Source organism: Lederbergia citrea (assembly GCF_018343525.1).
GTDB classification, from domain to species: Bacteria; Bacillota; Bacilli; order Bacillales; family Bacillaceae_C; genus Lederbergia; species Lederbergia citrea.
The window spans coordinates 230,686-288,356 of the sequence record NZ_JAGYPH010000001.1 but is presented as its reverse complement, the minus strand read 5'-3'; the positions used below and the strand labels follow the sequence as shown (position 1 = coordinate 288,356).

General features: G+C 39.2%; 52 protein-coding genes, 1 tRNA gene and 1 other annotated feature (2 of these 54 only partly in view). Of the genes, 5 read left to right on the top strand and 48 right to left on the bottom strand.

Going from position 1 to position 57,671, the window contains the following annotated elements:
* The 5 genes from KHA88_RS01450 to KHA88_RS01430 form a co-directional block, all read right to left on the bottom strand.
* A protein-coding gene (locus KHA88_RS01450) for a GspE/PulE family protein (protein ID WP_213121322.1) crosses the window boundary here: on the bottom strand, positions 1-741 show its 5' end (the start). Its footprint begins 924 nt before the window's first position; 741 of the gene's 1,665 nt are visible here — the first part of the coding sequence; it begins with the start codon at positions 739-741; the stop codon falls past the left edge of the window.
* A gap of 18 nt (positions 742-759) precedes the next feature.
* On the bottom strand, positions 760-2,112 hold the full coding sequence (locus tag KHA88_RS01445) for a VanW family protein (protein WP_213121321.1): 1,353 nt from the start codon (positions 2,110-2,112) through the stop codon (positions 760-762).
* A 20-nt stretch (positions 2,113-2,132) separates the two neighbouring features.
* On the bottom strand, positions 2,133-2,792 hold the full coding sequence (locus KHA88_RS01440) for a hypothetical protein (protein WP_213121320.1): 660 nt from the start codon (positions 2,790-2,792) through the stop codon (positions 2,133-2,135).
* Positions 2,793-2,970: 178 nt separating this feature from the next.
* Entirely contained in the window at positions 2,971-4,287 is a 1,317-nt protein-coding gene (locus KHA88_RS01435) for a bifunctional folylpolyglutamate synthase/dihydrofolate synthase (RefSeq protein ID WP_213121319.1), read from the bottom strand.
* A gap of 67 nt (positions 4,288-4,354) precedes the next feature.
* Entirely contained in the window at positions 4,355-7,000 is a 2,646-nt protein-coding gene (locus KHA88_RS01430; protein ID WP_213121318.1) for a valine--tRNA ligase, read from the bottom strand.
* 57 nt (positions 7,001-7,057) lie between these two features.
* Positions 7,058-7,300 (bottom strand) — a binding site (T-box leader).
* Positions 7,301-7,500: 200 nt separating this feature from the next.
* Between KHA88_RS01430 and KHA88_RS01425 the strand changes: the two genes are divergently transcribed.
* Positions 7,501-7,653 carry a hypothetical protein gene (locus KHA88_RS01425; RefSeq protein WP_488153871.1) on the top strand — a complete coding sequence of 51 codons (153 nt, stop codon included), beginning with the start codon at positions 7,501-7,503 and terminating at the stop codon, positions 7,651-7,653.
* Positions 7,654-7,669: 16 nt separating this feature from the next.
* Here KHA88_RS01425 and ysxE read toward each other — a convergent pair whose 3' ends face one another.
* The 8 genes from ysxE to hemA all read right to left on the bottom strand — a co-directional run bounded on the left by ysxE (position 7,670) and on the right by hemA (position 16,444).
* Complete coding sequence (ysxE, locus tag KHA88_RS01420) at positions 7,670-8,704, bottom strand: spore coat protein YsxE (protein WP_346729153.1); 1,035 nt, start codon at positions 8,702-8,704, stop codon at positions 7,670-7,672.
* Between the two features lie 77 nt (positions 8,705-8,781).
* Positions 8,782-10,017 (bottom strand): stage VI sporulation protein D, encoded by a 1,236-nt coding sequence (spoVID, locus tag KHA88_RS01415; RefSeq protein WP_213097536.1) that lies wholly within the window; start codon positions 10,015-10,017, stop codon positions 8,782-8,784.
* A 149-nt stretch (positions 10,018-10,166) separates the two neighbouring features.
* On the bottom strand, positions 10,167-11,459 hold the full coding sequence (hemL, locus tag KHA88_RS01410; RefSeq protein ID WP_213121315.1) for a glutamate-1-semialdehyde 2,1-aminomutase: 1,293 nt from the start codon (positions 11,457-11,459) through the stop codon (positions 10,167-10,169).
* Positions 11,460-11,481: 22 nt separating this feature from the next.
* Positions 11,482-12,465 carry a porphobilinogen synthase gene (hemB, locus tag KHA88_RS01405; protein ID WP_213121314.1) on the bottom strand — a complete coding sequence of 328 codons (984 nt, stop codon included), beginning with the start codon at positions 12,463-12,465 and terminating at the stop codon, positions 11,482-11,484.
* 3 nt (positions 12,466-12,468) lie between these two features.
* Positions 12,469-13,281 carry a uroporphyrinogen-III synthase gene (locus KHA88_RS01400; protein WP_213121313.1) on the bottom strand — a complete coding sequence of 271 codons (813 nt, stop codon included), beginning with the start codon at positions 13,279-13,281 and terminating at the stop codon, positions 12,469-12,471.
* Complete coding sequence (gene hemC, locus KHA88_RS01395) at positions 13,278-14,210, bottom strand: hydroxymethylbilane synthase (protein ID WP_213121312.1); 933 nt, start codon at positions 14,208-14,210, stop codon at positions 13,278-13,280. Before hemC ends, KHA88_RS01400 begins: the two co-directional genes overlap by 4 nt.
* A 28-nt stretch (positions 14,211-14,238) precedes the next feature.
* On the bottom strand, positions 14,239-15,072 hold the full coding sequence (locus tag KHA88_RS01390; RefSeq protein WP_213121311.1) for a cytochrome c biogenesis protein: 834 nt from the start codon (positions 15,070-15,072) through the stop codon (positions 14,239-14,241).
* Positions 15,073-15,088: 16 nt separating this feature from the next.
* Complete coding sequence (gene hemA / locus KHA88_RS01385; protein WP_213121310.1) at positions 15,089-16,444, bottom strand: glutamyl-tRNA reductase; 1,356 nt, start codon at positions 16,442-16,444, stop codon at positions 15,089-15,091.
* 199 nt (positions 16,445-16,643) lie between these two features.
* Here hemA and KHA88_RS01380 point away from each other — a divergent pair, with 199 nt between their 5' ends.
* The gene (locus tag KHA88_RS01380; RefSeq protein WP_213097543.1) at positions 16,644-17,129 is read left to right on the top strand and encodes a LiaI-LiaF-like domain-containing protein; all 486 of its coding nucleotides are present in this window, start codon (positions 16,644-16,646) and stop codon (positions 17,127-17,129) included.
* 639 nt (positions 17,130-17,768) lie between these two features.
* On the opposite strand, the gene yihA is transcribed toward KHA88_RS01380, so the two are convergent.
* The 17 genes from yihA to KHA88_RS01295 all read right to left on the bottom strand — a co-directional run bounded on the left by yihA (position 17,769) and on the right by KHA88_RS01295 (position 36,782).
* Positions 17,769-18,350, bottom strand: a complete 582-nt coding sequence (gene yihA, locus KHA88_RS01375) for a ribosome biogenesis GTP-binding protein YihA/YsxC (protein WP_213106757.1) — start codon at positions 18,348-18,350, stop codon at positions 17,769-17,771.
* Positions 18,347-20,623: an endopeptidase La gene (gene lon, locus KHA88_RS01370; protein WP_430413630.1), complete on the bottom strand. Its 2,277-nt coding sequence runs from the start codon at positions 20,621-20,623 to the stop codon at positions 18,347-18,349. Before lon ends, yihA begins: the two co-directional genes overlap by 4 nt.
* Positions 20,624-20,958: 335 nt before the next feature.
* The gene (lonB, locus tag KHA88_RS01365; protein ID WP_213121309.1) at positions 20,959-22,626 is read right to left on the bottom strand and encodes an ATP-dependent protease LonB; all 1,668 of its coding nucleotides are present in this window, start codon (positions 22,624-22,626) and stop codon (positions 20,959-20,961) included.
* A gap of 210 nt (positions 22,627-22,836) precedes the next feature.
* A complete protein-coding gene (clpX, locus tag KHA88_RS01360; RefSeq protein WP_213097547.1) occupies positions 22,837-24,102 on the bottom strand; it encodes an ATP-dependent protease ATP-binding subunit ClpX in 1,266 nt (421 codons plus the stop codon).
* Positions 24,103-24,442: 340 nt separating this feature from the next.
* Complete coding sequence (tig, locus tag KHA88_RS01355; RefSeq protein ID WP_213097548.1) at positions 24,443-25,732, bottom strand: trigger factor; 1,290 nt, start codon at positions 25,730-25,732, stop codon at positions 24,443-24,445.
* A 153-nt stretch (positions 25,733-25,885) separates the two neighbouring features.
* On the bottom strand, positions 25,886-26,896 hold the full coding sequence (locus KHA88_RS01350; protein WP_213121308.1) for a tetratricopeptide repeat protein: 1,011 nt from the start codon (positions 26,894-26,896) through the stop codon (positions 25,886-25,888).
* A gap of 159 nt (positions 26,897-27,055) precedes the next feature.
* Positions 27,056-27,132, bottom strand: a tRNA-Arg gene (locus tag KHA88_RS01345).
* A gap of 469 nt (positions 27,133-27,601) precedes the next feature.
* Positions 27,602-28,108 (bottom strand): metallophosphoesterase, encoded by a 507-nt coding sequence (locus KHA88_RS01340; protein WP_213107413.1) that lies wholly within the window; start codon positions 28,106-28,108, stop codon positions 27,602-27,604.
* Positions 28,109-28,114: 6 nt separating this feature from the next.
* Positions 28,115-28,720, bottom strand: coding sequence for an XTP/dITP diphosphatase (locus KHA88_RS01335; RefSeq protein WP_213106753.1), 606 nt, complete (start codon positions 28,718-28,720; stop codon positions 28,115-28,117).
* The gene (gene rph / locus KHA88_RS01330) at positions 28,717-29,481 is read right to left on the bottom strand and encodes a ribonuclease PH (protein WP_213097551.1); all 765 of its coding nucleotides are present in this window, start codon (positions 29,479-29,481) and stop codon (positions 28,717-28,719) included. The genes KHA88_RS01335 and rph overlap by 4 nt, the downstream gene beginning before the upstream one ends.
* A 91-nt stretch (positions 29,482-29,572) precedes the next feature.
* Complete coding sequence (locus KHA88_RS01325) at positions 29,573-30,634, bottom strand: GerMN domain-containing protein (RefSeq protein WP_213097552.1); 1,062 nt, start codon at positions 30,632-30,634, stop codon at positions 29,573-29,575.
* A gap of 329 nt (positions 30,635-30,963) precedes the next feature.
* Positions 30,964-31,785 (bottom strand): glutamate racemase, encoded by an 822-nt coding sequence (racE, locus tag KHA88_RS01320; RefSeq protein WP_213106752.1) that lies wholly within the window; start codon positions 31,783-31,785, stop codon positions 30,964-30,966.
* Positions 31,786-31,795: 10 nt separating this feature from the next.
* Positions 31,796-32,254 carry a MarR family winged helix-turn-helix transcriptional regulator gene (locus KHA88_RS01315; RefSeq protein ID WP_213097554.1) on the bottom strand — a complete coding sequence of 153 codons (459 nt, stop codon included), beginning with the start codon at positions 32,252-32,254 and terminating at the stop codon, positions 31,796-31,798.
* Positions 32,255-32,386: 132 nt separating this feature from the next.
* Positions 32,387-33,550 (bottom strand): DUF2264 domain-containing protein, encoded by a 1,164-nt coding sequence (locus KHA88_RS01310; protein WP_213106751.1) that lies wholly within the window; start codon positions 33,548-33,550, stop codon positions 32,387-32,389.
* A gap of 69 nt (positions 33,551-33,619) precedes the next feature.
* Entirely contained in the window at positions 33,620-34,441 is an 822-nt protein-coding gene (locus KHA88_RS01305; protein WP_213106750.1) for a sugar phosphate isomerase/epimerase family protein, read from the bottom strand.
* Between the two features lie 12 nt (positions 34,442-34,453).
* Positions 34,454-35,617 carry a dihydrodipicolinate synthase family protein gene (locus tag KHA88_RS01300; RefSeq protein WP_213097557.1) on the bottom strand — a complete coding sequence of 388 codons (1,164 nt, stop codon included), beginning with the start codon at positions 35,615-35,617 and terminating at the stop codon, positions 34,454-34,456.
* Positions 35,618-35,630: 13 nt separating this feature from the next.
* Complete coding sequence (locus tag KHA88_RS01295) at positions 35,631-36,782, bottom strand: Gfo/Idh/MocA family protein (protein ID WP_213121307.1); 1,152 nt, start codon at positions 36,780-36,782, stop codon at positions 35,631-35,633.
* Between the two features lie 169 nt (positions 36,783-36,951).
* Here KHA88_RS01295 and KHA88_RS01290 point away from each other — a divergent pair, with 169 nt between their 5' ends.
* Complete coding sequence (locus KHA88_RS01290) at positions 36,952-37,770, top strand: AraC family transcriptional regulator (RefSeq protein ID WP_213106748.1); 819 nt, start codon at positions 36,952-36,954, stop codon at positions 37,768-37,770.
* A 43-nt stretch (positions 37,771-37,813) separates the two neighbouring features.
* On the opposite strand, the gene KHA88_RS01285 is transcribed toward KHA88_RS01290, so the two are convergent.
* The 15 genes from KHA88_RS01285 to KHA88_RS01215 all read right to left on the bottom strand — a co-directional run bounded on the left by KHA88_RS01285 (position 37,814) and on the right by KHA88_RS01215 (position 52,992).
* Positions 37,814-38,644 (bottom strand): sugar phosphate isomerase/epimerase family protein, encoded by an 831-nt coding sequence (locus KHA88_RS01285; RefSeq protein WP_213121306.1) that lies wholly within the window; start codon positions 38,642-38,644, stop codon positions 37,814-37,816.
* Between the two features lie 123 nt (positions 38,645-38,767).
* The gene (locus KHA88_RS01280) at positions 38,768-39,982 is read right to left on the bottom strand and encodes a Gfo/Idh/MocA family protein (RefSeq protein WP_213097561.1); all 1,215 of its coding nucleotides are present in this window, start codon (positions 39,980-39,982) and stop codon (positions 38,768-38,770) included.
* A gap of 176 nt (positions 39,983-40,158) precedes the next feature.
* Positions 40,159-41,535: an ABC transporter substrate-binding protein gene (locus KHA88_RS01275; protein ID WP_249312860.1), complete on the bottom strand. Its 1,377-nt coding sequence runs from the start codon at positions 41,533-41,535 to the stop codon at positions 40,159-40,161.
* A gap of 71 nt (positions 41,536-41,606) precedes the next feature.
* The gene (locus KHA88_RS01270; protein ID WP_213097562.1) at positions 41,607-42,461 is read right to left on the bottom strand and encodes a carbohydrate ABC transporter permease; all 855 of its coding nucleotides are present in this window, start codon (positions 42,459-42,461) and stop codon (positions 41,607-41,609) included.
* Positions 42,462-42,480: 19 nt separating this feature from the next.
* Positions 42,481-43,413 (bottom strand): carbohydrate ABC transporter permease, encoded by a 933-nt coding sequence (locus KHA88_RS01265; protein ID WP_213097563.1) that lies wholly within the window; start codon positions 43,411-43,413, stop codon positions 42,481-42,483.
* 311 nt (positions 43,414-43,724) lie between these two features.
* Positions 43,725-44,513 (bottom strand): sugar phosphate isomerase/epimerase family protein, encoded by a 789-nt coding sequence (locus KHA88_RS01260; protein WP_213097889.1) that lies wholly within the window; start codon positions 44,511-44,513, stop codon positions 43,725-43,727.
* Between the two features lie 121 nt (positions 44,514-44,634).
* Entirely contained in the window at positions 44,635-45,483 is an 849-nt protein-coding gene (locus KHA88_RS01255) for a sugar phosphate isomerase/epimerase family protein (RefSeq protein WP_213097564.1), read from the bottom strand.
* Between the two features lie 104 nt (positions 45,484-45,587).
* Positions 45,588-46,358, bottom strand: a complete 771-nt coding sequence (locus tag KHA88_RS01250; protein WP_213121305.1) for an SDR family NAD(P)-dependent oxidoreductase — start codon at positions 46,356-46,358, stop codon at positions 45,588-45,590.
* Between the two features lie 118 nt (positions 46,359-46,476).
* On the bottom strand, positions 46,477-47,463 hold the full coding sequence (locus KHA88_RS01245; protein ID WP_213121304.1) for a Gfo/Idh/MocA family protein: 987 nt from the start codon (positions 47,461-47,463) through the stop codon (positions 46,477-46,479).
* 93 nt (positions 47,464-47,556) lie between these two features.
* Positions 47,557-48,378 carry a sugar phosphate isomerase/epimerase family protein gene (locus KHA88_RS01240; protein ID WP_213121303.1) on the bottom strand — a complete coding sequence of 274 codons (822 nt, stop codon included), beginning with the start codon at positions 48,376-48,378 and terminating at the stop codon, positions 47,557-47,559.
* Between the two features lie 220 nt (positions 48,379-48,598).
* Entirely contained in the window at positions 48,599-49,423 is an 825-nt protein-coding gene (locus KHA88_RS01235) for a sugar phosphate isomerase/epimerase family protein (protein WP_213121302.1), read from the bottom strand.
* Positions 49,424-49,474: 51 nt separating this feature from the next.
* On the bottom strand, positions 49,475-50,317 hold the full coding sequence (locus KHA88_RS01230) for a sugar phosphate isomerase/epimerase family protein (RefSeq protein ID WP_249312852.1): 843 nt from the start codon (positions 50,315-50,317) through the stop codon (positions 49,475-49,477).
* A 58-nt stretch (positions 50,318-50,375) separates the two neighbouring features.
* Positions 50,376-51,206 (bottom strand): AraC family transcriptional regulator, encoded by an 831-nt coding sequence (locus KHA88_RS01225; RefSeq protein ID WP_213121300.1) that lies wholly within the window; start codon positions 51,204-51,206, stop codon positions 50,376-50,378.
* Between the two features lie 22 nt (positions 51,207-51,228).
* Complete coding sequence (locus KHA88_RS01220) at positions 51,229-51,990, bottom strand: phytanoyl-CoA dioxygenase family protein (protein WP_213121299.1); 762 nt, start codon at positions 51,988-51,990, stop codon at positions 51,229-51,231.
* Between the two features lie 111 nt (positions 51,991-52,101).
* Positions 52,102-52,992 carry an AraC family transcriptional regulator gene (locus KHA88_RS01215; protein ID WP_213121298.1) on the bottom strand — a complete coding sequence of 297 codons (891 nt, stop codon included), beginning with the start codon at positions 52,990-52,992 and terminating at the stop codon, positions 52,102-52,104.
* 129 nt (positions 52,993-53,121) lie between these two features.
* Between KHA88_RS01215 and KHA88_RS01210 the strand changes: the two genes are divergently transcribed.
* The gene (locus tag KHA88_RS01210) at positions 53,122-53,901 is read left to right on the top strand and encodes a phytanoyl-CoA dioxygenase family protein (protein ID WP_213106742.1); all 780 of its coding nucleotides are present in this window, start codon (positions 53,122-53,124) and stop codon (positions 53,899-53,901) included.
* A gap of 57 nt (positions 53,902-53,958) precedes the next feature.
* Here the strand turns inward: KHA88_RS01210 and KHA88_RS01205 are convergent, their stop codons facing one another.
* On the bottom strand, positions 53,959-54,765 hold the full coding sequence (locus tag KHA88_RS01205; RefSeq protein ID WP_346729152.1) for a phytanoyl-CoA dioxygenase family protein: 807 nt from the start codon (positions 54,763-54,765) through the stop codon (positions 53,959-53,961).
* 70 nt (positions 54,766-54,835) lie between these two features.
* Between KHA88_RS01205 and KHA88_RS01200 the strand changes: the two genes are divergently transcribed.
* Positions 54,836-55,687, top strand: coding sequence for a helix-turn-helix domain-containing protein (locus KHA88_RS01200; RefSeq protein ID WP_213121297.1), 852 nt, complete (start codon positions 54,836-54,838; stop codon positions 55,685-55,687).
* Positions 55,688-55,819: 132 nt separating this feature from the next.
* Here KHA88_RS01200 and KHA88_RS01195 read toward each other — a convergent pair whose 3' ends face one another.
* Together KHA88_RS01195 and KHA88_RS01190 are read right to left on the bottom strand one after the other, a co-directional pair.
* The gene (locus KHA88_RS01195) at positions 55,820-57,472 is read right to left on the bottom strand and encodes an extracellular solute-binding protein (protein WP_213097575.1); all 1,653 of its coding nucleotides are present in this window, start codon (positions 57,470-57,472) and stop codon (positions 55,820-55,822) included.
* Between the two features lie 60 nt (positions 57,473-57,532).
* Positions 57,533-57,671, bottom strand: partial view of a carbohydrate ABC transporter permease gene (locus tag KHA88_RS01190; protein ID WP_430413629.1) — the 3' portion only. The gene runs 749 nt beyond the window's last position; only the last 139 of its 888 coding nucleotides appear in the window; the start codon falls outside the window, past its right edge; it ends in the stop codon at positions 57,533-57,535.

The following is a 57,671-nucleotide window of genomic DNA, read 5'->3' as shown; positions in this document are numbered from 1 at the left end:
GCGTCCATCCTGTGGTACACGATGTTCCGTAATATCTAAATTAGCCATAATTTTTATTCGGGCAGCGAGCATGCTCTGCATATGCTTCGGCAAGATCCGTTCAGTCCGTAAAACTCCGTCTATCCGGTAACGAACAGCAATCTTTGTTTCGTGAGGATCCATATGAATATCACTTGCACGCTGTGAAATCGCATTTCCGATTATTTGATTGACAAGCTTGACGATTGGAGATGTTTGATCCGTTATTTCTTCCTCTTCAACAGGTAACGGTGCTTCAACAAGTCCATCTCTCATATCACCAAAACTGTCATCTAAATCGTAATACTTATTAATCGCCCTTAAAATATCATCCTTTGTAGCAATGGCTGTTTCAATTTGAAATCCTGTTGAGAGCCGCAAATCCTCGATCGTATAGTAGTCCATTGGATCTGCCATCGCTACAAATAATTTGTCTGCTTCCTTTTTTAATGGCATCATTAAATTTCGCTTAGCTGTTTCTTTAGAGAATAAAGAGAAAAGGCTCGTATCAAAAGGATACTGATAAAGAGTTACGTGCGGGATGCCGAGCTGAAATTCCAATACTTCTATGAGCTGTTGCTCAGTAATATATCCCTTTTGTAATAAGACATCACCAAGCTTTTGATGTTCACTCTTTTCCTTTAATGCTGCCTCTAACTGTCCATCCGTCAGCATACCTGCTTCAACAAGCAAATTCCCAAGGCGCTTTCTTGTTTTATGCATTGCCAGTCACCGCGTTTCTCATTTAATGATTTCTCCAGGATCGGTCCAAATATTCGTTGGATCATCTGATTCAAGGGAATCCGTTTTATCTAAATTGCTCCCGATATCCGTTTCTTCTTCATTACCGATTTGATTAGTTTCTTCTATGATAAGTGAATCCTCATCGTCAAAGTTTGTTGATTCCTCGCCCAATCCGTTTCCACCTTCACTGCTTTCGGCCCTTTTTAAGCTGCGCATTTCTACACGATGGACGGGAGGATAATAGTCTTCAGCAATCCTTTCGATCTCAAGTTGATTACCTGATTTATCATAATGCTCTCTGTTTGAACGGATTAATGCCCCTTTTTCTCCTGGTTCAATCAGATTAACTGCCGAGTCAGCAACTTCCGGACTATATTGTAAAATCGTTTTGGGAGAAAGTTTTTGTGCATCCTCCAAAGCAAGTCGATATTGAAATGAAAACGGTGCCCCTTTCAAAACAGCTTGTATGCCATTTTGCTCTGTAAGAAAATGAAGTTTATACGCATTCTCATTTGGGTTGGTGAATATAAAGTCCATGTTCGACTCTTTGTCTACCTTTGCTTCCAAGCCGATCTCTCCATCTTGGGGTAACTCTCTGCTTAGATTCCGTTCTATCACGGCGAAATTAGTTTGAAAAATAAGTTCATATAATAAAGAGGCAATCACGCTTAACTCATCTGAATTTACAGCCAAACTTCCTTTATCATCTAAAATTCCCAGTAAAGAAACTTGGGAATGGCCCTTTATTTCAATTTCATGAAAAGCTTCGATAAATTCGGCAATCCCTGTTGTCGGCGGAATTTCCGTCTTTCTCACTTCCGCTACTGTGATATCTTCAGGAAAAGCATCGTTTACATAATCTAGCAGATTAATTGTATGTATTGTAGGCTCGGATAAATCAATATTACTGACCAACTCGGCCTTTAGCGCTTCAAGATTCACCATCTCTTCTTTCACTTCGGGAAATACAGCTAATAGCCATTCACCCATTGTCTTATCTGACATATTTATTATTAGTGGACTGTTTGAAGAGCTCTGGGCTAGATGAATACTTTCGGGAATATCGATCGATAGCTGTGCCAAATCAAGCAATTGACTCTTTTCTACTAGCTGTACAGAAAGACGAGCTCCAGCTTTCCACGCTTCTAGCTTTTCTCCAAGGACCCGTTCCGCTTCAATTCCCGTCAATCCCGACAAATTTACGCCTGCTACTTTAGTGTTGTCAGTCAGACGCTCGGAAGGCTGCAAGAATGTATTAAAAGCAAGTACGCCTAATTGAGAGAAACCGAAAAGGAACACGATACATAAAAAAAGTACGCTTGCGATTTTGCCTAGTCGTTTTATATTCATGTACACCGCCACCTTTCTTGTTACCCTTCTCGTTTAACAGGTCTCTCGATAATTTCTTCCAAAAAGGAGCGTTCTTCTACGTTTATTTTAGAATCGTTTTCGGCATGGTCATTATCTAGCTGTTCGTGAGGACGCGGAAGATATTCTCCTTCTTCCCAAAGTTCTTCTAATTCCAATAAATCTTCAGAGAGTATATCTACTTTATTCGGAAGATGAGGTTCTTCTCTTACTTTTTCAACAGTGAGTGGTTCGAGAATATCCTCCAATGCAGAAGCTGACTCTTTCGCTCCTAAGATTTCGTTTAATGAGTTTTCGGGATTTTTATCCACTATTGGTTTTAATTCCCTATTCCAAGAATATGAATCTTCTATTTTTTTTGAAGCATTATGAGTTGTTATACTTTTTTCAGAAGATTTTTCTTTTATTTCACTTCTCATCGAGGTAAACCAATGTCCTAATCTTGTTTCAAGGAAATATGCAAAAAGGCAAAAGAGGAGAAAAAACATTACAATTGTTTGCCAAAGTGGAAAAAAATCTTTTGCCAAAATAAGAAGACAGACCAATGGAAAAGCAATAATGGCTATTATTAGTTTACCTTTCATCTCGATTTGGATCGGCAAAAAATACAAAACTGGCACAAGTATTAATAAACTGAGGACCACCATGATGAATGAAATCAAATGAGAACCCTCCCATTCAGAATCTATTTAATTGGAACATTTATGTATTTTACAGTTCACTCACATTGTATAATAAATAGTCGGTTATTGATAGATAATTGAAGATTATGTCAAAATAAATAGAGCTGGTTTGTAAACCAGCTCCATCAAATGAGCAGATTTTTTTACAAACTTGCCATCAACGTTTCGTAGTTTGTAAAACTTCTGATAGATAGGGTTTGACTTCAGATATAAAATAAAGCGAACCAGTTACTGCAATTAATTCATCTGGCTTGGATGAGGATATCAATTGTTTCAACAATTGAGGCCAGTCATGATGTATTTTTGCATTCGGATTTCCGCTCATGTCTTTGAGTTCTACTGCAGAAGCTGCTCGCGGAAAATCAAATTGAGTTAAATAAAGATCCGCTTCCATCGAGTTTAATATTCCAAACATTTCTGTAAGGTCCTTATCTTTTAATGCCGCGAAGACAATATTAATTTTCCTGCCTTGAAAGCGACTTTTGATTGCGGCTGCAAATGCTTGAAGCCCTTCTTTATTATGCGCCCCATCAATCAGGACAGTAGGACTTTTACTTAAAAGCTCCAGTCGGCCTGGCCAATAGGCTTTCTTCAATCCAGCTCTGAAATGTTCTTCTTTAACCTCGATATGGCCTGTTTTATTCAAGTAGAGCAAGGCCGCAATTGCTCCAGCTGCATTTTCGGTTTGATGCTGACCTAAAAGTGATAGCTCAAGCTTTTCAAATCGAAGCTTGTTTGAACTAAATGTAAATTGTTCTCCATTGTCGATAGGTTTGTAATTCGAAGTAAAAAAATCTACGCCAAGCTGAAATAACTTTGCATGTTTGTTTTTCGCTTCCTCTTGCAGAACAGCCAATGCTTCATTTAACTTAATAGCGGTAAAGATTGGGGTATTTCTTTTAATGATCCCTGCCTTTTCATAGGCGATATCCTTAATCGTGTTTCCAAGAATCTGTGTATGGTCCATTCCAACGTTTGTGATAATTGAAACGAGTGGTTCTATCACATTTGTTGAATCGTATCGTCCTCCAAGACCAACTTCAAATATCGCGATATCTACCGGATTTTCCTTTGCAAAGTAATAAAAGGCCATCGCTGTAATCACTTCAAATTCAGTGGGTGAGCCCAGTTCAGTTGCCTCAAGTTCATCGGCTAATGGTTTAATTACATTTGTCATGTCGATGATGGCTTGATCTGGAATTGGATTCCCATTCACACTGATTCGTTCATTAAACTGTTCAATGTAAGGAGAAGTAAATGTGCCTACTTTATAACCTGACTCATGCAAAATTGAGCGTAAATAAGCAACGGTCGACCCTTTGCCATTCGTTCCGCCTACATGGATGGCTTTTAGTTCTCTTTCTGGATGACCCAATTTTTCCAGCATCCATTCCATTCTTTTTAGGCCTGGTTTAATTCCAAATCTTAGACGGGAATGGATCCAGTCTAACGCTTCTTCATATGTATGAAACATACACGTCCACCTCGGTTCATCAAAATTGAAGCGAATCCGCTCATGGATTCGCTTCAATTCTAGTTTGTTATTCAGATTTCAGTTCTTTTATTCTTTCTTCGACAGTTGTTCGCTTTTCCAAATAATCTTGTTCTTTTGCCCGTTCTTCATCAACGATCGCTTGAGGTGCTTTACTAATAAATCTTTCGTTTGCGAGTTTCTTCTGAACACGTTCCACTTCTTTATTCCATTTATCCCACTCTTTTTCCAAACGAGAAATTTCTTCGTCAATATTGATGAGACCTGCAAGTGGAAGAAACAACTCAACACCTGTTACAACTGCAGACATTGCTTTTTCAGGTGTAGCAATGTTTGTTGCTATATGCAATTCTTCCGGATTGCAAAACTTTTCAATGAACTGTTTATTTTTCTCTAGGGAATGTAGTACTTGTTCATCTTTTGCCTTCAGCATCAATTTAATTTTCTTGCTCATCGGAGTATTAACCTCTGCTCTGATGTTTCGAACAGAACGGATGATGTCCATCAATAACTTCATTTCGCTTGCTGCCGTTTGATCTGAATACTGTTCATTCACTTGTGGCCATGCCGCGATTGTAATAGACTCACCATTATGCGGGAGGTTTTGCCAGATTTCTTCTGTAATAAACGGCATGAATGGGTGCAGCAAACGCATCGTATTATCCAAAACATAAGCTAGGACGGAACGCGTTGTCTTTTTGGCAGCTTCATCCTCGCCGTACAGAGGCAGCTTCGCCATTTCAATATACCAATCGCATAAATCATCCCAAATAAAGTTATATAGTGCTCTGCCAACTTCACCAAATTCATATTTTTCCGCGAGCTTTGTCACTGTGTCGATCGTGTCATTTAAGCGCGTTAAAATCCATTTATCTGCTACAGACTTTTCACCGGATAGATCAATTTCTTCATAAGTCATGCCATCCATGTTCATGAGTGCGAATCTGGAAGCATTCCAAATTTTATTGGCGAAATTCCAGACCGCTTCAATCTTTTCCATACTAAAACGAAGATCCTGGCCAGGCGAACTGCCGGTAGATAGGAAGTAACGGAGTGAGTCTGCGCCGTATTTATCAATGACATCCATCGGGTCAACACCGTTTCCGAGTGACTTGCTCATTTTCTGGCCATCTTCAGCCCGTACAAGCCCGTGAATCAGCACATCCTTAAACGGACGCTTCTCTGTAAATTTCAACCCTTGGAAAATCATTCTCGATACCCAGAAAGCAATAATATCATAGCCAGTAACTAGGCAGCTTGTTGGGTAATAGCGTTTGAAATCCTCTGCGTTTTCATCTGGCCAGCCCATTGTAGAAAATGGCCATAAAGCTGAGCTGAACCATGTATCTAATACATCATTGTCCTGCTCCCAATTTTCTTCATCTGCTGGCGCCTCAGTCCCAACATAAATTTCGCCCGTTTCTTTATGATACCAAGCTGGAATCCGATGGCCCCACCATAATTGACGAGAAATGCACCAATCGTGGATATTTTCCATCCAATGTAAATACATTTTCTCAAAACGCTCCGGCACAAAATGCACTTTATCTTCACTGCGCTGCAGATCAATCGCTTGTTTTGCAAGTGGCTCCATTTTTACAAACCATTGGGTGGATAAATATGGTTCGACTACGGCACCACTTCGTTCGGAATGCCCCACCGAATGCATATGGTCTTCAATTTGGAAAAGAACACCTTCATCCTGTAAGTCTTTGACGATTTGTTTCCGGCATTCGAACCGGTCCATGCCATTATATTTGCCTGCCTTTTCATTCATTGTTCCATCTTCATTCATTACGAGTACGCGTTCAAGATTATGTCTGTTGCCAATTTCAAAGTCATTAGGATCATGAGCAGGGGTAATTTTGACAGCGCCTGAACCAAATTCCATCTCAACATAATCATCAGCAACGATTGGAATTTCCCGGCCAACAATCGGCAAGATCACGGTTTTTCCAATTAAATGCTTGTAACGATCATCTTCCGGATGAACGGCTACAGCCGTGTCTCCGAGCATCGTCTCAGGTCTTGTGGTCGCAACTTCAATCGTACCAGTCCCATCTGCAAGCGGATAACGCATATGATAAAAAGCGCCTTGAACGTCCTTGTGGATAACTTCTATGTCAGACAGTGCTGTTTTCGTGGCGGGATCCCAGTTGATAATATATTCTCCGCGGTAAATGAGCCCTTCATTGTAAAGGGAAACAAACACATCACGAACAGCATTGGAAAGCCCCTCGTCAAGCGTAAAACGTTCACGGGAATAATCTAACCCGAGTCCTAACTTTGACCATTGCTGGCGGATAAACTCCGCATATTCCTCTTTCCACTTCCATGTTTCCTTTACAAAATTCTCACGGCCAAGATCATAACGCGTTTTTCCTTCTTCACGCAGCTTACCTTCTACTCTTGCTTGTGTCGCGATGCCTGCATGGTCCATCCCCGGCAACCATAAAACATCATAGCCTTGCATTCTTTTCATCCGCGTCAATATATCTTGAAGTGTCGTGTCCCAAGCGTGCCCAAGATGAAGTCGCCCAGTAACATTCGGTGGTGGAATAACAATTGTATAAGGTTCTTTGTCATGATCGTTTTTCGCTTCAAAAAACTTACCCGAAAGCCACCATTCATATCTTCCTTGCTCAATCCGCTGCGGCTCGTATTTTGTTGGCATCTTCAATTCATTTTGTTCCATTGTTATCCTCCTCAACGTAAATATGCACCATTTGAAAATACAAAAAACTCCCCTCGTCAAAAGGACGAAGGGAGCGGATTCGCGGTACCACCTTTTTTCGCAGATACATGCAGCACATAACTGATACATGGATCTGGCACTTAAATTCATAACGGCTCTGCACCGGCTTCCGTTACTGCAATGTTCACGGAAGCTGCTCAAGGGCGACTTTCCATCAGCACCACTTAGGAAATCTCACAGCATTAATTTCCCTCTCTGAAAGCGGTAGTCCAACGTACTCTTCCCTGTCCAAGCATTTAATCGATCATTCTATTACTCATTATAGTAGCGAAAACGAGTGGGTATTGTCAATGGTTTCAGACCTATTATAAACAAAAAATGGGCTCTTTAAACTTAGCAAGGCACAAATCACATGATGTATACATATTTTATAAGAAGGAATAAGGGAGGAGGCCAATAAAATGAAAAGAAAAATCAATCAGTTCACATTTCAAAATTGGATGAAAAACTTTAAAGGGATTTGCAGACAGCTGATTATCCCGTTTACTGTCTTTCAAGCAATTCGGACTTTTATTTTTCCAACAACCCTTGATGTTTTATTATTAACCTTGTTTATCATACTTGCTCTTGCGTTCCATTATGATTGGATATAAATTCCCCCTCCGAAACTTAGTCAGAAGGGGGAGATTGTGATTGTTCTTTTTTTTGTCTTTCTATATCTTCAAATCTCATCACGACGTATTCAGTATTTTTCATTCGCCAATACTGACGCTGTAATTGAATGACAAGTTTCATTTCATTTTTCTCATTGCCAGTTGAAAAATATTTTTCAATGACCCTGAAAATAGGTCCAGGGTGACCTAAATAACTAAGGAATAAAAGCATTTCATCCTGCTTAAAGGGGAAATGCCGAAAATAGCCATTCAGCCAGTTTACACTCTCTTCAAACTGTTTTTGATGTGTATTTAACGTTCTTGCTAAAAAAGGAAGTAGATCATGAATGGGAGAAGCAATTCCCGCCTGTTCAAAGTTAGTAAAGAAACCGAGTCCATCTTCGTTATACAAGAAATGTTCATTTGAAATTTTACCGTGAATAATGACACTTCTCGCTTTTGTTTCCTCCTGTGTTGCTTCATGCCATTCCTTTAACTTGTTCAACGCGAAACGATACCCACCATAAATCTCGCTGAAATAAGTACAAAAAAGTAGTTGAAAAGGAGACATATATGATTGTCTTTCACTTCGTTCAATAAATCCCTCCAATGCCTCTTGTTCATTTTCCCAACCGGCTGTTGTTTGATCATAATGTTCTTTGCGATCTTCTTTGCTTACAGGAACTTCACGGACAGATAAAGTATGGAGGCGCGCAAGTTCTCGAAATAAATCATTATGTTTTTGATATCGATCCTCTCTCTCCTTATTTTCAAGCCATGGCATTAAATAATAAAGGGAATTTCCTTCTAAAATTGCATAACGGCCGTCTAACGTAGGATAGACCGGCACAATTCTATTATAGCCAAGCTGATAAAGATGCTGAATATGGCGAAGAAAATCCAAACCTTTATTAGCATCCATTCGTTTTAAAGCAAATTCACCTTTATCCGAATAAATTTTAAATACGCGGCCATGTTTTTCAACAAAGTTCATTTGTAGACCATAATTTCCTGCCAATCTGCTAATCTCGTCATTAAGATTATTCGCCATCTCCATCACCTGCTTATTGTAAAACAGAGAGGACGAACCAGAATGCAGCAGCCCCCCCATATTTTGTAAACCGTCTACTACTTCGTTTTATATGCTGGTGTTGATTTCATCGGTATATAAAGCACTTGACCCTCATACACTTCATGGCTTGCTTCTAATTGATTTGCTCGTAATATTTGCTGAACGGTTAATTTATATTTATCGGCAAGCCCTTGAATGGAATCTCCTTGTTGGACAAGACACACTTTCAATTTAGTTGATGCTTCATCTTCTTTCCTTGCAAAAAAATCAGCAAATGACATCGTTTTATATTTGTCTTTCTTTTTCTTTACTTTTTCTTTTAGCTCTTCTTCGTGACTCGATTCATTGCCACTGCTCGATTCCTGATAATGTGACGATGATTCCATTTCTTCGATGACTGATTCGTCTTTTAATTGAGATAGTGACTCCATATCCCGTTCCATCGTTTGAAAATATTCTAATGTCCGCTGAGCCAATGCCTCCATTGACATTTCAGGAAGCTGAGGAAATGGAAAGTGAAAATCTTTTCTTAACTGAAAATTACCTTGCTCTTCCTTAGGAACAGTCCTTGCTTCTACTGTAAAAGGTTCATAAAGCTCAGTATTAGTCGATTCGTTAAGGATTTCTTCACTTTCATCGACTTCCACTGTTTCTCCATGTTCTTCATGTCCTTCATCGTTTTCATTTTCTCTTGCTTCTACAGCTACATCCGCCTCTTTATTCCCTTCAGCTTCCTCGGTTTCCGTTCTATTCATCAGCTCTACTTCAATAGCCTCTTCTTCGAATCCCTGGACTTCTTCACTTTCTACTTCATCTGGTAATTCTTCTACTTGATTCTCAACGTCTCCAAAAATATCGGACTCTTCCTCATATATCCCATGAACATAAATATCAGCCATGAGCTGTAGCCGGCAATTTTCGGGAAAAACATAATCAAATGATTGAATATCTAATTCCATTTCTTCAACATTAATAATTCTTCTTTTTGGAATGGTGATATCAACAGGAAAATGGTGGAGAAATTCACTTACTTCTTCATTTCTTACTTCAACGGCTTGAACATACTTTCTTCCAGGTACAGGAAATGCCTCATCCAATTCGTTATCTATCAAATGTTTATACTCCCCATTTAACTCAAGTGACCCTTTCAGTACTACATAGTCGTCTTCATCTAATATCGTTATATGGGGATCTAATGAAATAGAGATAAGTTCATCTACTTCCTGTCCTTTTTCAAACCAAACGGACTCCTCTAACGGGAATCTTAGCGATGTTTGTCGGCGATCAGGCAAGACTGATTCCTCCTTTCCTTCCTATACAAAAAAATATCGGTCACTTACAACGTATGAAAGATCCCGATTATTTATGATAAGAAAGGAAAGCTTCCTTAAAGCGCTGACCAAATAAAAAAGGATTGGCACAAAGTCCAATCCTTCATTAATTACTGATTATTAATCATTTCAAATGCTTTCTCAGCAGCTGCGATCGTTGCTTCAATATCTTCTTTCGTATGCGCTGTTGACAAGAACAAGCCTTCGAATTGTGATGGTGGCAAGAAAATGCCATTATTGGCCATCTCTTTATAATAAGCGGCAAACATGTTTAAATCAGATGTTTTTGCCTGTTCGTAATTATAAACATCCTCATTGGTAAAGAAAATTCCAACCATCGAACCTGCTCGGTTAATTGCATGAGGTATGCCATATTTTTCAGCGGCTGCCTTTAAACCAGCTTCCAGCATATCTGCCTTACGATTAAACTCATCATATGATTCCGGCGTCAACTGAACGAGCGTTTCATAGCCCGCTGTCATTGCAAGCGGATTACCAGATAAAGTACCTGCCTGGTAAATAGGACCGCTTGGTGCAATTTGCTCCATGATTTCCGCCTTCCCACCATAGGCTCCGACAGGAAGACCGCCGCCAATTACTTTTCCGAGACAAGTAATATCTGGTGTAACTCCGAAATAACCTTGAGCACAATTATAGCCAACGCGGAAGCCTGTCATTACTTCATCAAAAATAAGTAAGGCACCATATTCGCTCGTAACTTCACGCAGTCCTTCCAAGAATCCAGGCTGCGGCGGCACGACCCCCATATTTCCCGCTACTGGTTCAACAATTACTCCAGCTATGTCTTCTCCAAACTCTTTAAATGCATATCTTACACTGTCCAAATCATTATATGGAACAGTAATGGTATTTTTCGCTACCCCTTCTGGTACCCCTGGGCTGTCTGGCAAACCAAGTGTTGCAACACCGGAACCGGCTTTTATCAATAGCGAGTCACCATGCCCATGATAGCAGCCTTCAAATTTCAATATTTTATTCCGCCCTGTATACCCGCGTGCCAGTCGAAGCGCACTCATCGTTGCCTCTGTTCCTGAAGATACCATTCTGACAATCTCAATCGATGGAACCCGTTCTACCACGAGTTTCGCCAGTTTATTTTCAACTAAAGAAGGAGCACCAAAGCTTGTTCCTTGTTCAGCTACCTTTTTGAGACCTTCCACCACTTGATCATTGGCGTGACCTAAAATAAGGGGCCCCCATGAGAGCACATAATCAATGTATTCATTACCATCAATATCAAATATACGGGATCCCTTCCCTTTTTCCATGAAAATAGGATCCATGTCGACTGATTTAAAGGCACGAACGGGACTGTTTACACCGCCCGGCATTAAGGTCAACGCTTCTTTAAAAGCTTGTTTTGATTTTTCATATGAACGCATCAAACAAACCTCCAGTTATCAATTAGTTAGATTCTTTTATCCATTTAGCTGCATCTTTTGCAAAGTACGTAATAATTAAATCAGCACCAGCTCGTTTAATACTAGTCAGCATTTCCATAGCGACTGCTTTTTCGTCAACCCAGCCATTCAATGCAGCAGCTTTAATTAGTGAATATTCGCCACTTACATTATAAGCAACCATCGGGACGTTAAAGCTGTTTTTCACGTCGCGAATAATATCCAAATAAGAGAGAGCCGGTTTAACAATTAAAAAGTCTGCGCCTTCTTCAATATCCGATTGCGCTTCTCTTAAAGCTTCCATTCTATTAGCTGGGTCCATCTGGTATGTTTTTCGATCTCCGAATTGAGGCGTGCTATTAGCAGCATCACGGAATGGACCATAAAACGCAGACGAGTACTTAACAGCATATGACATAATCGGAATATCTTCAAACCCAGCCCCATCGAGACCTTTTCTGATTGCTGAAACAAATCCGTCCATCATGTTTGACGGGGCAATAATATCTGCTCCTGCTTCAGCCTGGCTAATGGCTGTTTTCACTAGTAATTCGAGACTAGCGTCATTTAACACTTGTCCATTCTCCACTAGCCCACAATGACCATGGTCTGTATATTCGCATAGACAAGTATCTGCAACTACGAGCAGGTCAGGATGATGTTTTTTTACCTCTCTAGTTGCTTCCTGAACAATTCCGTGATTATGATAGGCACCGGAACCGCAGTCATCTTTTTCTTCCGGCACCCCAAAAAGAATAACGGATTTTATTCCAAGACTAACGATTTCATCAAGTTCTCTCTTTAATAAATCCAAGGAAATCTGAAAAACGCCTGGCATAGATGAAACTTCATTCTTTCGATTCTCCCCTTCGACGATAAAAAGAGGATAAATGAAATCTTCCGCTCGCAAATGTGTTTCACGTACCATTGATCTTAAATTAGCTGATCGGCGTAATCTACGATGTCGTTTAAATTGAGTTGAATCCATAAACTAAACATTCCCTTCCTGTTCCTGCTTGGCGAAATAATCGCATAGTTCCTCAAACATATGATCAATTGTAAAGGTAGCTGGCCAAATGGGTGCATGGAAACCTGCCTGTTCAATTGTTCGTTTCGTCACAGTGCCAATGGCGGCCATAAGAAGTTTTTTTGCATGCAAATCGAGATGATTTTGCTTTACAATTTTAATAAAATGGTTAAATGTTGATGGGCTGGTAAATGCCGCTACATCAAGCAAATCTTCTTTCAAAATCTTAATCAGTTTATCCGTCTCTTTTGTTGGATAATACGTATCATAAACAATCCATTCATCAGCAACCAGATTGCGGGACCTGAAGCTATCTGCAATCGTAGTGCTTGCCAAATTACCTTTTGGAATCAGCACTCTATTTGCGTTAAATCCTAGTTCAAAAAAATCACGTGCGAAATCTTCTGCAGTATATACATTGGGCATAAACTGTGATGGCAACCGATAGCGATTGAGCGCTTCCTGTGTTTTTTCCCCAACGACTGCAAATTGCAGTTGACTATTGATTAGTTCATAGTCTTCAATTTTATCTTGAATATGTTGAAAGAAGTAATTAACTCCATTTTTACTAGTGAAAATAATCCAGTCATATTCCTTAATATTACTAATAAAATAAGGTGCATTAATATCCTCATGTGCACGGAAGTCAATTAAAGGAATCATATATGGGACACCGCCGGCAGAGGCTACATCGTTGCAAAACTTTTCACCTTGATCAGAGCCGCGCGTAATGAGGACATGCTTGCCTTTTAACGGCAGCTGGGGAACCCCGTTCATTGATCCAGTTCTTCTTTCACTTGATCAATGAGCGCTTTTGCCCCCTGGCGAGTTAATATTTCTGCAGCTTCCTCACCGACAGTTTGCGGATCTGATCCCGTTACAGTCTCCTTATAAATTGTTTTACCATCTGGTGATGCAATGAGAGTTGTTAGTTCAATTTCGTTTTCTTCTGTTATCTTACCAAATCCTGCAATCGGCACTTGGCAGCTGCCATCCATTTTGTCCAAAAAGACACGTTCTGCCTCAACTGCACGAGCCGTCGTTTCTGAGGTCAATTTTGCCAGCTGCTCCAATAGCTCATGATCATCTGCCCGGCATTCAATGGCAAGCGCCCCCTGGCCGATAGCTGGAAGGCAAATTTCAGGTTCAAGGTATTCTGTCACAAGTTCGCCTTTTCCACCTAGACGGACAAGACCTGCAGCCGCCAGGATAATAGCATCATAATCTTCCGTTTCCAATTTGGACATGCGCGTTTCAATATTACCGCGAATCCACTTAATTTCAAGGTCTGGCCGTTCAGCAAGTAGCTGCGCACTTCTTCTTAAGCTGCTTGTCCCAACAATTGATCCAGCGGGAAGATCTTTCAGTTTCACATGTCCTTTTGAAATAAGAACATCGCGAGAGTCTTCACGTTCAGGAATGCAGCCGATCATTAGCCCTTCAGGCAAAACAGCGGGCATATCTTTCATACTATGAACAGCCATGTCGATTTCACCATTCAGTAATGCCTGCTCAATTTCTTTTACAAATAGACCTTTCCCGCCTACTTTCGATAACATCACATCAAGAATGCGATCTCCTTTAGTAACAATTTCTTTTACTTCAAATTCAAATGGTACATCAAGTTTCTCCAACTGTTCACGTACCCAATTGGTTTGTGTTAATGCCAAATTGCTTCTGCGTGAACCGATGACGATTTTTCTCATATTTTTGCCTCCTACCAGTATGTAATCATTAATAATGCCAAATATGGAAATTAGATAAACGGCTGACTAAAAAGAAGTTAATCAAGATAATAAAAAACGCAGCGGTATTCCACAATGCAAGTTTCCTACCGAATATTTCTTTTTTTCTATGCAAATAAAGAATAAGACTGTAAACGATTAATAGAAGGAAAGATCCAATAATTTTTAGATCATACCATTGAAAATAAGGAAGTTTGATAAACGCCCACTGGAGACCTAGGATAAGGCTTAGTAACAGCATCGGTACTCCGATTATGTTTAATACATATGATATTTTCTCTAACTTAGCTAAATCACTTAAGCGCCATAGCCTTTTCTGCCACTTTTTCTCTTTTAGTAATTTATACTGCAGTAAATAAAGTGCAGAAAATACGAAGGATAATGTAAAAGCCCCATAAGATAAAATGGCCATTGTAATATGGATGAAAAGCAATTCGGAGACAAGCTGCTCAGCCATTGCTTCCGTTGGGCGCTGAAATGGTGCAAATGCATGAATCGCCATAATACTAAATCCGAGAATATTGGTAAAAAACACGGTGAAATCTACTTTTAAAATCCGATGAATTGCGAGTGATAAAGTAATTAGCACCCATGAATAAAAGTAGAGGCCTTCAAAAAGAGTGAGTACCGGAAACCTTCCAGCTCGTAGCATATATAGAAATAAAAAAATTGTTTGAAGGATCCAAACAATCGAAAGTAATCGGAAGGCAATGCGATTGACCTTCCGATTTTGATCAATGAAATCGATAAAATACAGTAAAATAGAAATTGCATATATGATAATCACGATTTCTGGCAGTCTAACCATCATAAGATCCAACATGGTACAACACGTCCTCTTATGATTGGAAAGAAGTCAGCGGAGTGGCGAACTTGATCGCCTTTTTATTAGGCACTTTTTCTTTCACCTGAACATCTTGTTCGCCGCCGGCCTCTTCCAAATCAAAGATTTGTTTAAAGAGAGCAATCTTTTCAGCTGCCTGAGGCGCTCCTGAGAGTTCTTTCACTTGTAATATTGGATCTTTTAGGAGTTGGTTAATAATGCTTTTCGTATGTTTGTTTAAAACTTTTCTTTCTCGATCAGATAGATCGGGTAATTTGCGTTCAATGCTTTTCATCGTTTCTGCCTGGATAGCGAGTGCTTTTTCACGCAATGCGGAAATAACAGGAACTACACCAAGCATATTGACCCATTCTGAAAAAGAAACGATTTCTTCTTCTATCATTTCCATAATTTTTTCTGCAGCTATTTTTCGTTCAACCATGTTTGCTTGAACGATACCTTCCAAATCATCAATATCATAAAGGAAAGCACTTTCCAACTCTGATATAGCTGGGTCAAGATCACGTGGAACTGCAATATCCATAAGGAAAAGCGGGCGTCCTTTCCGCATTTTTTCCATATTCGCTAACATATCTTTTTGAACGACGTAACCATTGGCACCTGTTGAGCTTATGACAATATCAGCTTCCATCATTGCACACTGAAGCTCGTTCAATGATTTTGCATGACCATCAAATTTTTCCGCAAGTGTTTGCGCTTTTTCAAAAGTACGGTTGACAACCGTCACTTTTGTAGCCCCGTTTGAATATAGATTTTTTATCGCTAGCTCGCCCATTTTCCCGGCTCCGATGACAAGCACATGCTTGTCCTTTAGGTCGCCAAAAACTTTCTTAGCAAGCTCAACCGCAGCATAGCTTACAGACACAGCATTTGCTCCAATATCCGTTTCCGTATGTGCACGTTTGGCTAAGGTGACTGCTTGCTTCATCAGATGGTTAAACACTGTGCCTGTCGTTCCGTTTTCTTGAGCTAGTAAAAAGCTCGTCCGGATTTGGCCCAGAATTTGCGTTTCACCGAGCACCATAGAATTTAAACCACATGTCACTTTAAACAGATGCTCCACTGCTGCTTCATGTTCATGGATAAATAAGTGGTTTGAAAAGTCTTTTTGCTCGATACCAAACCATTCAGCTAAAAACTCTTTAATATAGTAACGTCCCGTATGCAACTGATCGACAACCGCATATACTTCGGTACGGTTACACGTAGAAACAATCATATTTTCCAAAATACTTTTTTTATTTTTCAAGGCCGACATGGCAGATGGCAAGGCCGACTCGGAAAACGCAAGCCGCTCCCTGATTTCTACTGGGGCCGTTTTATAATTTAATCCTACAATAATGATGTGCATATGAAAATATGGCACCTCCAGAATAATTGCTCATATGTTTATTATACCATGCCAGATTATAAGAATTCTAAAAAGATGTGAACAGATAATGAAAGCTGTGATATGATTTAAGCATATTAATTTTACGATCGAATTTTCTTCCTGTAACATATCAAATTAATTATTGGAATACAAGGAAATGGGATAGGTGTGAAAAATTATGAAAAAACAAACATTTTTTACTGGAGTTATCTTAATTGGATTTGGATTATATTTTCTGTTTCAGCAATTCCATTTTACCCTTTTGGCAGACTTTTACACGTGGCCGACTCTTTTGATTATCGTCGGTGTTGGCTTTTTGGCACAGGGATACTTAGGAAGGCTTTATGATTTTATTTTACCAGGAGTAGTCTTGACAGGGATTGGTATTCATTTCCACATTGCCAGCAAACTAGATGTTTGGCCAGATCATTCAGGTATCTTTTTATTACTAATTGCACTCGGTCTATTTCTAAAATACGTCAAAACGGGCGCCGGACTTTTTCAAGGCATTCTTTTCTTTGCTGCTGCAATTTTATTACTTTTCTTTGATAGATTGGCAGATTGGGCTGGAAGACAAGGATATGATTTCACGATGATCAGTAATATTTGGCCTTATTTCTTTATTGCATTAGGAGCATATTTTTTATTTGTTCAAAGGAAATAATAAAAAGCTTCCGGAAAATCCCGGAAGCTTCAGACTGTAGACAAACACGAAATTCGAGTTGTCTACAGTCTTTTTATTTGGAGAGAGCAGGTTTTCCGAAGCTTACCGCTCGCTTTCCGCGGGGCGAGCGCCGAGCCGCTTCGTCGCTACGCTCCTGCAGGGTCTCGGCTGTCTCGCAGATCCCGCAGGAGTCGAGCGGACGCTTCTCCAAACCAATAAAATGCTATATTTTAAACAGATGAAAAGTCAACCAGATCGTTAATTTTACGCAAAGGATTATCCGGTGGAACTACTAGTTCAAAAATATCCATATATGGACTAAAAACCATTGGTTGTTGATTTTTTATCATAGTACCCATTCATTTGAAATTGATACTAATGATTATAAAGTAAAAAAGATATAATTTCCTAAGAGTTTAGGATATTATTTCTTTTTTTAGGCTCTATAAAGCTTAACTATGGATTTTAGCATGCTCCGTTGATTGGAGCGGAAGGCGGCGAGTCCTGCGGGATAAGCGCGTCCAGGTGAGATCCCGCAGGAGCGAAGCGACGAGGAAGCTCACCGACCGCCCGCGGAAAGCGTCCGCCTGGAGCGGAAATCAAAAGTATCATAAGATCCTGTTTTCAAAGCGCTTGTGTTTACATCCATTTGCGCAATGCATTCCAAACATTGTCTTTGCCTTCAGCTGTTTCAGAAGAAAATATGATAATTTCATCACCTTTTACAAGGTCGAGATTTTTTTTGATTACTTTCTTATGTGCTTCCCATTTTCCCCGTGGTATTTTATCAGCTTTAGTAGCTATGACGATGCAAGGAAGCTCATAATGCTTTAAAAAGTCATACATCATGATATCATCTTTTGTAGGTGGATGCCTCAAATCAACAATCAGTAATACCGCACATAACTCTTCTCTGCTCGTAAAATATGTTTCAATCATTTGACCCCATTTTTCACGCTCACCTTTGGATACCCTTGCGTATCCATAGCCAGGTACGTCAACAAAATAAAGTGCATCTTCGATTTTATAATAATTCAATGTTTGGGTTTTACCAGGCTTTGATGATGTACGGGCCATGCTCTTTCTATTAATCATTTTATTAATAAATGAGGACTTTCCAACATTGGATCTGCCTGCCAGAGCAAACTCTGGCAGACCTTCACCGGGATATTGCTCCGGCTTAACGGCACTAATAACAAGTTCAACATTATTTACTTTCATTTCGAATCACCTGCTAACGCCGTATTCAGTACTTCATCCATATGAGAGACTGGTACAAACTTCAAATCATTCCTGACACTCTCTGGAATATCATCAATATCTTTCTCATTATCCTTTGGTAAGATAATCGTTTTCAAACCCGCTCGATGCGCACTTAATGATTTTTCTTTCAACCCGCCAATTGGCAGAACTCTTCCACGCAGCGTAATTTCACCCGTCATCCCTACTTCTCTCCTGATCGGACGTCCTGTCAGTGCAGAAACAAGCGCTGTTGCGATCGTAATTCCCGCTGATGGGCCATCTTTTGGAACAGCACCTTCTGGCACATGGATGTGTACATCGCAAGTTTCATGAAAGTCTTTTTCAAGATGAAGCTCTTCAGCTTTTGAACGAACAAAGCTGAAAGCGGCCTGTGCCGATTCCTTCATGACATCACCTAATTTCCCAGTAAGAATAAGCTTGCCTTTTCCTGGCGATAACGAGACTTCAATTTGTAAAGTATCGCCTCCTACCGCTGTATAGGCTAGTCCTGTCGCTACGCCAATTTGATCTTCATTTTCTGCTTGGCCATAGCTATATTTTTTCTTTCCAAGCAATTCTTCCAAAAAGTCTTCCGTAATTATAACTCTTTTTCGTTCTCCTGATACAATGATTTTTGCGGTCTTTCTACAAATTGACGCAAGCTGCCTCTCCAATTCTCGAACGCCCGCTTCCCGGGTATAATACCGAACAAGCTTCTTAACCGCATCATCTTTCATTTGAAGCTGGCTTTTCGTTAAACCATGTTCTTGAATCTGCCTTGGCAGCAAATGATCTTTTGCAATATGGATTTTTTCAAGTTCCGTATAACCCGGAATCGAAATGATCTCCATGCGATCACGAAGCGGTCCCGGTATCGTTGCTAAATCATTGGCTGTCGCTAAAAACATGACCTTGGAAAGATCATATGTTTCTTCTATATAATGGTCACTAAATGTTTTATTCTGTGCTGGATCAAGAACTTCAAGCATGGCGGATGATGGATCACCACGAAAATCATTGGACATTTTATCTATTTCATCAAGTAAAAATACCGGATTAATCGTCCCAGCCTTTTTCATTCCCTGAATAATCCGTCCAGGCATGGCGCCTACATACGTTCGTCTATGGCCCCGAATTTCCGATTCATCCCTAACGCCACCTAAAGAGATACGAACAAAATTGCGCCCCATTGATTCAGCAATTGATCTTGCTAGACTTGTCTTTCCAACTCCTGGTGGTCCAACAAGGCAAAGTATTGGGCTTCGAAGCGATTTAGTAAGCTGCTGAACAGCTAAATATTCCAATACACGTTCCTTTACTTTCTCAAGTCCGTAATGATCACGTTCGAGAATCTTCTCTGCTTTATGAATATTTAAATCATCTTTCGTTGCATTAGCCCATGGCAAAGAAACGAGCCAATCAATATAATTGCGAATGACCGAACTTTCGGCGGAAGTAGAAGGGATTTTTTCATATCTATCCAGCTCTTTGAATGCGGTCTCTTTGGCATGATCGGGCATACCGGCTTTTTCAATTTTTTCAGTGAGATCCGCTATTTCTCCGGTTTTTCCTTCCTTATCTCCCAGCTCTTTTTGAATAGCTTTCATCTGCTCACGCAAATAATATTCTTTTTGTGTCCTTTCCATCGATTGCTTAACACGCTGACCAATTTTTTTCTCGAGATTAAGGACTTCTCTTTCATTATGAATAATTTCGATCACTCTACTAAGGCGGCGTTTTACATTAACCGTTTCAAGGATTTTTTGCTTATCTTGCAATTTTAATGGTAGATGCGAAGCGATAATATCCGCCATTCTTCCTGGTTCTTCTATATCTGCGACCGTAGCAAATGTCTCTGATGATATTTTTTTTGAAAGCTTGATATATTGCTCGAAATATTCAAGCATAGTCCTCATCAATGCCTGAACTTCAACATCCTTTTCTTCTTCATCCTCAAATAGTTCCAGTTCTGCAGATAAATAAGTTCCTTCATTTTTTAAAGTTGTTAATTTTCCTCGAGTCAACCCTTCAACGAGAACGCGGATCGTTCCATTAGGCAGCTTTAACATCTGCTTAACCTTAGTCAACGTCCCCATTTCATATATATCTTCTTCTCCCGGCTCATCAATCGAAACATCTTTTTGTGTTGTTAAAAAAATTAATTGATCCGCGAGCATTGACTGTTCTAAGGCTTGAACCGATTGCTCTCTTCCAACATCTAAATGTAAAACCATCGTTGGGTACACAAGCATTCCCCTCAGTGGCAAAAGCGGCACAAGTGGTTCTGTTTGTTTCGTCAATTCATACACCTCCAAAATAAAAGAAAAGTGCAAGCGCCTCGTTCAAAAGGCGCTAAAAGCTGGACACTTATCTTGAAAATCTACTTTTCAAGAGTCTTTTTTCAATTCTAGCTTATTCTGCCGCATCATGTCGAGGAACAGGCACTAAGAAAAGCGGAAACGCCTTGAATCAGCCCCGACAAGCAAATGTTCTGAGTCAATAAAAGTCCGGTCTTGACTTTTAATGACTCAGGTTATTTGACCTCGAGGGGCTAGGCGCTGCAGCTAGACATGTTCGAAATGTTGCACTATACACTTTTCTTATTTTTCTGGTCAATCAATCCCGGGAACAGCATTTCTTGATCGTTATTTTTAGCTAATGCTATTTCTAATACTTCTTCAAGGCGCTGAACAGGAATCACTTCAATATCCTCAATTTCACTTAAGCTCGATTGTACATTATCACTTGGAATCAGAACTGTTTTCGCCCCAGCGAATTTTGCGGCTTTCACCTTGGAAAACACCCCTCCTACTGGTTTAACATCACCATGTATACCAATTTCCCCTGTCATAGACACAGTATTTTTGACCGGGATTTTATAAATGGCAGAATAGATTCCGACTGCCATAGCAATCCCTGCAGATGGCCCATCTGTCGGAACGCCACCGGGAAAATTGACATGAATATCGTACTGGTTTGCTGGCACTCCCATCGTTCTGAGAACTGTGATCACATTTTCTACAGAACCTTTTGCCATACTCTTCCTTCTTACTGATTTTCCTTGTCCATTAATACTTTCTTCTTCAATAATTCCGGTTATATTAATCGAACCTTTATCCCTTGCTGGGAGGACAGTCACTTCAATATCAAGAAGCATTCCACTGTTCGGGCCAGTAACCGCCAGGCCATTTACGATTCCAATTTGCGAAATCGCGGCAATCTTTTTTTCATACCTTGGACTCAGTTGACTGGAACGAATAATCCACTCTATATCATTGTCCAGTATATAATCTCTATCTTCTGTTATCGCAAGCCCCGCAGCGATTTGAATCATATTAACTGCTTCACGGCCATTTCTAGCATATGAAGATAAAGCTCCTATCCCCGTTTGTTTAATTGAAAGCTGTACTTTATCCGCAGCATTTTTTGCAACAGCTTCTATTTCGGGCTGTTCCAACTCTCGGAAAAATACTTCCATGCAGCGCGAACGAATGGCAGGCGGAATTTCATTTGGTGTTCTGGTTGTTGCACCAATAAGGCGGAAATCTGCCGGTAAGCCACGTTTAAAAATATCATGAATATGAGCCGGGATTTGCGTGTTTTCTTCACTATAATAAGCACTTTCTAAAAAAACCTTACGATCCTCAAGAACTTTAAGCAATTTATTCATTTGAATCGGATGCAATTCACCAATTTCATCAATAAAGAGGACTCCGCCATGAGCATTAGAAACAGCTCCCTGTTTTGGCTGCGGAATTCCCGCTTGCCCCATAGCTCCTGCTCCCTGGTAGATAGGATCATGGACAGAACCAATTAATGGATCGGCAATTCCCCGTTCATCGAATCTTGCTGTCGTAGCATCCAATTCAACAAAAACCGATGCTGGCCGAAATGGAGAGCGTTGGTTCCGTTTTGCCTCCTCGAGGACAAGTCTGGCAGCTGCAGTTTTTCCTACTCCAGGGGGTCCATAAATGATGACGTGCTGAGGGTTTGGTCCACAGAGGGCTGCTTTTAATGCTTTAATCCCATCTTCTTGCCCGATAATATCTGTAAAGCTGGCAGGCCGAACACGCTCTGCCAATGGTTCGGTTAGTTTAATGCCTCTCATTTTTCTTAAATGTTCCAGTTCTTTTTTAGATTCACGGTCAATCGTAACCTTTTGCGAACGCTGATTTTTAAGCAGGTTAAAAAAATATAAACCAATTACAACCCCAAAAAACAATTGAATGAATAAAACTAGTACTGTCCAATTCATCGTTTTCCCTCCTAAACGGTCTTTTCCGCATATGTGCTAGTATCTCCGTCACAGAATGGGAATAAACAATCTTTTTTAAGAGAAAAAAGTGTCAGACCCCCACCGCGTTAAAGCTTTAAAGTGGTGGGGGTCTGACACTTGGAAAAGAAAATCTTGTAACAATAAAAAAAGTCCAGGAAGCTTATTCTTCTTCCTGGACTTTATCTCTTACTATGCAGAAGTTCTTTCAGTTCCTTTGATGATTGTTCCATCCTCAAGGACTAATTTTGGTGGCTTTTCATCGAGAACGGCATCTTTTGTAATGATACATTTCTTTATATCATCTCTTGATGGCAAATCAAACATGACATCGAGCATGATTGTTTCAATGATGGACCGCAATCCACGAGCACCCGTTTTTCGTTCAATTGCTTTTTTAGCAATTTCATGAAGAGCTCCATCTTCAAACTCCAGCTCAACATGATCGAGTTCAAGCATCTTTTGATATTGTTTAACAAGCGCATTTTTCGGCTTAGTCAAAATTTCAATTAATGCTTCCTCATCAAGCTGTTCTAGGCTGGCAATTACCGGCAAACGGCCAATAAATTCAGGAATCAAGCCAAATTTAAGCAAGTCTTCAGGAAGAACTTTTGTTAACAAGCCTTTATCTTCAATGTCTTCTTGCTTAACGTCCGATCCAAAACCGATGACTTTTTGACCGAGACGACGCTTAATAATTTGTTCAACGCCGTCAAAAGCACCACCACAAATAAATAATATATTAGTTGTGTCAATTTGGATAAATTCTTGATGTGGATGCTTCCGTCCTCCTTGAGGTGGCACGCTCGCAACGGTACCTTCAAGAATTTTCAATAGTGCTTGCTGAACACCCTCACCAGAGACATCGCGTGTAATTGATGGATTTTCTGATTTTCTAGCAACCTTATCTATCTCATCAATATAGATAATCCCTCGCTCAGCCTTTTCTACATCGTAGTCAGCTGCTTGAATTAGCTTCAGCAAAATATTTTCCACATCTTCACCAACATAACCAGCCTCAGTCAATGAAGTTGCGTCAGCAATTGCAAATGGCACATTGAGAATACGCGCAAGAGTCTGGGCAAGAAGCGTTTTACCGCTTCCAGTTGGTCCGATTAGACAAATATTACTCTTTGCAAGCTCGACATCATCGATTTTGCTATTAGAGTTAATTCGCTTGTAATGATTATATACTGCTACAGCAAGGGATTTTTTTGCTTGGTCTTGACCAATGACATATTCCCTTAAAATTTCGCGGATTTCGTGTGGTTTTGGCACATCTTTAAAATCAACTTCTTCTTCTGTCCCAAGCTCTTCTTCAACAATTTCTGTACAAAGCTCGATACATTCATCACATATATATACACCAGGGCCTGCAACTAATTTGCGGACCTGTTCTTGGGTTTTTCCACAAAAAGAACATTTAAGCTGTCCTTTTTCCTCGTTAAACTTAAACATTGCAATCTCACCCCTTTAAAAAACTAAAACCATTGATGCATCTTCAAGGAAACTCCCTAAATTTGCAAATAGTTATGTAATGCATTGTAACATAGATTTCTACTTAATAACCATTATAAAATTCTAAAAACAGACATATTTATCTTTCACCGTTATAGGGTAAAAAAAACACCGCTCTTAAAATCAAGAACATTTAATCAAGTGAAGAAAAATCCCACTCAATTCCCCCTAGTTTTGACCTCACTTATGCTTATGTATACATTTTTATAAAACAAGGCACGTGCTAAACCGTGCCTTGTTTTATCTTAAGTCTTATATCTTATGTTTGTGTTGTTTAATATTATGCACCAATTTTACTGTTTTCAACAAGAAACTCAACTGCTTTTTGCACTTTTAAATCTGCTTTTAAGTTGTCCAGGTTTCCACCTAGGGCTTTCTTGATTTCTTCAAGTGGCATTTTGTACATTTCTGCCATTTTGTTCATTTCTTCATTTACTGATTCTTCGTCCGCTTCAAGGTTTTCTGCTTTTGCAATTGCCTCTAGCGTTAGATTCATGCGAACACGTTTCTCTGCATCTGTTTTCATTTGGCTGCGAAGCGCCTCTTGATCTTGGCCTGAGAATTGGAAGTAAAGGTCAAGATTCATTCCTTGCATTTGCAATCGCTGTTCAAATTCCTGCATCATACGGTCCACTTCAGTCTCAACCATGATTTCCGGAAGATCGATTTCAGCATTTTCAGTTGCTTTATCAACTAAAGTATCACGAAGTTTTTGTTCAGCTTCATTTTTCTTGCTCTCAGTCATCCGTGTTTTGATGGATGCTTTCAATTCTTCAAGAGTTTCTGCTTCTTCGTCCACATCTTTTGCAAATTCATCATCAAGCTCTGGAAGCTCTTTTGCTTTAATTTCATGGACTTTTACTTTAAATACCGCTGGTTTACCTGCCAATTCCGCTGCATGATATTCCTCTGGAAATGTTACTTCTACTTCTTTCTCTGCACCTGATGCTACACCAACAAGTTGCTCTTCAAATCCAGGAATGAATGAGCCAGATCCAAGTTCAAGCGAGAAGTTTTCTGATGTGCCGCCTTCAAATGCTTCACCATCAACAAATCCTTCAAAATCAATTACAACAGTATCGCCTTCAGCTGCTTCGCCTTCTTCTTTTACTACAAGCTCAGCTTGACGTTCTTGAAGTGTTTTTAATTCAGCAGCAACATCTTCATCTGTAACTTCTGTTTCCATCTTTTCCACTTCTAGACCTTTATAATCTCCAAGCTTTACTTCAGGTTTAACTTGAACTGTTGCTTTGAAAATTAATTCTTTTCCTTTTTCCATTTGCTCAATATCAATATCAGGGCGATCGATAGGCTCGATTCCCGTTTCTTCTACTGCGGAAGCATATGCTTCTGGAAGAATGATATCAAGTGCGTCTTGATATAGACTTTCCACGCCAAAGCGCTTTTCAAACATAGAACGAGGAATTTTCCCTTTACGGAATCCAGGAACACTCACTTGCTTGGATACTTTGTTAAAAGCAGCGTCAAGACCATTTTTTACCGTTTCAACATCTACTTCTACTGTAAGGGTACCTTTATTCCCCTCTAATTTTTCCCATTTTGCTGACATCTTCATTACCTCCAACAATATATAATTCGTTTCTTGATCTACTATTTAGCGGAATAGCCGCTCAAGTATGTAACATCAATTTAGATTCTTAATGCCTAATACGGCATAACCATTATATTATAACACAGCCTAACTACCTTTCAACAATAGAAGCTATTCAATAGGTGAAGAAATTTCTTCAAGATTTAAGAGGAAAGAAACTGCCCGATCCAATTCCATCACATCAACACCATACTTCTCTGCCACTTTTTCTTTACTCCATTCCTCTCCATACATTTCATATCCCATTCCTCGGTAAGCTGCTGCCCACAAACGCGGATGAGAAGGGGAAGATTCAAAGGGATAAAGGATAAAAGCATGGCGGTAACTCATCTCTTTTATTTGTTCCAGTAGTACCGGGTTGTTATTCTCAAGCTGACTTTCAAGCTCTGTCAATACTTCTTTAAGCTGAGGAGTATTGTGGACTAAAGGTAAATTGATAGGTATAAACACACCATCAAACTCTAGCTTCTTTACAACTATTTCTATTTCAATTCCATGCTCCCGCAACACATTCAGGACAATTGTTTGTAAGAAGGGGTGACTCCGTTTATCCGCAAGCATTCCGACCAGTGAATCTAAATATGGTTGAATATTTTTATCCACTAGACTTCCAAGCTTAATCGCTTGTTCATGCAAATTACGGCCATTAAAAATCCCTTCTTCGACTAAAACGTTCTCTTTCCTTTCAGGAGTTCCGTTAGCTATAACTTTTCTACTTAATTGTAAAAGCGTTTGAAAGTGTTCGGCTTTATCTGGTGGAACTTCTCTTTCTTCAAATAAAACATCTAATGTTTGAATAACCTGTTTATGTTCATTTATTTGAATAAGAATCATTAAGTAAATATCGAGAATTTCATAATAGTCGCCAATTCCTTCATGCAAATATTCGTTTGCAATCAGTTTGGCTTCTTCATAATCACCGTTTTCATAAAGTGCAACAAGAAAAGCAACTGCAATTTGCGCATCATCTAGATCCATTTCTCTTGCTTGATAAAGTAAAGCCACCGCTTCATGGAAATCGTGAGCTTCCAGCCGGGCAATTCCTTTTTCATAAAGACGCTGTTTCAGGTCAGGAAAAGGAATAATTTTTTCTGAATCTCGATCAGTTTGCTCTCTCTTCATGATAGAACCGCCCATCATTTATAATCGAAAATAGTGTATCAAAAGCGGAGACGGAAAACAAATATTAGAAAAACAAAGTGCCTATTACTGATGCTTAAACGCAAAAAAGCCCCCTGCCATTTGCAGAAGACCGATGGTTTATGTATAAAATAAAAGAAATGGCGTCCCAGGCAGGATTCGAACCTGCGACCCACAGCTTAGAAGGCTGTTGCTCTATCCTGCTGAGCTACTGGGACGTTTTATTTTTAAAGACATTTCTTATTATAGACAGGATAAGAAATAAAGTCAATACCTTTTATTACTTTCTAAAATATAATGTACCACCTTTATTAGCGGCACATTAAATTCAGGCTCATGTAGGGCTTTGTTTGATTTCTTCCGTCTCTTCCTTTTCAAATTTTTCCGGAGGGAAGGTAGTGAAATGAAGCACTTCTGTATGAAAACCGAATCCTAAAAACCAACGATAAGCTGAATTGGTTTGGAGAAGCGTCCGCTCGACTCCTGCGGGATCTGCGGGACAGCCGAGACACTAAAGGAGCGTAGCGACGAAGCGGCTCGGCGCTCGCCCCGCGGAAAGCGAGCGGTAAGCTTCGGAAAACCTGATCTATCCAAAATAAAAATAAAGATACTAAGACAACTCATATTTCCGGGTTTGTCTACAGTCTGAGCTATCGAGATGCTCACGATAGCTCATGATTTGTTTTTTTATTCAAAGGTACGCCTGTACTGCTTCAGTTCTTCGTGTCTATCATTATAAAAATGCACATTAAATACCGAATCCTTTTTATTCACAATGGCATAAGTTTTTTCATTGCCGCCCCTCGGTAATAAAATGCTTCCCGGATTTAAAAATAATTTTCCATCAATCATCTCAGCACCAAGTAAATGGGAATGCCCGAAAAAAACACAATCGGCTCCTAGTTCTTTCGCACGATATGAAATATTCATTAGGGATGATTTAATTTGAAGGAGATGGCCATGTGCAATAAAAATGGTCGACTCTTTTATTTTAAGCACCAATTCTTCAGGTAGTCTACTGTCCAAATCACAATTGCCGCCTACAACAGCAAAACCATTCAAAGCTGGATCATCTGCTTTTAATTCTGAGTCTCCACAATGGATCATCGCATCTACTATGCCTTCATATTTCACTTTCAAATTTTCTAAAGCAGATCTATTCCCATGGCTGTCACTTACGATTAGAAGTTTAATGTCACTTCACCTCCGCCCAAACAAATGACTAACAATCGGCTCCAAATTTTTCAATGCTTCTGCACGATGGCTTATTTTATTTTTCTCATTGGACGCCAACTCTGCCATCGATTTACCTGCTGAGCTGGAATAAAATATTGGATCATATCCAAATCCATTCTGGCCCTGCCGTTTTTTTAATATTTCACCTTCGCACTTTCCTGTAACAACGGATGTTTCCATTCCAGGTCCTGCTACCGCCAGAGCGCAAAAAAATCTAGCTGTACGTTTCTCATCAGGGACTTCTCTCATTTCTAACAAAACTTTATCAATATTGGCTTCGTCATCTTTAGGTTCTCCAGCATATCTTGCCGAAAACACACCTGGCATTCCATCCAATTCGTCAATTATTAATCCCGAATCGTCAGCAACGACAATCATATTCAGCAGATGTGCAATGGACTCGGCTTTAATGATCGCATTTTCTTCAAAAGTAGTACCAGTTTCCTCAACATCTGGAGCATTTTCTATATCCAATAAAGTTAGCACTTCCACTCCATAAGGAGAGAACAGCGCTTCAAATTCCTTGGCTTTACCTTTATTTTTTGTCGCAATTATGATCTGCTTCTTCATTTCGTACCACTTTCCGCTCTTCGCTTATCAATTAGACTGGAAATTTCACCAAGTGCATCTCTTTGCTTTTCCATTAATTGGTTTAACCCAATTTCCGCTGCTGCAAGCATTTCCTGAAGTTGTGTCGCTGTAAAAGTGGATTCCTCTCCTGTACCTTGCAGTTCAACAAATTCACCTGTGCCTGTCATCACAATGTTCATATCGACAAGTGCATTACTGTCCTCGGAATAATCCAAATCTAAAATGACACCCGATCCTTCGATGATACCAACACTAGTTGCGGCAAGAAAGTCGGAAACAGGAAAGGATGATAGTTTTTTTTCATTAAAAAGTTTATGTAAAGCCATTGCCATCGCTACAAAAGCACCTGTTATAGATGCAGTCCTTGTCCCGCCGTCAGCCTGAATGACATCACAGTCAATCCAAACAGTCCGTTCCCCAATTGAATCTAAGCTCACAACTGCTCGGAGCGCTCTCCCAATAAGACGCTGGATTTCCATCGTCCTGCCGGTTACTTTTCCTTTTGAAGATTCCCTTATATTCCTTGTTCCCGTTGCACGGGGTAGCATTGAATACTCCGCGGTGATCCAGCCTTTACCTGCGCCCCGCATGAAGGGTGGCACACGCTCTTCAATACTTGCTGTACAAATTACCTTTGTATCACCAATCGAAATTAAAACTGAGCCTTCTGGATGCTTTAAATATTCGGTTTCTATATGTACATGTCTTAATTCGTTTGTCTTCCTGCCATCTGAGCGCAAATTGCATTTCCTCCTTCATAACAAACAATAAAAAGAGGCGGCGTTTGGCCAACCTCTTCTGTTTGTTATATAGTATATCAAATTTCCGCTTTTAAAAACTACCGGTATTCACTTTTTCTGGACGGGTGACCGGCGCTGTTAACGACTCCCCTTCTTCATTGACTAGATCAGAACTTCCATCTACCATGACAGACACGCTTTCAATGTCAGGCTGTTCTGTCAAAGATAGTACAATCGAACGAAGGGTTGCATCGGCAATCACTTTATTTTCGCTGGGCCCAAGAATGGCTTCATTAAAATTAAGAACTACATTTCCATTTTCAATTTTTGGATTTTCCATCAATTTAACATCATCCATTAAAGCGCTTATTAGTTCGCTTTGCATTCCCGGACCCTCCACAAGCTGGTTAATCACCGCAACTACATCATCTTTTTCAGTATTAGCAATACGCCGTGTAACAGGGACGTAATAATGATCTTCGCTTCCTTGGGCCAAATAATAAACCGTAACTGGCCGAGTATTCGTTATATCTGCAGCATCCGCATTTTCAGTATTAATACCGTCTGCACGGGATAGACCATCAGGGCTGATAGGCGTTTTACCTACAGGCATCTCAGTTAGTGGATAGCCATTCACTCTGAGCTCCACCGTTTTTACCGAATCAAATTGTGTTAAGGTCCATGTAACCGCTTGAAGGATTTTCTTTTCATCTTTTACATCATAGCTAGAGAATTCTTCTGAAAAATCTACGACCGCTTTCCCATCATCGATGTCTACATCTACTTCAGTTCCCGCTGGCAGAACTGTCCTAAAACCATTCGGTAGGATATCGGTTACCGGTCCATCTGCCACAAGATACCTTAACGCCTGCTTTGCGACACTTTCCGTTTTCGGTAAAGGCAGTGTCTGCGCTACGACTAAGCCATTCCGATCAATCAAATAAACATCTTGCATTACCGTTTCTGCTTTTTCCTCACCGGCCGTTTCTGTATCAGGAGAAGCGTCAAGCTTTTCACCTTCTTTTAAATAAGAAACCTCCTTCGGCGGATCGAGACTTTCTTTTTCTTTTCCGAAGAGACCGCAGCCGGATAAAAACATGCTTGCTGCCAGCACTGCAGAAGCAGTTAAGGCCACATTCGACCGTTTTGACATTTTGTACCCCTCCTAAGACAGTTTGTACTCCATATATACGAGCTTTCTCTTAGGAATAGACCGCTTGGCCAAAAGTTTTCGGCATATCAGTAAAAATTTTAAAACTAAGAACAAAAGCGCAAGCGCCTTGATCAGCCCCGACAAGCAAATGTTCTGATCCAAAAAAAGTCCGATCTTGACTTTTATTGGATCAGAACATTTGACCTCGAGGGGCTAGGCGCTGAAGCTGAATGACTACTCACTTTCTTAGAATTTATCCTCAAAGTATTATTTAATAATTTCCTAAATAATAATAAAAAAATCAGCCCTGTCTTTGAGCTGATTTTTCATTAATAAATAAATTGTTTTTCCTGATGAACGAGATTAGCTAATTCAATACGTAAATTACGCTTATTTAGCCAATCCGAGGTAATCTGCTTGAAGATTTTCCGTGAGCCTGTTGTGTAAAAGCAATGTTCAGGAGGAGTCTGAGAGGTGTTCAAAAGTTTATTATAAGCAAGGATGGTACTGACTTCTTGTGCCGTCTCTTCTCCCGAACTAATAACTTTCACATCTTTACCCATGACATTTTCAATGACCGGGCCTAGTAGAGGGTAATGTGTACATCCAAGAATGAGCGTATCAATGCCGCTCCCCTCCAATGGTAATAATGTTTCCGCCACAACCTTCTTTGCAACATTACTCTTGTACTCAAGACTTTCTACAATTGGAACAAATTTTGGGCATGCCAGTTGGATCACATCTGCGTGACGGTTAATTAATTGAAGCTCCCTTACGTATGCTTCACTCTTAATCGTTCCTATTGTACCCAGTATCCCTATCTTGCTGTTTTTCGTCACCTTTAATGCCGCACGCGAGCCAGGTGAAATAACACCTATAACTGGAATATCAAGGACAGATTGCATCTCTTCCAATACGACTGCCGTTGCGGTATTGCAAGCAATCACAAGCATTTTAATATTTCGTTTTACTAAAAAATCCGCCATTTGCCAAGTGAATTTTCTCACCTCATGTACAGGTCTAGGCCCATATGGACAGCGGGCTGTATCACCCACATAATAAATGATTTCATTTGGCATCTGCCTCATTATTTCTTTAGCAACGGTTAATCCGCCTACTCCCGAATCAATTACACCTATCGCCTGTTCCAAATTTCCCGCCTCATTCTTTTCGCATATCGTGGTGCAGTTTGGACAAACTATCCTTTAACTTTATTACCTCATCAGCAGAAAAATCAACAAGAACATCTTGCAAATACCCCTGCCTTTTTGTGATTACTTCATCTATGATTTTCAAGCCCTTATCTAATAAATGTATTCTAACAACACGCCGATCTTTTGGGTCTTTAACACGTTCAACGAGGTCTTTTTTTTCCATTCTGTCAATCAAGTCCGTCGTTGTACTACATGCTAAATACATTTTATTAGATAAATCTCCAATTGTCATATCGCCTTCTTCAAAAAGCCATTGTAAGGCAATAAACTGTGGCGGAGTAATCAAATAATCTGTTAAAAGCTCGCGGCCCTTCTGTTTAACAATAGCCGCTATGTATCGGAGATCTTTTTCTAGTTCCGCAACAACTTTCACATCATGTTGCAGAAGCTCCTTGTCGATCATCATCAACAGCAACTCCCTATCCTTTTATAGCATTGTCTCTTTTTTCTACAAAAATTTCAAGAAATTTCGGCGTTTGCTATAAAAGAATAAAAAAAGATCGGACGGAAAACATTATCTTACCTAACAAAAAATAACCTAAATTTTCCATTCATGATTACTAAAAGCATAATCAATCGGAACCGCCCCACCTGACCATGCCTTTTTGGAGGTCCAGTCAGCCTCTCCTTGCCAGAATGGATCATTTTCTAGTAGTCCAAGAGGCAAAAAAACTGTTGCACATAAATATAAGCTTCCTGTTGATATATACCCTTCCCCTAATTCCGGCTGATGTCCGCAGAGACCAATACGCAGCCAGCCTTCTTCATCGAAAGTGCCCGGCATTTCTATTAATCTCTTAATTACCGCTGTTAGCGCACAACGTACTTGTGCAGGGTGAAGGTTTTCATCTAGTCGATGCTGGAAAGCCATTTGTGCTAAATGATGGAAAGCCCCAAATCGATATGTAAGTGACCGGCCAACAACAGGAAAAGTCCCCTCGGGTGAGATACTTCGTTCTTGTATGACTGCATACCTTTTCGCTCTCTTGATGATGGGCTCTTTCATCTCTTTCCAATCGGGGAATTGATCTCCCAAAAGCTCTAGTATATCAACCATCATAGGTTGGATAACAAAGCTATTGTAATAATCCATATGAAATTCCGGCCCATCTCCATACAAACCATCACCAACATACCATTGTTCATGTTGTTTCAAAGCATAATCGACTCTCATAGGGTCCCATTCTTCACCAATTCGAAATAGAGCTGTTTCAATCATGGCAGAAAATAACAACCAGTTATTGAAAAAAGGTTTTTGTTTTCTAGTAGATTTCAGTGCTTTAACTACATTTCTCTGAACATTAGGTTCGAGTTTGCCGTATAATTCCTTTGGTGCACGAATAAGCGCATGAGCAAGAAAAGCGGCATCAACAATCGGTTGCTGACCGTCTGAAAAGTTCATGAAGTCAGGTGACTCCGGATTAGTTGCTGCATCTAAGCCAAGTCTCGCGAGTTTAATATATGTATTCCTTAATTGTCCTTCTTCGCCAATTGTTGGGCCGCTTTCCAACCATGGGGCCATTCCGCATAATAACCTGCCGAATGCTTCCAAATGACTATATTTTTCCCTCCCATCCAGTTTTGCTTCGACGGGCATTCGTGATTTTAATTGTTGCTGAGATACGGACTGGAGAACAGGCTCGGCGATTTTCCGCATCGTCTGAATCCAGTATGATCGGTCACTGCTTATTTCTTTCGCCATTTCTTCATCCCTTCCATTCCTTCTATCTATTTAAAGTAGGGAGAAGCAATTCACTTCTCCCTTGGTTTTTCAAACATATTTTATATAACGATCTTTCATTAAAGCCAAAACATCATCGCCCGGCTGATCCCAAATTTCTTGGTTGAAAATTTCCACTTCAATTGGTCCTTTATATCCAGCTTCCTCAACTGCTAAACGAATTGGACGCAAATCTATGACTCCATCACCCATCATGCCACGGCCCATTAATAGATCTGGTGTAGGAACAATCCAATCAGATACGTGGTAGCCGAGAATCCTTCCTTTAGCACGAGCAATTTGCTTAAACATATCCGGATCCCACCAAATGTGAAAGACATCGACAACAACACCGACTTCATCTGGACTATATTTTTCAGCCAGATCATTTGCCTGTGCTAACGACACTATTACGGATCGTTCCGCGGCATACATCGGATGTAGCGGCTCAACCCCTAATTTTATGCCTCTTTCCTTTGCATATGGAATGAGCTCTTCAATTCCGTCAGCTACCATTTGCCTTGCTCCCGATAAATCTTTATTTGGCGCAGGTCCGCATACGAGGACAAGGACGTCTGTCCCAAGTTCAGCTGCTTCATCAACAGCGCGGCGATTATCGTCGATTCTTTCCTTCCGCTCCGCTTCTGTTGGGGCTGGAAACATTCCGCCCCGACAGATACTTGAAACCTTGATTCCTGCATCACGAATGATTCTCTTACTCTCTTTTAGTCCGATTTCTTCTATTTTATGACGCCATAGCGCAATCCAAGGAACTTCAGCGCGTGCACTACCTTCAACCGCTTCCTTTAAGCTCCATCGATTCGTTGTGATTTGATTTAAGCTAAGTCTATCAATTGACTGCAACTGATTCATTCTCTACTCCTCCTATCGAATTCCCGACAATTCCGTAACGAGTTTCATTCTTTTGACAGCCAGTTCCGGATCTACTAGTAAACCAGCTTTGTCGGCCAATACGAATAGTTCAGCAAGATGAATCATGGACCTAGATCCTTCAGCTCCACCAATCATCCGAAAATGGGACTGATGTCCGTTTAGATAGGCCATGAAAATAATACCGGTTTTATAGGCATAGGTCGGCTTTTGAAAAATATGTCTGGAAAGTGGTACGGTTTTCTCAAGAATTTCGTGATATTGTGCCAGGTTTCCTTGATCTAGTTCATGAAGTGCAGTAGATGCCGCTGGTGCGATCGCATCAAAGATGCCAAGAAGTGCATGACTAAATCCGAATTCATCCCCTTGGATGAGACTTGCGTAATTGAAATCATCACCTGTATACATGCGCACTCCTTCAGGAAGCATGCGCCGCATTTTAACTTCTTTATCCGCATCTAAAAGTGAAATTTTTATCCCATCCACTTTATCGGCATTATCTTGTATTACACGCAGACACACTTCCATCGCTAGATCTAAATCATCGTGTCCCCAATAACCTGTAAGTGCAGGGTCAAACATATCACCGAGCCAGTGTAAAATAACCGGTTTAGAAACGCTTTGCAAAATGCGCCCATATACTCGTTCATAATCTTCCGGACCAGTTGCGCATGCCGCAAGTGCCCGGCTTGCCATTAAAATAATCTGCCCACCTTCACCTTCAACAAATTCGCATTGTTCTTCATAGGCAGCTATTACATCATTCAGATTGACATCTTGGCCGGGTAAGAGATGATCTGTACCAGCTCCGCAAGCAATCCGGCCACCGACGGACTTTGCTTCAGCAACCGATCTGCGAATAAGCTCTTTCGCCGATTCCCAGTTGAGGCCCATTCCTCTTTGAGCTGTATCCATTGCTTCCGCCACAGATAAACCCATTGACCAAAGATGACGCCTGTAAGAGAGTGTATTCTCCCAATCTATTTGCGGATGGTTAAGTGGATCTGCATTTGCAAGCGGGTCACACACAACATGAACGGCAGAAAAAGCTATTCTACATTCAAATGGCTTGTTTGGGATTTTAAAAGGTGCAGCCTTACTCGGCTCGTATGTAAATAAGGAACCATCAGCACTTGGCAACTTTAATGAATAAGTCATCTTTTTTCCTCCTTTACAATTTCAGTTCCGGTACTTCAATCCAACGACGCTCTTGCCAAGACTGGATTCCTAGATCTGATAGTTGAGTACCTTTTGCACCTTCTAATAAATCCCAAGGAAATGATCCATCAGCAACGACATGTTTTAGAAAAAGCTCCCACTGAACTTTAAAACCATTGTCAAAAATTTGGTTATTCGGTACTTCACTCCACTGTTCCGTAAAGTTGAAAGGGTTTTCAATATCGGGGTTCCAAACTGGCTTTGGCGTATTTATACGATGTTGAGCTTTACAGTCCCGCAACCCAGCAACGGCACTTCCTTCAGTTGCATCTACTTGAATCGTAAGCAAGTCATCTCGATTCACTCTAACAGCCCAAGAAGAGTTCACTTGGGCAATGATGCCGCCTTCCAGCTCGAATGTAGCATAGGCAGCATCGTCTGCTGTACACTTGTATTCATTCCCCTGCTCATCTACACGGTTTGGAATATGTGTAGTGGCCAGACAAGATACTGCTGTCACATTGCCAAACAAGTTGTCCAACACATATCGCCAATGTGCGAACATATCCACAATCATTCCGCCACCGTCTTCTTTTCGATAATTCCAAGAAGGGCGCTGTCCTTCTTGCCAATCTCCTTCAAATACCCAATAACCAAACTCCATGCGAACTGACAAGATTTGCCCAAAGAAACCTGAATCTATTAATCTTTTTAATTTTTGCAGGCCTGGAAGAAATAACTTATCTTGTACTACTCCATTTTTCACACCAGCCTCTTTAGCTAACTTTGCTAATTCAAGCGAGCCCTCAAGGCTTGTCGATGTTGGTTTTTCACAGTAAATATGTTTGCCTGCTGCAATTGCTTTTTTAACACTTTCCGAACGATGAACGGTTGTTTGTGCATCAAAATAAATTTGATCATCTGGATTAGACAGACATTGATCAAGATCTGTGCTCCAACGTTCAATTTGATGTTTCTCAGCTAAAGCTTGCAATTTCTTTTCATTTCTACCTACTAAAATAGGATCTGGCATAATGACATCACCATTTGGAAGTATTACGCCTCCTTGTTCTCTGATTGCCAAAATCGATCGGATAAGATGCTGATTCGTTCCCATCCGACCTGTCACACCATTCATAATAATTCCTACTCGTTGTGTTCCCATTTAAGACCCCTTCTTTCATTTTGATATTGTTCATGATTTTATTTTAAAAGATATACAATTATCTGTCTTATGAATTTAGGATAATGATTCGCAATATTGGAACAAAGGTGTTTTTCATTTATAATAAGAAATGAAGTATATATACCAGTACCTTATGGAGGCAAAAATAATGAAGGTAAGGGAGATTCTTCTACCTAATTATGGGATTCACCTTTATGAAAGCAAACATAATGAAGGTAATGTAGTAAATGAACATCACCATCATATCCATCAAATTCTTTATGCGATCGAAGGGCAAGGTGAGATTTTACTCGATGGAAAAAAATATAACATTACTCAGGATCAATTCGCCCTCATTGTTCCAAACTCAAGTCATTCTATTTTTTCCCATTCTCGTTTAACCTTACTTGTACTTGCATTTGATATACACTCGTTCGGGACTTTTGGAGAACATGAGCTAAACGATGAGCTTTTTAATGTGTCACAGTTTTTCAATCCAAATCCGATTTCTAGCAGTGAATTACGACAGACTTTAAGAAAAATGCTATACGAACAAACGAGTGAAGACAGCTTTTCGGGCTGGGCATTAAAAATCCACCTCCTTCAAATTCTACTTATTATTATAAGATCTGGCGAAAAATCCCATATACAAGATACAAATAGCCTTCGTTCAGAAAGAATTAAAAATTATATCGATACATATTACTACGAACCACTCACTACTAATGAAATTGCGGCGAAACTGGGGATTAGTTCTCGTTATGTCAATACAATTTTCAAAGAATATTATCACAAGACCCCTACCCAATATTTAACTGAAGTACGAATTGAAATAGCTAAAAAGCTGCTTACAAATACAAATAAAGATATCGTCACCATTTGCTTTGAAATAGGTTACGAAACGCTTTCTACTTTTTACAGGGCTTTTAAAAATACGATGAATATCTCGCCGAATCAGTATAGAAGGCTAAATCAGGACCATGAATAAAAAAAGCAGGGTGGAAAAAATCACCTCCCCCTGCTTACATAAACTACTTTACTGCTTCTCCCGCCACCGTATTCATAAATGTCGTATATTGACGAAAAGCGATTTCCGGCTCTTCAATATCTGGCCACCATTTCTTTTCCCATTCGAGTGTAAAGTAACCAGAATATCCTTTGTCTTTTAGAATTCGATACATTCGTTCTAAAGGAATATCACCTTCTCCAAGTAGACAAAGTTGATAGCCACGCTTTGTATCATCCGTAATATACGAATCCTTCCAATGCGTATACTTAATGCTTTTCCCCAAAGTTTTCCACGTTAATTCGGGACTCTCATTAACGGTTCGGTAAGGATGATGTACATCCCATAGCACATGGAAATAATTCGATTTGGCCTGTTTTAAAACTTCTTCCACATATTCGCAATTTGTCCAATCATCATGTGTTTCTAATAGCAAACTAACCTGATATTCTTCTGCTATCTTTAGCATCTTCCGAAGATTATCAGCTACAATATTAATTGCGTCTTGACGTGGCGTATCTTCAATCTTCCCACCAAAAACACGAATATATGGGGTGTTAAACTCTTTACATAATAGAGCATATTGATTTAATTCATCTAAAAAACCTTCTAATTCTGCCTCTGACGTTGTGAATAAACGTATTGAACTAGAAAAACACGGAACTTCCAAAGAAGCATCCTTAAATTTCTTTTTCGTATTTTCAATATCCGTTGAAAATTCCGGTAAACGATAAATTTCCATTTCACCTAAATATCCGCGAAAATCCACACCATCGTAACCATACTCCACTGCTTTTGATACAATTGTTTCCAAATCCCATTTTGGACAACCTAATGTGGTAAAAGCTAGTTTCATAATTTCCGCTCCTTATTATTCATTCATATTTTTCCCTGAATTTAACTATTCAGTAGGAAGATTAAACCCTCATTGCCAAGGCACGACATCAAATTATTTTTTTAGAATAAAATTTTAGATAAATTAAATCTGATTTCCATTATTAATTTTGTTTTTTCTAAAATCTATTGTTTCCCCTCCTTGAGCCCAGTCCACCGCTATTTCACTTGGTAAACACCATTTTTCATAACATTGGACCAACGTCTCATTCAATCCCTCTACCCATGTCACATTCGTTTCCTCATCTCGTTTAATAAGTGTTTCAGGAAATGGAATAATTTTGGACGATTCGTGCATAGCCGTTATACATAATAGATGCGGTAGTGCTGCCTCGGGTCCGCAAGGAATATCATGGTTCCCTTTTGCCGTTGCCTCAATACAGGTTGTCAGTTTTTGAAGATGATCCTTTTCAGAGTCTGGATATACTTTTTCACTTCCGTCCTGAAAACGAGCGATCACTTCGTTGCCATTCTCATCTTTTGTACTATAAAGAGTTGCTTGCTCAAATTCATAAATAAATTGAGGTCCCAATGAATCCTTAACAGCATGTGTTGCGTAAAACATTACCTCTATATCCTCTTCCGTTGTCACTGTAACTGCACAAGTGTCAAAGCTTTCAATTGGATTTGCACGGTACAACTCGGCTGTTACTGTATGCAAACGAACACTTTTATCTTTTTTTGATCCCAATAGATAAAACATATGATGAAGAAAGTGGGAGGTTGCATTATTTGCAACGCTATCTAAAATTGCATCCCCTTCATCGCTATATAAACGGCCCGCCCATGTATTTCGTTTATAGTACTCCTCATCACGTGGCCAGTTAACAATCGTCTTCATACGTTTTGGCTTTCCAAAGATACCAGACATTATATCTTGTTTTAATGTATGTACTGCTGGGCTATATGACCAATTGAAGCCGATGGCAACAAATTTCCCTGTACGATTTCGCGCTTCGATTATTTTATTAGCTTCCTCAACAGATGCACACATTGGTTTTTCACAAAGGACATTGCTGCCGTGTTCCAAAGCATAACAAGTTTGAGATGCATGGTGGTGAATAGGAGTTGAAATGATTGCGAGCTCTGCTTCATTGCTAGCATAAAATTCCTCTATGGTCGCAAAAACAGGAATATTGTTTTCTACAATTCTGTCGTAATTCTCACTTCTCTCTGGATGGATATCTACAACACCCGCGATTCTAGCTTTCATCTGTTGACTCTCATCTAGCAACTTTTTAAGATACGTATTTCCATAACCACCGATACCTATTAAAACGATTGAAACAGAATTCTCCATTACCTCTTCTCCTCTATATACAGTCAATTTTGTGTTATTCGTATCCCATTGTAGTCCACTATAAGTTAATAATCACTGAATCTTCAAAACCGAATATCATAACCTATTGTATGTGATCAATAATCAGGACACACTACAGGCCGATATCCGGTTTTCTATTTCCTCTATCTATCCAATTATCTGTTTTTCACCCAGTCGGTACTTTCTGCTTGAGCTCGATTTAACGCATCCTCGGCACTTCTTTTTCCAGTCAGTGCTGCCTCAATTTCAGATTGTAATATAAACCTTGGTTGTGACGAACCCCATGGATATCTTGGTGTATAAGGTGTACTCATCGCTTTAAATATCGGATTCATTAAATGATCTACTTCTTTCACACTATCCCATTCAAACGCAGATTTAACAGCGGGCATTAAGCCTTGTTCTTCAAAAATAAACTTTTGAGCGAAATCCCCTGTAGCAAATTTCATCCATTCCCATGCCAATTCTTTATTTTTACTATTTTTTGCGATGGCAATCGGACTACCTGCAAACAAGCTCCCTACACCCTCGTCATTTTTAAACTCTTGAACAACAGCAATACGATCCTCTAACCCTTGCGCATAGGTTTGTTTAACAAGATCTCCGGGTCCTTGGTTTAGCAATATAGCGATATTATTGTCCTTTGTCAGCCATTTTTCATTTCCTTGGTTACTCATAATCCCTTCTGGTGCATATTTTTTCATTTCAAGTAACCAGTTTAAACCGGTAAGCATCTCAGGTGAGTTAAAATTAAACTTTACTTCATCCCAAGCAAACCCTTCTCCCCATTTTCCGTTTTGACCTTCAGCTAAATTGACTAGAGTAAAGGCGCTAGACCAATCTCCACGAAAGTAAACACCATAGTTTTTCTCCCCTGTTTTTGGGTTAGTACCAGTCATCTGCTTAGCCTTATCCATTACTTCTTCCATCGTAGGGTTATCTGATAAATAGTCTACTCCCCATTCATCGAAAAGCTGTTTATCATAAACAATAAAGCGGGCATCACCTAGAAACGGCAATCCAAAAATTTGCAGTTCATTATCATCTGGACCTAAAGCTTTCCAACCATTGACTTGATTATCAATAAAGATATCAAGGTCAAATTGACTATCCCCATCGATGTAAGGTTGTAATGGCTCCATTAAACCTTGTGCAGCAAAATCAGCTATACCAGGCATTTGATAAACATCGGCCTCACCAGAGGTCAACATAGCTTGTGTTTTCTCAACGTAACCTTCCCACGGCATGATGATAAATTCTACCTTTGCTCCCGGATAATTTTTTTCGAATTCTTTTTTCAACTCATCTAATCCTTTTACTTTCTCACCAGTGACTGGATCTGTCCCCGAATCCATACTAAAATTACCAATCATTTGTACTTTTAACGTTTGACCTTTCCAGTCTCCGTTCGCTGACTCAGAATTATTGCCGCCTGATTCCGATTTATTACAACCTACCAGCGCAATCATTAGAACTAACATACAAACTAAGGTTAATAAAGTCGTCTTTTGTTTAAATCCTCTATGCATCATTATTTTTCCTCCTTTATTTTTAGGTGAACTAACTTGATTTTTTTCGAATGAATTAAAAACAGGAAAATTAACTATTCTCCCTTTACACCACTTAGCGCAATACTTTGAATTATGTACCGTTGTAAAAATAAGTACACTATGACGATTGGCAATATACTGACCGTTGCTAGAGCCATCGTTAATCCTCCTAAACTCGTACCATTTTCCAACGAGAAGCTCGCTAAAAAAAGAGGTACTGTGTGTAGTTCCTGATTATTCAATACAACCAATGGCCACAAAAAATCATTCCAACTCCAAATGAAGGATAGGATTACCATTGTCGCCGCAATCGGTCCTGCTAAGGGACTATAAACCTTCAAGAAAATTTTAAATTCACCGGCACCATCAATTTGGGCTGCTTCACGTAATGTATCAGGTAACTGGTCAAAAAACTGTTTACAAAGGAATAATAAAAACCCATTTACTAAAGAAGGAAGAATTAATGGCCAAAACGTATTTAGTAAACCTACGCTATTAAACAATTTATACAATGGAATTAAACGAGGTTCGATTGGAATCATTAGTGTTGCCAAAACTATCAGGAACAGTAGTTTTTTCCCTTTAAACTTTCCTTTGGAAAACGCATAGCCTCCCAAAAGCGCTGAAGATACTGTTATTAAAACGGAACTAATTGTCACAATACCAGAATTTAAATAGGCTTTGAAAACCCTTCCATTTTCAAAAATAATTCCATAATTAAATTCTGATACATTATCTGGTATTAATTTCGGCGGAAATGGCATTGTAACATTGGCTGTTCTATCAAACCCGACACTTATCATCCATACAAATGGTGCCATAAGTAAACATCCAAAGATTAATAGAATAATAAAAATAAAGGTATTGGTTAAACGTTGCGATTGTTTCATCGTCATAGACCTTGCCATCATACCCCTCCTCTCAAAGTTATATTTTCATCTTCGATACTTTAAGATTAATAAATGTAAAGACCAGTATAATTATAAACATGATATAGGTAGCGGCTGATGCAATCCCAAACTCAAAACCTGTAAACCCTCTTTCGTATATGAAAGCCCCCATTGTCTGGATAGAACGAGCAGGACTTCCGTTTGGACCACCAAGTACATATATTTCATTAAATCTTTGTAAAGCACCTATCCATCCGGTAATAAGCAAAAAGGCAAATGTTCCAGCCATGTTAGGTATAGTAATAAACAACCATTGTTGAATTCCACTTGCACCATCAATTTTTGCAGCTTCATACATTTCGGAAGAAATCGATTGTAAATTAGCTAGGCAGATAATAATAACAAATCCTATCCAGTGCCAAATAGATAATAAAATTACCGCCCATTTAGCAGTAGAAGGATCTGATAACCATGTTGATGTTGGCAAACCGAGCTTAGCAAGCACGAAATTCATGATACCCATTTCGGGATGAAGGACAAAAGCAAATATCATCGAAGCAGCGACAATCGATGTAACGTTTGGTAAAAAATAAATCACCTTTAAGAAATTTTGTCCCCTTCTCACAGTATTAATTAAAGATGCGAAAATAAAACCTAGAGGTACAGTAATAGCAATTTGAAATATACCAATATAAAACGTATTCCAAACTGCGTTCCAAAAGTTACCCGACGATAACACCCTTTTAAAGTTATTAAGACCGGTGAATGTCTCAATCGTTCCATTTGAATTATAAAAACTTAATCGCAGTGATTCGAAAATAGGGTAGACCATAAAAAACAATATACCTAACAAAGTTGGGGCAAGGAAAACATACCAAATATACTGAGAATGCTTTCGTTTTTTACTAGCCTGCCAATTTTCTTTTAAACCTGGAAGGGAATTAGTTTGCGTTTGTGTACCATTGACCATAATATTCTCCTTTCTTCCAAAATCTCCATTAATGAAAACGCTTAATTTTTTTGGTGAAAGTAATTAATTAATTTTGTTTACCAAACAAATTAATTAACCTTGTACATATTAAATTAAACTTTCTTTCATTGGATGTATTATATCAATACTCAGAAAACACAAATTGTTTAAGATTGCGGTATTTTGCCCATTATTTAACTCTAGTTGTTCGATTAATTCCACTTTAGCGCATTCTTGATTTTCTTCTAAGTTCTATTATCCAACAACTAATACAAAAGCTTATTCATTTCCTTGAATGAAAGAATTTCTTTTCATATCCTTGCAGTATCATTTGGAATCTTGAAACATTCTTGGAGATACTCTCTTGCGTTTTTGATTTCATTACTAAAATCATTCCAACCACACTCGATCGAAACACGACCGTTGTAATTTGCTCGGTTTAGGCACTCAACGAAATGGTCATAAGGATAGCTGCCTGTTCCTGGCGCTAAACGTCCGGTATCTGCAACATGAATATGTTTCAAATTCTTTTGCGCTTTAACCATATTTTCTAACGGTTCTTTTTCCTCATCCATATGATAAAAATCTGCTAAAACTTGAATTGATTTACGATTGATTATTTCTGCGAAATCATTTGCTTCTCGAACACTGTTAATAATATTACTTTCCTTTTTATTTAAAGGCTCGATTACAATCGTAAGATCTAGTGGTTCAGCATAATCTGCAGTTAAATTCAGGAATTGTATAATTTGTTCTTCTGCTCGATCGTGAGAAAATCCATGAGGAACCGTTCGCGCTCCTCCGCTTCCAAATACTATTGTATCGGCACCAATTTGCTTTACTCTAGATAAGGCGTTTTCCACATATGTTTTTATCCGATTATGGTTGACTGTATCACCGACAATTTTCATATCTCCTGGTAAAAAAACATTACATGCTCCGATTGGAACTGGACTTTCCTGGTATTTTTTTAAAACCTCGGCGAATTCATTGTCATTTTTTTCCGGAACTAAAGAAACGACGGTACATTCAATAAAATCGAAGCCGGCTGCCTGTACATTCTGGGCTTGATCAATACTTGCACAACATCCAAATTTCATAGTCACACATCCTTTTTTTATTTTTTATTATAAATACTCTTCTTTTTCCACCCGAGATCAAACTATTCTGAATTATCTTTAGAGAGGCGTATGAATCCGTTCATACGCCTACTTTATTCATTTAGTTTAATTCAGCAGCAGCGAAAACTTTCTCAAATGCTTTTCCCGATTTTTCGGCTAGTTCTTTATTTGATTCGCTAGGGGGCTCTATTGTTAAAATTTCTTGTACGATTGCTCCTTTGTATCCGATTTCATTTAGTGCTTTAAGAAAACCAGCTAAATCAATGACCCCTTCGCCTGGATAGACACGATCATTGTCTAGCACTTCATCGATGGGTACATCTTTTGCATCATTAAGGTGTACATGTGTAATTTGTGCTGGTTTTAACGCAAGTAAATCTTCGTATGATTCTCCTGCTGTATACCAATGATAGCTATCTAGTAATAATCCTACATTCAGCTCACCAATCGCATCAATCCAATCTAGTGTTGACTTTAAATCCCAAATGAATGGATTTTTCCATGCTGTTCTTAAATGGTGTGGGCCAACATACTCTAGTCCAAGGTTAATTCCATATTCATTTAATATTTGCGCACATAATTTAAGACGTTTCGTTGCCAACGCCATAAAATGTGCGGCATTATAATCGGTCGAAGGAAGAACGTATGTACAGCAACTTGTGCATCCAAACTCTGCTGCAGTTTTTGCGTCATTAAGTAACGCACTTAACCCTTCTCTAAACTTTTCATCTGAATGTCTCCATTCTACAGGAAGACCGATCGATCCAATCTTAACTTGATGTTCTTGTAAAAATGCTTTAGCTTCCTCTAGTCCTTTTTGACCGATAAAGTCTCGTAATTCTTGACCTGATACGTCAATGGCACCAAAACCATTTTCTGAAGCAAGAAGAACTAGTTCCTCCACATTTTTCACTTCGCCGATGCCTGCTGTGCTTAATCCCTTAATCATGTACGGAAACCCTCCTAAAATACGCTCTATCACTATACTTTTTCGACACCGCTTTGCAGAATCCTCCTTTCCTTATCTATTTTCTTAGAATTGTAGGCCGAGCCTTACAGTTCTAAACCACCATTGATATGAAGCTCTGTACCTGTGACTTGATTGGATTCATCAGCCAACAAATACACAACCCCATAAGCCATATCTTCAGCAGTTTGCATTTTCCCCGTCGGAATCACACTTTCAGCCCATTCATGGAGCTTTTGCTCATTCATGCCCATACTTTCATGAAGCTCCACTTCACCTTCAGAGGCTACCCAGCCTACAGTAATCCAATTGGAACGAATTTTTTGTTTCGCAAAGTGTGCGGCAATACTTTTATTTAACGTTAGAAGTGCACCTTTTGAACAAGAATAAGCAACCAAATTTTCCATTCCTTTATATGCGTTAGTAGAGCCAATTTGAACAATCGATCCTCCGCCGATTTTCAGCATTTCCTTTATAGCGTATTTGGAACAAAAGAAAGCCCCTTTGATATTCACATCAAAAATCGAATCAAATAACTCTTCCGATGTTTCCAGTATCGTTCCTCTTGGAAAAATCCCTGCATTATTAACTAAACCATCTATTCGACCAAAATGTTTAGCGGATGTCTCAATTAATTCTTGGCATGCTGCTTCAGTTGAAATATCTGTTTGGATAAATATTGCTTCCGTTCCATACTTGCTAGTTACTTCTTCAACTACAAGTTGACCTGCTGTTTTATTTCTTCCACTGACAACGATTTTCGCACCTTCTTGCGCACAAATATAGGCAATTCCCTTTCCGATTCCTTTTGTTGCACCTGTGATTACGATAACTTTATCTTCAAGGCGTTTACTCATTTTAATCTCTCTTTCTATTGTTTATTTAGTATTCAGCAATTAAAATACTCAAAGAACTGGCGGTAGTCTCCCGACAGTTCTTTTAAATATTTCAACGAATTTCACTTATATTTTCTTCCTATGATAGTTTTAATTCTCCACTCTCAAGCGGACTGTATCCAGCTGCTTGATAAATCATCTCCGTAAGCTTGACTACTTCTTTTGCAAATTGACCTGGGATCTTGACTTCGTGTTTTCCTAAAATGGCATCGATAAAGCTTTTATCTTGATTCGTCGTTTGCTTCGGAAGCTGTGGTGTAATTGGCTCCTCACCTAATCTACGAATGGTGATTTTTCCATTATCGTAAAAAATGCCCCCATTTTCTCCACAGAATACATACGTTTCATGCCAGCACGGGGCATAGCCTACAATATTCAATCCAGCAACAACACCGTTTTCAAAACGTATGGATGTAAATGAATCAAGTTCAACAGGTGAGTTATGCTTTTGCATCTGCGTCGTTACTTCAACCGGTGTTAAGCCAGTCGTCCAAAGAAGAACATCGATGATATGACTGCCAGAATCCATCAACATTCCACCACCTGATAGTGATGGTATTTGCCGCCACGTCCCCGCCGTCCCTTGTCCCCATTCTTGATAAAGAGACGCAGTAACAGAGGTCAGCTTCCCAATCTCACCACTCGCAATCGCATCGCGAATAAATAAAAACTCAGGTTGAAGATGTCTTTGATAGGAAACTTGCAAGACTTTTCCTAATTTTTCTGCCCTCTCAATCATTTGTTCAGCTTCATCTTTAGAACAAGCCATTGGTTTTTCAATCAAGACGTGGCATCCGCTGTTTAACACATCCATAGCCTGCTGGAAATGAAGGGTGTGCGGCGAACAAATGACAACAGCATCTAGATCAACAGACTCTAACATTTCTTTATGATCCGTAAACTGTCTAATTCCTTCTAATTGATATTCCGAAATAATATTTTCTCTATTTTGCGGACTTGGATCTGATATTGCACAGATTTCTACATCATCAAGTTCTTTTAATTGTCTTGCATGCCAATGAGAAATTCCACCTGTTCCAATCATTCCAACACGAACCTTGTTCACTTTATCCCAACCTTTGTAGTAGATTATTATTCTTTTATATATACAGCTGCACGTTCAAAATATTCATATTTTCAACAGTTCGTTGCAGTCACTTTATTTTACTTCTACTTCAGCTTCCAGTTCCGCCCACCACATTTTTACACGCTTTAAACTTTCTTTTACATCTTCGGTTGGATCATATTCATGTGGTTCATGTTCTATCGTAATAGTTCCCTCGTAATTAATATCTTTTAGCATGGATAAAACGCCTTTTATATCTACAACTCCATCTCCTAAAATACATGAATCATGCGCACCTTCAGCTTTTATATCTTTGAGATGAACATGGACAAGATAGTCTTTTAATTCACGAATCGCCTGACTTGCATCATAGCCATGTGTGCCGAACCATCCCGTATCTACCACTGATCCCACCCATGGTGCAAAAGGTGATATTTTATCGATTACTTCTTGCGGTGTTTTCTCTGGATGGTTTTCCAAACCAGCACGAATATCGAATTTTTCAGCTAACTCTTTTACAATCGGTCCATTTGCCGGATGAAAAGCTTGCGCCAATACAGGTGTACCCAATGCTTTTGAAGTCTCAAAAATTCGAGTTGCTTCTTCAACTGTTACGCCTGGAGCACCAAAACCTGCAGTATATGAAGCAACTTCTACCTCGTATTTATTTAAAATATGTAAAGCTTGATCAATCATTTCTTGAGTTGCATGTAGTGGGTCTAAATGGGCAACCCACAACTCTATCGCATCGAATCCCATCTCTTTTGTTAGCGCTATCATCTCTTCGAATTTAAAAGAAAATTGTGGTCCGTGAAAGGCTTCGAACGTTGCTTGATGACATTTCCCCCAGTCATCACTATTATGATAATCCAGTTCTTTTGCAACAAAATTCGCTGTCATAAAAGCCCACTTCATCCTGTGTCCTCCTTTAATAAGGTTTATTTAGCCGTTTTCAAGGTGTCGAAATTATCTTAACAATGAATCCAGGAAAATTCCAGTTAATAACAAACTTTACACGACATTTTTTACAACCGTATATCAAGGTTGCGAAAGGTATCTTATTAGCCTAAGTAAAGTCCAAAAAAAGGATCCTTTCTATCTTTTTTCGGAAAGGGTCCTTCTCATTAACTTTATATTAAACATTTACAACTATTTCTTTAATATGTTGAATTGACTGCCGAGTAAATTCATCTAATTCATTTGTTTCACCTTCAAGTTTTGAAGCGACATATGGGTTTGAAACAGCAGGAAGAAACTCCATCGTGACATAACCGTTATAGTTAATATTTTTAAGAAACGACATCACCGGTTTAAAATCGGTTTGGCCTAGACCTGCAGCCTCTCTTGTGTTATCTGCAATATGAACGTGAACGAGATATTCTGAAATATTGCTTAAGGCCTCAGTCATGTCTCTTTCTTCAATACTCATATGGAATAGATCAGCCATTATTTTTACATGATCTAATTGAACTTCTTCAACAAAGCGTTTAGCTAAATATAGGTTTGTAACAAGATATGTTTCATAACGGTTTATCGCTTCTACTGCTAGAATAATATTTTGTTGCTTTGCGTATTGTCCAACCTCTTGAAAACTAGATACCGCGTTATCCCATTCTTCATCTGTTTCAGGATGGAGTTTCCCTACAGATGTAGGAACGACAATGACGGTAGATGCCCCTAATTTTTTCGCCATATCAATACATTTCTTAACATAGTTAATTGCTTGATTCCTTACGCTCACATTTGATGAAGAGAGATCTCTGTCTGAATTGTAGATACCACAAATTGAACTGCATTCCATATTATATTCTTCTAATAATTCCTTAATTTTTTCTAAATCCATTGTGTCTGGCTCACCAGCTAGTTCTACTCCGTGATATTCATATTTTTGCAGTCTTTTTAGACTTTCTTCCAAACTCTCATTTCCAAAGATCCATTGGGTTACGCTGTATTTGAACATAGTATTGTCTCCTAGTAGTTTAATTCTTGATCAAAAAGAGTTTATTTCTCCTTATACGTTTTCCTTTATCACTCTCCCCCATGTCTCTTCCATTATACTTTTAAAAACAATTGCCTGCTCCCAACGATTCGAAATTTCACTAGGAGAAGAATGAGAATAACGCGTAATTGAATAATCCGGAGGGCCAAGTTCACACACGAGTGGTAGAACATCATTTGGTTTTGCCTCTTCCAACCAGTATGACATTCCCTTTTCCCACCAACGAACGAATCGTTCCGTAATTGGGTGATCTCCTTTAGGGCCAATATCAACCTGAATCTGCTGACCATTTGAAACACGCGCATGAATGGAAGAGGTTCTTTTTAACAATACATCGAAATATTCCTCAGCTCTCTCTGAAGAACACCCTTCTCCTGCCAATACATAATGGGATAAGTCAATTGTTAATCTTAAATCAGGAATTGCATTTACATACTGAACGGTCCTAATTAAATCCTGTGTAATCCGGCCTCGATGAGTTTCTATATAATAAGGAATATTTACTTCTTTTGCTTCTGCGACAAGCTCCTTTAGTAATTGAATCGCATCATCTCCAATAATAAATTCACCCATTACTTGAGAGTTGACATACTGCACACCAAATTCCTTAGCTTTCTGCAATAATATTTGAAGATCTTCCTTTTTAGCAGGAAACGAATGAATCCCAAAACTAAATTTATATTCATCCAGTAATCTTCTCCACTTTTCAGCTTCCCTATCCTCCGGTAGAGATCCTAAAATACCAGTAAAGCCAGCCTCCGCTATTTTTTCAAATTTCTCTTCTACCGTCCATTCTCTTGTGCCATTGCCAAGTCCAATCATTGCCCACCAAGCTTGTTGAATATCTATTTTCATCATCTAACTCCTTTGCAATTAAATAAAAAATTCACCCTGAGGATATTAACAAAACAATCTACCCTTTTATCGCTCCGACATTATTACGAGATTCCTGTCTAATCTGAGAAGGAGTACGTCCTGTATGTTTTTTAACTGCCCTTGAAAAATGATACGAGGTTTTAAATCCTATTTGAAAGGCAATCTCGCCAATTTGCAGGCCGGTACTTCGAAGTAATTGTATACCGCAATTAACCCGATAAAGCCATAAATATTGAACAGGAGTCATGTTTAAATGTTTTTGAAAGAGACGAATAAGATGTTCCGGACTTATGTTACTTTCTTTTGATATATCTCTTAAACTAAGATCTGCTGAATACTTCCCTTGTATCGTTTCCTTCGCTTTTAGGACAGCAGTGTGTACATTACTTTGATATTGATTTCGACACTCCGTAATATATAGCCAAATAGCTGACTCCCCCAAGGAGCAGTTTACTTGGCTATAACCGCTTTGATTTTCTCGGCTGATTGTTAACATCAGACTCGTCAATTCATTCATTTGATTTGATATCGGTATGTATGACGGCAGTTTCCCCAAGTCGTCAAGAAGATTTTTACTTATCGATTTAACAGAAATTGTTATCCAACGATGCCAGGTTTCCTGGTCTTTTGCAAAGGTAAATATTTCAGTGTGACCTGGTTTTAATAAAGTAACATGCCCAACAGGGATTTGTAACATCGTTTTATCAACTTGAATCTCCATTGATCCAGTATGGAGCATGACCAACTGCAAATCTTGTTGGATTCTGGGGCCCAGCTTTCCTTCGGGAGGATATACAACGGTACCAGGATATGCATTTTCAACAACAAGAGGCGGAGTGTCATCCGCCTCTTTAATATCATGAATCATCATTGTCACCTTTTATCCTATTCTATAATTCTAGAGAAATTTTCTTCTTTAAATCATCTCTGTCCACATCTGAGTCGTGACGGATATAGTGACATACATACGAACGGCGCCAGCGATCTTCTGTTCTATTTTTTCCGGATGAATGGATAAGCAGATTATGGAAGAATACGATATCTCCTTTTTCCATAATAACCGGAATTTGCTTGGATAAATCGGCACCCTCTGTCTCATCCGTCCAGGCTTCATGTTCACTTTTATCTTTGACACGACCATGAGGGAGCAGCCCATCTTTATGACTGCCGGGTATCACCCACAAACAGCCATTGGCTTCATCGACGTCTTCCATAGCAATCCAAGCTGCTGTTAATGTATTTGGTTCATTATGAATATAATAATAATCTTGATGTGCGGCCTGGCCAGGAGAACCGGGAGATTTATAGAAATACATACTTTGGATGCCGACTGCTTCATCTCCGAGCAGTTGAGCTAATGCCCCCCGAACAATTGGAAGTTTCATCATTTGTAGAGAAAATCCATCATGGAGATGTGGATTGAACACACGCAGCGAGAAACGATCCTCATCGGTTAATATTTTACCAATATGCGGTTTTGCCCATTCTTCAATCTCTTCTGCTGAACGAATGGTATAAATATAGGAGTTGTACGCATCAATTAAATCATTACTGCAACCGCCTTTCACAACCAAATACCCGTCCTTTTCATATTGGGCAATTTGTTCTAGTGATAGTGGGGCAATAAGATTTTCTTTTACTGGTGTGTTCATAAAATTAATACCTCCTCATTTGTCTTACTGAGATATTATCCTATTTTTCTGATAATTGGAATGTCTTGATATAACTTTTTTGTGTCTGAAATTGATATTTTTATTTCGACTTTAATTTTTATGGGAACTGTCGTCAGGATAATGTTTACGATAATATCCTGGCGGCAAGCCAGTTTCTGATTTAAAAATTCTCGTAAAGTAATGTACGGATGTAAAACCAGTTTCATCTGCTATTTCTTTTATAGATTGCTTTGTACCTCTTAATAATTCCTCAGATCTTCTAATCCTTACTTTTCGTATATAGCTTGTGAAGCTTTCCCCTTCGGTGGAAAAAAGTCTTGATAAATGCCTAGCAGAAATATGTAAGTAACAAGCTACATCATTTAGTTGGAGTGGCTGTGAGAGGTTATCTCTAATATATAATTTAGCCCTATGAAGATTAGAAGAAGTTCGCATTACCATTATCTTTTCCGTTTTTCTGTGATCATCCGTAAATATTTGATGGAGGGATATAAGTAGTGAATAAGCTAGATTTGAGACAATCTCGGCTTGAAAAGAATGAATGTTGGTTGATTGCATTAACAGTGATTTCCATATTAAAGTGGATGGGAAATGTTCATTGACTTTTGCGATAATTTTTTCCGTGTTTGCAAGCTCGCGAAATTGGATAATACCTGTTTCACTTGATTCTGATTCAATTACATCGAATGCAACAAAAAGAAGAAATAAACCCGACTGACTTTTTATCTGATGCCAAATATCCGGTCTAGATAAGAACATAGTTCCTTTTACAAGCGGGGTTTCAATCCCATTGTCCACGTATCCCCCTTCTCCATCAACAACATAGCATACTTCGAAAAAGGAATGCTTATGCAGGGGATTATCATAATGATATGGTGTCACTCCCCAGTAATGAACAAAAAATGAAACACCATCTCCAGAAAGTTTTATGGCATGTTGATTTAGAAAGGCTTCCCCATGTAGGTAGTCCATCAAAGACATCCGTTTCCCTCCTTGTCTTAAAAATACAAAATCTTGGCGGATAATCATAAAGACATAAAAGTACTTACACCCCTATAATTTTAGTAGAATCAGAATAAAGAAAATTCCAAAAATAAGGAGTGGATAAATTTGATCCTATCAAGAGATGTTGATTTTTACAAAGAAAATGGATATTTGCTTGTAAAAGGTGTCTTTAATCCTCAGGAAGTTGAAGAAATGAGAAACGCAATTGATCAAATCCTTCAAAGAGCAGCAAAGTCAAAGAACGATGCCAATCATACTTGGCAGGGAGATTATATTCCAAAAGCAGAACTCAAGAAACTTGTTTTGAAAGGTTTTCACGATGTTCATTATCATGATGCATCATTTACAAAGGCAGTTGCACATCCAAATATGACTTCAATTCTCTCAAAACTAATTGGACCAAATGTGCAATTACACCACTCCAAGATGCTGGTTAAGCCTCCGGAGAATGGTGCTGCGTTTCCAATGCATCAAGATGAGCCGTATTTCCCTCATCAAAACCATACAATGATGGCGGCGAGCGTTCATCTGGATGACGCAGATGAAGAAAACGGCTGTCTCCATGTAATACCTGAGTCGCATAAAAACGGGCCAATGCCACATATTGGGAGATATTTTTTAAATCATAAAGAATATCCAATTGAATCTGGTATCGCTTGTCCTGCCGAATCTGGAGATGTGCTATTTTTCAACTACTTAACCGTTCATGGTTCTAAACCGAACCGTAGCGATCGAACAAGACGGAATGTTTTGTTCCAATATCGTGACCCGGCAGACTTGCCAACAAAAGATGTTCATGTGAATTGGGGTCAGGGGCTGATGGTGTGTGGAGAAAATCCACTTTTTCGTGAATATAAACCGGATCACCAGTTACTGACAAACTAATGGAATAAGAAAGATGCATTTCTCTCGAGAAGTGCATCTATTTCTATTGAAATTTTATTATGATCCCATAACCGGATCATACTCGTTGCCACATGGTGTTGATTCACTAACATCAACCGTAACGGTTGACCCATCTTGTTGATAAAGAGGTTTATAAAAGTCCCCTGCCTTTGTCGTCGATATACCGGCATAGTGACAAATAAAGGAACGGCGAAACTTGTCTGTTGATGTATTTGGATATGATCCATGAATGACATTTCCGTTAAAGAACAACACATCTCCTGCTTCAAGAATTGCAGGAACAGGTGTTAACCCTTCCGGAACATCTACCTCTTCGCGAGTGAATGACTTCTCGGGATCTGCTTCATGTGGGCATTGTATTTCCGAATATTGTGAGTTGGGTACAATATACAAACCACCGTTCTCTTCGTTTGACGGATCAACGGCTGTCCAAGAGGCAATACAAGTTCCCGGTTCTACTTTTAAATAGAAGTTATCTTGATGAAGTGCTTGCCCCTTTGCACCAGGGGGTTTGAAATAAAACATGCTTTGTGCAGCAAGTGGCTCCTCTCCAAGCAATTTAGTAAGTACTGAAAAGACCCGGGCATCAAGCATATATTGCATAGATACATCATCCACCTTATGCGGATGCATGATTCGCGGATACATTTTTAGAATATTTCCATTCGCTTTTTCTTCAGGCAATGGGGAAAAATGCCCCGGTATCGGACCGTCTGCATGAATTTGCATAAAATGCTTTTTTAAATATTCAACCTCCTCTTTAGAAAATAACCCTCTAACAATCAAATAGCCTTCTTTATCAAACATTTCCTTCTGAGTATCAGTGATGGTCAGCTGTTTCACAATGAACACGCTCCCTTTATTTTGGAAAATTGATTATAATTAAATAATAAAGGAAGATGCGAAAAAAGGAATGAATGAAATGACCGAAAACCTTAACAATCCTGCTATATTCTCGACAATCCCATCACCTGGAGTGCTTATATGCGATCACTTTAATCAATTGAAAGGTTATAAGGTTCATAGATCTGAAGGTACGAAAGATTGGTTGATTACTTATACAATATCGGGAAAAGGGCAATTCAAGATAGGTGATCATGTACAATTAGTTAAAAAAGGCGATATCGCCATCCTTAAACCTAAAACGGTTCATCAATATGCGACTTATAGTTCGCACTGGGAATTTATCTGGGCTCACTTTTTGCCACGGGAAACATGGTTTGACCTATTAAAGTTACCCGAAATGAAAAAGGGGTTACTTTATTTGGGGGTAGACCAACCACATTTGCAAGAACGTGTCTTAGGCAGCTTTCAACGATTAATTCGAGATAATCGCGGTTTTCAATCGTTTGCTAAGGAGTTGTCCCTAAATGCACTTGAAGAGATATTGCTGGCAGTAAACCAATGGTTACAAACGAATGATAAAAATAAAATCGATTTACGTGTTCAGCAAGTATTAGGTATTTTAAGCGAAAATTTAAAGGAATCACATTCAATCGAATCCTTATCTAAACAAGTAGCACTCTCCCCCTCACGTCTTTCTCATTTATTTCGTGAACAAGTAGGTGATTCCATCATGGCCACTCTTTTGTCAATGCGGCTTCGACACGCTGCCCGTCTTCTCGAATTTACGAATAGAGCTATTTCAGAGATTGCAGATGATGTAGGGTTTTCTAGCCCTTTTTACTTTACGAAACAGTTCACCGCTTTTTTCGGCATGAATCCAAGGGACTTTCGGAAAAAAATGATTGATAAAACAGTATGAAAATATAAACAAAGCCAATTGGACAGATTTTAAAAGTAGTGTCAATTCTATGTTGAAGCAGTATGTATATCTTTTAATTTAATCATAAACAAAATCGGCCTCCCATACGGATAGCCGATTCTGTTTCTTCTATTAATTACCGTTCATTTTAGCTAGATTTTCTTTCCATTTATTTGTTTTGAATTCTAGTAATTTGTCATATCCAACTGCTTGTGCAGATTTTTCAGCTTCTTCAAGGATTTTAATAACATCTGCGTCGCTCTTCGCATGAACTGCTTTAGCATGTGCTTCATCATAGATGTCATTGATACGTTGTTCGATTAAACCTTCTTCAGAATCTGGCATTGGAGAAAGATTAACAAATTCTGTCGTGTTATATTGTGTTTTCCAAGTGATTTGGGATTGATATCTCGTTGCCCAGTTTTGTTGTTCTTCAGGCAAACTTAACTCAAATTCCGTTTTCGATTTATCAATATATACAGTATTTCCTGTCCATTGAAGCGGATCCGTTGTTTCCATTAATTTGTCGCGCTCAGCTACATCTGTAACAAATTTATCTGTGAAAACTGGTGCTTCGTCGATGCCTTCAATACTATGTGTTCCTTCCCAATACAATCCTTCAGGTCCCCAGAAAATATGACGTTGGCCTTCAGGGCCTGTGTACCAGTCGAGGAAAGCGAAAATGGCTTCAGGATTTTTTGCTGCTTTTGTGATTACACTTACATTCCAGCCTAGTTGTGACCAGCTGCCTGTCCAAATTTTTTCTTTGTCTAAGCCTTCTTTATGGAACGGCCAAACCATTTTTAGTCCTGCATCCGGATCTTCTGCTCTTAGGATAGAATCAGCCAAGTTTGAATTCACAGTTGGACTGCTTCCAGCATAGACAGCAAATTTACCAGTCATGACTTTTTCTTTTACTTGGTCTGAGGTTTGCGTTAATGCATCTTGTGAAATAAGTTTTTCACGGAAAAGCTTACTAATATATAGCATGGACTCTTTATAAACAGGATCCGCGAAAATTGACGTTAATTTATCTCCCTTTGGAACTGCACGCATACCTACAAATGCTGTTGTATGGTCTTCACCAAAAGCAGAATATAAAATATCAAGTCCGTCGCCTTGACCCGGCTCATATGGTACGATATCTGGATACTTTTCTTTGATTTGCTTTAAGTAAGAATAAAGATCATCCGTTGTTTCTAATTTTGGTGAACCTAGCTCTTTATACATTTTTTCATTTACAACGTATCCTGAGTTTCCATTTGGCTGTGAAGTATACCAGTTAGGGAACTGATAAATATGTCCATCCTCAGCACGAAGCATGTTAAGGGTCGATTCACCCGCCCATTCTTTTAAGTTTGGATATTTTTCAATGTATTCATCAAGTGGAACAAGCATATCCGCTTCACGTAGTTTATCCACATCTGGGCCACGATCCATCCAGATTACGTCGGGTAAGTCATTAGCAACGATCATCGTGTTGAATTTTTGGGCCGCATTACCGCCAGAACTAACAGGTACTACATTTACTTTTTTATTTTCTTTTATCCATTTTGAGGCAATATCTTCGCCCCATTTCGGCATTGTATACCAGTCATAATGACCGTACATCGTGTATTCCAGTTCATCTTCTCCTAATTTAAAGCCACTGTTTTCCTTGCCGGAATCGGATGTTTTACCTTTGCTGTCACTGCTCGCACTTTCTTTCGAACAGCCCGCCATTAATGTAAAAATCATCAGAATGGCTACTAAAGATAGAGCGGATAACTTTTTCGTTATTCTCATTTCTTTTCCCCCTTGTTACTTTTTTTATATTCAAAGCATGGAGCTTTAAATCCATTAGGACTATTCCTTTAAAGACCCTACCAAAACTCCTTTTACGAAATACTTTTGTACAAATGGATACACACAAATGATTGGAATGGTCGCCACCATCATCGTTGCCATCGATAGTGATTTTGTAGAAACGGATTTCATTGCTGCC

Coding starts and splice junctions, on each gene's coding strand:
- KHA88_RS01445 (WP_213121321.1), bottom strand. CDS start 2,112: ATGAATATAAAACGACTAGGCAAAATCGCAAGCGTACTTTTTTTATGT.
- KHA88_RS01435 (WP_213121319.1), bottom strand. CDS start 4,287: ATGTTTCATACATATGAAGAAGCGTTAGACTGGATCCATTCCCGTCTA.
- KHA88_RS01430 (WP_213121318.1), bottom strand. CDS start 7,000: ATGGAACAAAATGAATTGAAGATGCCAACAAAATACGAGCCGCAGCGG.
- KHA88_RS01425 (WP_488153871.1), top strand. CDS start 7,501: ATGAAAAACTTTAAAGGGATTTGCAGACAGCTGATTATCCCGTTTACT.
- ysxE (WP_346729153.1), bottom strand. CDS start 8,704: ATGGCGAATAATCTTAATGACGAGATTAGCAGATTGGCAGGAAATTAT.
- hemL (WP_213121315.1), bottom strand. CDS start 11,459: ATGCGTTCATATGAAAAATCAAAACAAGCTTTTAAAGAAGCGTTGACC.
- hemB (WP_213121314.1), bottom strand. CDS start 12,465: ATGGATTCAACTCAATTTAAACGACATCGTAGATTACGCCGATCAGCT.
- KHA88_RS01400 (WP_213121313.1), bottom strand. CDS start 13,281: ATGAACGGGGTTCCCCAGCTGCCGTTAAAAGGCAAGCATGTCCTCATT.
- hemC (WP_213121312.1), bottom strand. CDS start 14,210: ATGAGAAAAATCGTCATCGGTTCACGCAGAAGCAATTTGGCATTAACA.
- KHA88_RS01390 (WP_213121311.1), bottom strand. CDS start 15,072: ATGTTGGATCTTATGATGGTTAGACTGCCAGAAATCGTGATTATCATA.
- hemA (WP_213121310.1), bottom strand. CDS start 16,444: ATGCACATCATTATTGTAGGATTAAATTATAAAACGGCCCCAGTAGAA.
- KHA88_RS01380 (WP_213097543.1), top strand. CDS start 16,644: ATGAAAAAACAAACATTTTTTACTGGAGTTATCTTAATTGGATTTGGA.
- yihA (WP_213106757.1), bottom strand. CDS start 18,350: ATGAAAGTAAATAATGTTGAACTTGTTATTAGTGCCGTTAAGCCGGAG.
- lon (WP_430413630.1), bottom strand. CDS start 20,623: ATGCTTGTGTACCCAACGATGGTTTTACATTTAGATGTTGGAAGAGAG.
- lonB (WP_213121309.1), bottom strand. CDS start 22,626: ATGAATTGGACAGTACTAGTTTTATTCATTCAATTGTTTTTTGGGGTT.
- clpX (WP_213097547.1), bottom strand. CDS start 24,102: ATGTTTAAGTTTAACGAGGAAAAAGGACAGCTTAAATGTTCTTTTTGT.
- tig (WP_213097548.1), bottom strand. CDS start 25,732: ATGTCAGCAAAATGGGAAAAATTAGAGGGGAATAAAGGTACCCTTACA.
- KHA88_RS01350 (WP_213121308.1), bottom strand. CDS start 26,896: ATGAAGAGAGAGCAAACTGATCGAGATTCAGAAAAAATTATTCCTTTT.
- KHA88_RS01335 (WP_213106753.1), bottom strand. CDS start 28,720: ATGAAGAAGCAGATCATAATTGCGACAAAAAATAAAGGTAAAGCCAAG.
- KHA88_RS01325 (WP_213097552.1), bottom strand. CDS start 30,634: ATGTCAAAACGGTCGAATGTGGCCTTAACTGCTTCTGCAGTGCTGGCA.
- KHA88_RS01315 (WP_213097554.1), bottom strand. CDS start 32,254: ATGATGATCGACAAGGAGCTTCTGCAACATGATGTGAAAGTTGTTGCG.
- KHA88_RS01310 (WP_213106751.1), bottom strand. CDS start 33,550: ATGGCGAAAGAAATAAGCAGTGACCGATCATACTGGATTCAGACGATG.
- KHA88_RS01305 (WP_213106750.1), bottom strand. CDS start 34,441: ATGAATCAGTTGCAGTCAATTGATAGACTTAGCTTAAATCAAATCACA.
- KHA88_RS01300 (WP_213097557.1), bottom strand. CDS start 35,617: ATGACTTATTCATTAAAGTTGCCAAGTGCTGATGGTTCCTTATTTACA.
- KHA88_RS01295 (WP_213121307.1), bottom strand. CDS start 36,782: ATGGGAACACAACGAGTAGGAATTATTATGAATGGTGTGACAGGTCGG.
- KHA88_RS01290 (WP_213106748.1), top strand. CDS start 36,952: ATGAAGGTAAGGGAGATTCTTCTACCTAATTATGGGATTCACCTTTAT.
- KHA88_RS01285 (WP_213121306.1), bottom strand. CDS start 38,644: ATGAAACTAGCTTTTACCACATTAGGTTGTCCAAAATGGGATTTGGAA.
- KHA88_RS01280 (WP_213097561.1), bottom strand. CDS start 39,982: ATGGAGAATTCTGTTTCAATCGTTTTAATAGGTATCGGTGGTTATGGA.
- KHA88_RS01275 (WP_249312860.1), bottom strand. CDS start 41,535: ATGATGCATAGAGGATTTAAACAAAAGACGACTTTATTAACCTTAGTT.
- KHA88_RS01270 (WP_213097562.1), bottom strand. CDS start 42,461: ATGGCAAGGTCTATGACGATGAAACAATCGCAACGTTTAACCAATACC.
- KHA88_RS01265 (WP_213097563.1), bottom strand. CDS start 43,413: ATGGTCAATGGTACACAAACGCAAACTAATTCCCTTCCAGGTTTAAAA.
- KHA88_RS01260 (WP_213097889.1), bottom strand. CDS start 44,513: ATGAAATTTGGATGTTGTGCAAGTATTGATCAAGCCCAGAATGTACAG.
- KHA88_RS01255 (WP_213097564.1), bottom strand. CDS start 45,483: ATGATTAAGGGATTAAGCACAGCAGGCATCGGCGAAGTGAAAAATGTG.
- KHA88_RS01250 (WP_213121305.1), bottom strand. CDS start 46,358: ATGAGTAAACGCCTTGAAGATAAAGTTATCGTAATCACAGGTGCAACA.
- KHA88_RS01240 (WP_213121303.1), bottom strand. CDS start 48,378: ATGAAGTGGGCTTTTATGACAGCGAATTTTGTTGCAAAAGAACTGGAT.
- KHA88_RS01235 (WP_213121302.1), bottom strand. CDS start 49,423: ATGTTCAAATACAGCGTAACCCAATGGATCTTTGGAAATGAGAGTTTG.
- KHA88_RS01230 (WP_249312852.1), bottom strand. CDS start 50,317: ATGAAAATAGATATTCAACAAGCTTGGTGGGCAATGATTGGACTTGGC.
- KHA88_RS01225 (WP_213121300.1), bottom strand. CDS start 51,206: ATGATTCATGATATTAAAGAGGCGGATGACACTCCGCCTCTTGTTGTT.
- KHA88_RS01220 (WP_213121299.1), bottom strand. CDS start 51,990: ATGAACACACCAGTAAAAGAAAATCTTATTGCCCCACTATCACTAGAA.
- KHA88_RS01215 (WP_213121298.1), bottom strand. CDS start 52,992: ATGTCTTTGATGGACTACCTACATGGGGAAGCCTTTCTAAATCAACAT.
- KHA88_RS01200 (WP_213121297.1), top strand. CDS start 54,836: ATGAATGAAATGACCGAAAACCTTAACAATCCTGCTATATTCTCGACA.
- KHA88_RS01195 (WP_213097575.1), bottom strand. CDS start 57,472: ATGAGAATAACGAAAAAGTTATCCGCTCTATCTTTAGTAGCCATTCTG.